Annotated in this window: 53 protein-coding genes (2 of these 53 only partly in view); 21 read left to right on the top strand and 32 right to left on the bottom strand. The window is 63.6% G+C overall.

Annotated elements, in window-relative coordinates:
- Positions 1–1,113, bottom strand: the 5' portion of a protein-coding gene (locus tag GV035_RS06775) for a circularly permuted type 2 ATP-grasp protein (protein ID WP_159834203.1). The gene continues 360 nt to the left of window position 1, outside the view; the window shows 1,113 of its 1,473 coding nt (coding positions 1–1,113); its start codon is at positions 1,111–1,113; its stop codon lies off the left edge, out of view.
- A gap of 422 nt (positions 1,114–1,535) precedes the next feature.
- Between GV035_RS06775 and GV035_RS06780 the strand changes: the two genes are divergently transcribed.
- A complete protein-coding gene (locus GV035_RS06780; RefSeq protein WP_159834204.1) occupies positions 1,536–2,246 on the top strand; it encodes a YceH family protein in 711 nt (236 codons plus the stop codon).
- A 74-nt stretch (positions 2,247–2,320) separates the two neighbouring features.
- A complete protein-coding gene (locus tag GV035_RS06785) occupies positions 2,321–3,787 on the top strand; it encodes an amidase (protein WP_159834205.1) in 1,467 nt (488 codons plus the stop codon).
- A gap of 151 nt (positions 3,788–3,938) precedes the next feature.
- Here GV035_RS06785 and GV035_RS06790 read toward each other — a convergent pair whose 3' ends face one another.
- Positions 3,939–4,364, bottom strand: coding sequence for a DUF3331 domain-containing protein (locus GV035_RS06790; RefSeq protein WP_159834206.1), 426 nt, complete (start codon positions 4,362–4,364; stop codon positions 3,939–3,941).
- A gap of 321 nt (positions 4,365–4,685) precedes the next feature.
- Between GV035_RS06790 and GV035_RS06795 the strand changes: the two genes are divergently transcribed.
- Positions 4,686–4,955 carry a DUF1488 family protein gene (locus GV035_RS06795; RefSeq protein WP_159834207.1) on the top strand — a complete coding sequence of 90 codons (270 nt, stop codon included), beginning with the start codon at positions 4,686–4,688 and terminating at the stop codon, positions 4,953–4,955.
- Between the two features lie 26 nt (positions 4,956–4,981).
- On the opposite strand, the gene GV035_RS06800 is transcribed toward GV035_RS06795, so the two are convergent.
- The 11 genes from GV035_RS06800 to GV035_RS06850 all read right to left on the bottom strand — a co-directional run bounded on the left by GV035_RS06800 (position 4,982) and on the right by GV035_RS06850 (position 16,986).
- Positions 4,982–6,277 carry a cytochrome c gene (locus GV035_RS06800; RefSeq protein WP_159834208.1) on the bottom strand — a complete coding sequence of 432 codons (1,296 nt, stop codon included), beginning with the start codon at positions 6,275–6,277 and terminating at the stop codon, positions 4,982–4,984.
- Between the two features lie 10 nt (positions 6,278–6,287).
- Positions 6,288–8,528, bottom strand: coding sequence for a xanthine dehydrogenase family protein molybdopterin-binding subunit (locus GV035_RS06805; RefSeq protein WP_159834209.1), 2,241 nt, complete (start codon positions 8,526–8,528; stop codon positions 6,288–6,290).
- Between the two features lies 1 nt (position 8,529).
- Positions 8,530–8,985, bottom strand: coding sequence for a (2Fe-2S)-binding protein (locus tag GV035_RS06810; protein WP_159834210.1), 456 nt, complete (start codon positions 8,983–8,985; stop codon positions 8,530–8,532).
- A gap of 306 nt (positions 8,986–9,291) precedes the next feature.
- The gene (locus tag GV035_RS06815; protein WP_159834211.1) at positions 9,292–9,531 is read right to left on the bottom strand and encodes a hypothetical protein; all 240 of its coding nucleotides are present in this window, start codon (positions 9,529–9,531) and stop codon (positions 9,292–9,294) included.
- Between the two features lie 229 nt (positions 9,532–9,760).
- Positions 9,761–10,876 carry an alcohol dehydrogenase catalytic domain-containing protein gene (locus GV035_RS06820; RefSeq protein WP_236572466.1) on the bottom strand — a complete coding sequence of 372 codons (1,116 nt, stop codon included), beginning with the start codon at positions 10,874–10,876 and terminating at the stop codon, positions 9,761–9,763.
- A gap of 35 nt (positions 10,877–10,911) precedes the next feature.
- Positions 10,912–11,946 (bottom strand): NAD(P)-dependent alcohol dehydrogenase, encoded by a 1,035-nt coding sequence (locus GV035_RS06825; RefSeq protein ID WP_159834212.1) that lies wholly within the window; start codon positions 11,944–11,946, stop codon positions 10,912–10,914.
- Positions 11,947–11,996: 50 nt separating this feature from the next.
- Positions 11,997–12,743, bottom strand: a complete 747-nt coding sequence (locus tag GV035_RS06830; RefSeq protein WP_159834213.1) for an SDR family oxidoreductase — start codon at positions 12,741–12,743, stop codon at positions 11,997–11,999.
- Positions 12,744–12,750: 7 nt separating this feature from the next.
- Entirely contained in the window at positions 12,751–13,731 is a 981-nt protein-coding gene (locus GV035_RS06835; RefSeq protein ID WP_159834214.1) for a sugar-binding transcriptional regulator, read from the bottom strand.
- A gap of 35 nt (positions 13,732–13,766) precedes the next feature.
- Entirely contained in the window at positions 13,767–14,648 is an 882-nt protein-coding gene (locus GV035_RS06840) for a carbohydrate ABC transporter permease (RefSeq protein ID WP_236572467.1), read from the bottom strand.
- On the bottom strand, positions 14,645–15,586 hold the full coding sequence (locus GV035_RS06845; protein ID WP_159834215.1) for a carbohydrate ABC transporter permease: 942 nt from the start codon (positions 15,584–15,586) through the stop codon (positions 14,645–14,647). Before GV035_RS06845 ends, GV035_RS06840 begins: the two co-directional genes overlap by 4 nt.
- Before the next feature lie 29 nt (positions 15,587–15,615).
- On the bottom strand, positions 15,616–16,986 hold the full coding sequence (locus GV035_RS06850; protein WP_159834216.1) for an ABC transporter substrate-binding protein: 1,371 nt from the start codon (positions 16,984–16,986) through the stop codon (positions 15,616–15,618).
- A 244-nt stretch (positions 16,987–17,230) separates the two neighbouring features.
- Here GV035_RS06850 and GV035_RS06855 point away from each other — a divergent pair, with 244 nt between their 5' ends.
- Both GV035_RS06855 and GV035_RS06860 read left to right on the top strand, forming a co-directional pair.
- Positions 17,231–18,352 (top strand): ABC transporter ATP-binding protein, encoded by a 1,122-nt coding sequence (locus GV035_RS06855; protein ID WP_159834217.1) that lies wholly within the window; start codon positions 17,231–17,233, stop codon positions 18,350–18,352.
- Positions 18,353–18,663: 311 nt separating this feature from the next.
- Positions 18,664–19,530 (top strand): EAL domain-containing protein, encoded by an 867-nt coding sequence (locus GV035_RS06860; RefSeq protein ID WP_159834218.1) that lies wholly within the window; start codon positions 18,664–18,666, stop codon positions 19,528–19,530.
- A gap of 39 nt (positions 19,531–19,569) precedes the next feature.
- On the opposite strand, the gene GV035_RS06865 is transcribed toward GV035_RS06860, so the two are convergent.
- From GV035_RS06865 to GV035_RS06885, 5 genes are all read right to left on the bottom strand, one after another.
- The gene (locus GV035_RS06865) at positions 19,570–19,866 is read right to left on the bottom strand and encodes a DUF4148 domain-containing protein (protein WP_159834219.1); all 297 of its coding nucleotides are present in this window, start codon (positions 19,864–19,866) and stop codon (positions 19,570–19,572) included.
- 88 nt (positions 19,867–19,954) lie between these two features.
- Positions 19,955–20,398, bottom strand: coding sequence for a MarR family winged helix-turn-helix transcriptional regulator (locus GV035_RS06870; RefSeq protein ID WP_159834220.1), 444 nt, complete (start codon positions 20,396–20,398; stop codon positions 19,955–19,957).
- Positions 20,399–20,521: 123 nt separating this feature from the next.
- Positions 20,522–22,588: a putative bifunctional diguanylate cyclase/phosphodiesterase gene (locus GV035_RS06875; protein WP_159834221.1), complete on the bottom strand. Its 2,067-nt coding sequence runs from the start codon at positions 22,586–22,588 to the stop codon at positions 20,522–20,524.
- Positions 22,589–22,705: 117 nt separating this feature from the next.
- On the bottom strand, positions 22,706–23,977 hold the full coding sequence (cls, locus tag GV035_RS06880) for a cardiolipin synthase (RefSeq protein ID WP_159834222.1): 1,272 nt from the start codon (positions 23,975–23,977) through the stop codon (positions 22,706–22,708).
- A 68-nt stretch (positions 23,978–24,045) separates the two neighbouring features.
- Positions 24,046–24,798: a DUF4410 domain-containing protein gene (locus GV035_RS06885; protein WP_159834223.1), complete on the bottom strand. Its 753-nt coding sequence runs from the start codon at positions 24,796–24,798 to the stop codon at positions 24,046–24,048.
- Positions 24,799–25,039: 241 nt separating this feature from the next.
- Between GV035_RS06885 and GV035_RS06890 the strand changes: the two genes are divergently transcribed.
- Positions 25,040–25,828, top strand: coding sequence for an SDR family NAD(P)-dependent oxidoreductase (locus GV035_RS06890; RefSeq protein WP_159834224.1), 789 nt, complete (start codon positions 25,040–25,042; stop codon positions 25,826–25,828).
- On the opposite strand, the gene GV035_RS06895 is transcribed toward GV035_RS06890, so the two are convergent.
- The 3 genes from GV035_RS06895 to GV035_RS06905 all read right to left on the bottom strand — a co-directional run bounded on the left by GV035_RS06895 (position 25,825) and on the right by GV035_RS06905 (position 28,927).
- A complete protein-coding gene (locus GV035_RS06895; RefSeq protein ID WP_159834225.1) occupies positions 25,825–27,258 on the bottom strand; it encodes a UdgX family uracil-DNA binding protein in 1,434 nt (477 codons plus the stop codon). The two genes, GV035_RS06890 and GV035_RS06895, sit on opposite strands and share 4 nt — an antisense overlap.
- Before the next feature lie 2 nt (positions 27,259–27,260).
- Positions 27,261–28,472, bottom strand: a complete 1,212-nt coding sequence (locus GV035_RS06900) for a putative DNA modification/repair radical SAM protein (protein ID WP_159834226.1) — start codon at positions 28,470–28,472, stop codon at positions 27,261–27,263.
- A gap of 95 nt (positions 28,473–28,567) precedes the next feature.
- A complete protein-coding gene (locus GV035_RS06905) occupies positions 28,568–28,927 on the bottom strand; it encodes a DUF3140 domain-containing protein (protein ID WP_236572468.1) in 360 nt (119 codons plus the stop codon).
- Positions 28,928–29,066: 139 nt separating this feature from the next.
- Between GV035_RS06905 and GV035_RS06910 the strand changes: the two genes are divergently transcribed.
- The 3 genes from GV035_RS06910 (at position 29,067) to GV035_RS06925 (ending at position 30,467) form a co-directional block, all read left to right on the top strand.
- Positions 29,067–29,288: a hypothetical protein gene (locus GV035_RS06910; RefSeq protein WP_159834227.1), complete on the top strand. Its 222-nt coding sequence runs from the start codon at positions 29,067–29,069 to the stop codon at positions 29,286–29,288.
- Between the two features lie 144 nt (positions 29,289–29,432).
- Positions 29,433–29,765 carry a hypothetical protein gene (locus GV035_RS29055; RefSeq protein WP_201303922.1) on the top strand — a complete coding sequence of 111 codons (333 nt, stop codon included), beginning with the start codon at positions 29,433–29,435 and terminating at the stop codon, positions 29,763–29,765.
- A 405-nt stretch (positions 29,766–30,170) separates the two neighbouring features.
- Positions 30,171–30,467 (top strand): hypothetical protein, encoded by a 297-nt coding sequence (locus GV035_RS06925; RefSeq protein ID WP_159834230.1) that lies wholly within the window; start codon positions 30,171–30,173, stop codon positions 30,465–30,467.
- A gap of 234 nt (positions 30,468–30,701) precedes the next feature.
- On the opposite strand, the gene GV035_RS06930 is transcribed toward GV035_RS06925, so the two are convergent.
- Together GV035_RS06930 and GV035_RS06935 are read right to left on the bottom strand one after the other, a co-directional pair.
- Positions 30,702–31,661: an aldose 1-epimerase gene (locus GV035_RS06930; protein WP_159834231.1), complete on the bottom strand. Its 960-nt coding sequence runs from the start codon at positions 31,659–31,661 to the stop codon at positions 30,702–30,704.
- Positions 31,658–32,458 (bottom strand): phytanoyl-CoA dioxygenase family protein, encoded by an 801-nt coding sequence (locus GV035_RS06935; RefSeq protein ID WP_159834232.1) that lies wholly within the window; start codon positions 32,456–32,458, stop codon positions 31,658–31,660. Before GV035_RS06935 ends, GV035_RS06930 begins: the two co-directional genes overlap by 4 nt.
- A 191-nt stretch (positions 32,459–32,649) precedes the next feature.
- On the opposite strand from GV035_RS06935, the gene GV035_RS06940 reads away from it, so the two are divergent.
- From GV035_RS06940 to GV035_RS06960, 5 genes are all read left to right on the top strand, one after another.
- On the top strand, positions 32,650–33,753 hold the full coding sequence (locus GV035_RS06940) for a LacI family DNA-binding transcriptional regulator (protein WP_442859529.1): 1,104 nt from the start codon (positions 32,650–32,652) through the stop codon (positions 33,751–33,753).
- A 109-nt stretch (positions 33,754–33,862) separates the two neighbouring features.
- Complete coding sequence (locus GV035_RS06945) at positions 33,863–34,870, top strand: ABC transporter substrate-binding protein (RefSeq protein ID WP_159834233.1); 1,008 nt, start codon at positions 33,863–33,865, stop codon at positions 34,868–34,870.
- A 70-nt stretch (positions 34,871–34,940) separates the two neighbouring features.
- Entirely contained in the window at positions 34,941–36,503 is a 1,563-nt protein-coding gene (locus tag GV035_RS06950; RefSeq protein ID WP_159834234.1) for a sugar ABC transporter ATP-binding protein, read from the top strand.
- Positions 36,500–37,507 (top strand): ABC transporter permease, encoded by a 1,008-nt coding sequence (locus GV035_RS06955; RefSeq protein ID WP_159834235.1) that lies wholly within the window; start codon positions 36,500–36,502, stop codon positions 37,505–37,507. Before GV035_RS06950 ends, GV035_RS06955 begins: the two co-directional genes overlap by 4 nt.
- 1 nt (position 37,508) lies before the next feature.
- A complete protein-coding gene (locus GV035_RS06960; RefSeq protein ID WP_159834236.1) occupies positions 37,509–38,465 on the top strand; it encodes an ABC transporter permease in 957 nt (318 codons plus the stop codon).
- Between the two features lie 168 nt (positions 38,466–38,633).
- Here the strand turns inward: GV035_RS06960 and GV035_RS06965 are convergent, their stop codons facing one another.
- Both GV035_RS06965 and GV035_RS06970 read right to left on the bottom strand, forming a co-directional pair.
- Positions 38,634–39,122, bottom strand: coding sequence for a low affinity iron permease family protein (locus tag GV035_RS06965; RefSeq protein WP_159834237.1), 489 nt, complete (start codon positions 39,120–39,122; stop codon positions 38,634–38,636).
- Positions 39,123–39,204: 82 nt separating this feature from the next.
- Positions 39,205–40,119 (bottom strand): tetratricopeptide repeat protein, encoded by a 915-nt coding sequence (locus GV035_RS06970; RefSeq protein WP_159834238.1) that lies wholly within the window; start codon positions 40,117–40,119, stop codon positions 39,205–39,207.
- Positions 40,120–40,668: 549 nt separating this feature from the next.
- On the opposite strand from GV035_RS06970, the gene GV035_RS06975 reads away from it, so the two are divergent.
- Entirely contained in the window at positions 40,669–45,558 is a 4,890-nt protein-coding gene (locus GV035_RS06975) for a response regulator (RefSeq protein WP_159834239.1), read from the top strand.
- Between the two features lie 149 nt (positions 45,559–45,707).
- On the opposite strand, the gene GV035_RS06980 is transcribed toward GV035_RS06975, so the two are convergent.
- Positions 45,708–46,826: a 3-deoxy-7-phosphoheptulonate synthase gene (locus GV035_RS06980; RefSeq protein ID WP_159835008.1), complete on the bottom strand. Its 1,119-nt coding sequence runs from the start codon at positions 46,824–46,826 to the stop codon at positions 45,708–45,710.
- 167 nt (positions 46,827–46,993) lie between these two features.
- Here GV035_RS06980 and GV035_RS06985 point away from each other — a divergent pair, with 167 nt between their 5' ends.
- From GV035_RS06985 to GV035_RS29365, 4 genes are all read left to right on the top strand, one after another.
- Positions 46,994–47,668: an HAD family hydrolase gene (locus tag GV035_RS06985; protein ID WP_159834240.1), complete on the top strand. Its 675-nt coding sequence runs from the start codon at positions 46,994–46,996 to the stop codon at positions 47,666–47,668.
- Between the two features lie 68 nt (positions 47,669–47,736).
- Entirely contained in the window at positions 47,737–48,114 is a 378-nt protein-coding gene (locus GV035_RS06990; protein ID WP_159834241.1) for a hypothetical protein, read from the top strand.
- Positions 48,115–48,132: 18 nt separating this feature from the next.
- Positions 48,133–49,035 (top strand): DMT family transporter, encoded by a 903-nt coding sequence (locus tag GV035_RS06995; RefSeq protein ID WP_159834242.1) that lies wholly within the window; start codon positions 48,133–48,135, stop codon positions 49,033–49,035.
- 208 nt (positions 49,036–49,243) lie between these two features.
- Positions 49,244–49,402 carry a hypothetical protein gene (locus GV035_RS29365; protein WP_236572469.1) on the top strand — a complete coding sequence of 53 codons (159 nt, stop codon included), beginning with the start codon at positions 49,244–49,246 and terminating at the stop codon, positions 49,400–49,402.
- A gap of 60 nt (positions 49,403–49,462) precedes the next feature.
- Here the strand turns inward: GV035_RS29365 and GV035_RS07000 are convergent, their stop codons facing one another.
- From GV035_RS07000 to GV035_RS07025, 6 genes are all read right to left on the bottom strand, one after another.
- Positions 49,463–50,080 carry a hypothetical protein gene (locus GV035_RS07000; protein WP_159834243.1) on the bottom strand — a complete coding sequence of 206 codons (618 nt, stop codon included), beginning with the start codon at positions 50,078–50,080 and terminating at the stop codon, positions 49,463–49,465.
- Between the two features lie 56 nt (positions 50,081–50,136).
- Entirely contained in the window at positions 50,137–51,273 is a 1,137-nt protein-coding gene (locus GV035_RS07005) for a porin (RefSeq protein WP_159834244.1), read from the bottom strand.
- A gap of 178 nt (positions 51,274–51,451) precedes the next feature.
- Positions 51,452–52,960, bottom strand: a complete 1,509-nt coding sequence (locus GV035_RS07010) for an ATP-binding cassette domain-containing protein (RefSeq protein WP_159834245.1) — start codon at positions 52,958–52,960, stop codon at positions 51,452–51,454.
- A complete protein-coding gene (locus GV035_RS07015) occupies positions 52,957–53,892 on the bottom strand; it encodes a branched-chain amino acid ABC transporter permease (protein ID WP_201303923.1) in 936 nt (311 codons plus the stop codon). The genes GV035_RS07010 and GV035_RS07015 overlap by 4 nt, the downstream gene beginning before the upstream one ends.
- Before the next feature lie 13 nt (positions 53,893–53,905).
- Complete coding sequence (locus tag GV035_RS07020; protein ID WP_159834246.1) at positions 53,906–54,781, bottom strand: branched-chain amino acid ABC transporter permease; 876 nt, start codon at positions 54,779–54,781, stop codon at positions 53,906–53,908.
- 85 nt (positions 54,782–54,866) lie between these two features.
- A complete protein-coding gene (locus GV035_RS07025) occupies positions 54,867–56,126 on the bottom strand; it encodes an ABC transporter substrate-binding protein (RefSeq protein WP_159834247.1) in 1,260 nt (419 codons plus the stop codon).
- A gap of 274 nt (positions 56,127–56,400) precedes the next feature.
- Here GV035_RS07025 and GV035_RS07030 point away from each other — a divergent pair, with 274 nt between their 5' ends.
- A complete protein-coding gene (locus GV035_RS07030) occupies positions 56,401–57,027 on the top strand; it encodes a glutathione S-transferase family protein (protein ID WP_159834248.1) in 627 nt (208 codons plus the stop codon).
- A 26-nt stretch (positions 57,028–57,053) separates the two neighbouring features.
- A protein-coding gene (locus tag GV035_RS07035; protein ID WP_159835010.1) for a glutathione S-transferase family protein crosses the window boundary here: on the top strand, positions 57,054–57,550 show its 5' portion. The gene runs 139 nt beyond the window's last position; only the first 497 of its 636 coding nucleotides appear in the window; the start codon lies at positions 57,054–57,056; its stop codon lies off the right edge, out of view.

A 57,550-nucleotide genomic window follows, 5' to 3' on the forward strand; every position in this document is an offset into this window, starting at 1 on the left:
CAAATCATCGGGCTTGCGGCACATCCATGTCGGCACGTTGTTCAATATGGGCTCTTGACCGAGGTAAAAGCGCACCATGTCCGGCACATAGGGATAAATGGACTTGTCATCAGCGATGCCCGTACCCACTGCATTGCACAACGAGACGTGTCCCGCGCGATAAGCCGACACCAGACCGGCGACGCCCAAGGCCGAATCCGGACGGAATACGAGCGGGTCGAGAAAATCATCGTCGACGCGCCTGTAAATGACGTCTACGCGTTGCGGTCCTTGCGTCGTTCGCATGTAGACACAGTCAGCGTCGACGAAAAGATCTTGCCCCTCGACCAGTTCGACGCCCATTTGCTGCGCAAGGAATGCATGCTCGAAATACGCCGAGTTGTACATGCCGGGCGTCATCACGACAATGGTCGGATTGTCCACGCCGGCGGGCGCGGCGGCACGCAAGGTATCGAGGAGCAAGTCGGGATAATGCGCGATGGGCGCGACGCGATTACGCGCGAATAGATCGGGGAAGAGCCGCATCATCATCTTGCGGTTTTCCAGCATGTACGACACGCCGGACGGCACGCGCAGGTTGTCCTCGAGGACATAGAACTCGCCCTGTCCGGCGCGCACGATATCAATGCCCGCGATATGAGCATAGATATCGCGCGTCACGTCGACGCCGCGCATCTGCGGCCGATACTGCGCGTTGCCCACGATCTGCGCTTCCGGAATGATGCCGGCGCGAATGATGTCCTGATCGTGGTAGATGTCGTGAATGAAGCGGTTCAGTGCATTCACGCGCTGCCTGAGACCGCGTTCCAGCGCCTTCCATTCGTCGGCGGGAAAAATACGCGGAATGACATCGAAGGGAATGGTGCGCTCAGGAATGATGCCCGGTACGTCGCTCGTGCCGTAGACCGCGAACGTAATGCCAACTCGGCGGAAAACCAGGTCCGCCTCCGCGCGCTTGAGATCGATCAGCTTTTCGCTTTGCGCGCTCAACCATTCCATGAATTCCCGGTAATGCGTGCGGGGCGCACCTGCGTCAGGAAATACCGACGCCGGTACGCCGCGCGCTTCCAGGTCGCTGCGCTCGAACATCTCGTTGAAGAAAGCTTGCGTCATGGCGGGTCTTTCCTGTCAAGTGCGGGCCGGGACCGAATCCCTTCTGGTTAATGTTCTGGTTGCACTCGCAATGACCTGAAGAGCCTGACGACGCGTCGCACCGAATGATCGTGCGGCACATTCGGCTTGCGGTTTCATAGGCGACCTCGAAAGCGCGATGCGTTTGTCCCTGCATCGATTGCGCGGGCAGCCCAGTGCCGCATTGAATCGAGCAACTTCGATGCCAACGCGAGTCTGATTTCCAATTCATTGAACACATGGAAAATTCATCGTGCTGCCAACTCGGTTTGCACCAAAAGCGCGCGGCGTTGCAGACTCATGCACATTCGACGAGGCAGTGTCATGCCCAGGACGGTGCGCGCTCTTTAGCAAGCGTCGCGCGCCGGTATCATAGGCGTCTTGGCGATTACCCTCGAGCGTTCATGAACACACCCTCACAAAGCACGCCCCGTCCCGCCTTGCGCGAACTTACACCGCTAGAAGCGCGCGTGCTCGGCGTGCTGGTCGAGAAGCAGCAGACGGTGCCCGACACGTATCCCTTGTCACTGAATTCACTCACTGCGGGCTGCAATCAAAAGACGGCGCGTGCGCCGGTGATGAGCGTCACAGAGGACGAAGTGCTGACGACCATCGACGGTCTCAAGCGGCTCTCGCTCGTCATTGAAGGCAGCAGCAGCCGCGTGCCGCGCTTCGAGCACAACATCAATCGCGTGTTGGGTATTCCCAGTCAGTCCGTCGCGCTGCTTGCGACGCTGTTTCTGCGCGGTCCGCAAACGGCGGCCGAGTTGCGCGCCAATAGTGCGCGCTTGCATGGCTTCGCGGATATTTCGTCAGTGGAAAGCTTTCTTGACGAGCTCGCCGCAAGCGATCCGCCTCGCGTGGTGAAGCTGCCGCGCACGCCGGGCGAGCGCGAAAGCCGCTGGACGCATCTGCTATGCGGCGAGGTGAGCTTGAGCTTGAGTGACGCGCCGCCTCGCGAAGCATCGGGCAGCGAGACGTATTCGTTGTCGGAGTTCGAGGCGCTCAAGGCAGAGCACAAGCGCCTCGCTCAAGAGGTGACGCAATTGCGGACGATGGTCGAACATATGGCGAGCGAGTTGGGCATTGCACTGGACAAGCCGTCTGAAGCATAACGACGCCGCGCGCGCCCGCGCCGCACACACTGTAACCATCGTCGGTAGATTCATTGACCCCTTGGTGAGACGCGATGCCCACGACACATCCCGATTCGCTTCCGCTGAATGACATCGTTTCGCTGGACGCCTGCGCTTTATCGAAAGCCATCCATGCCCGCGACGTCTCATGCGTCGACGTCATGCGGGCCTATCTCGCGCAAGTGGACCGTTTGAATCCGCAAGTCAATGCGATCGTCGCCCTGCAAGATCGCGATGCGCTTCTTGCGCTCGCGCTGGAACGCGACGCGCAGTTATCGCGCGGCGAAAGTCTCGGGCCTTTGCACGGATTCCCGCAAGCGCCCAAAGATATTCTGCCGGTCGAAGGCATGGTAACGACCAAGGGCTCGCCCCTCTTCGCAGGCGAAGTCAGTCAAGCGGACGCCATCGTGTTCGAACGTGTGCGGCAAGCCGGCGCCCTCTTCATCGGGCGCACGAACTCGCCGGAATTCGGCTTGGGCGGCCATACCTATAACCCGGTGTACGGGACGACGCGCAATGCGTTCAATCCGTCCCGGTCGGCGGGGGGAAGCAGTGGAGGCGCAGCGGTTGCCGTCGCGCTGCGCATGCTCCCTTTCGCCGATGGCACCGACATGATGGGCTCACTGCGCACGCCCGCCGCATTCAACAATGTGTTCGGCTTTCGCACCTCGCCCGGATGTGTGCCCTATGGCCCTGCCGATGATGTCTTCTTTCAGCAGTTCAGCGTCGTCGGCCCGATCGCGCGGACGATCGAAGATCTCGGCTTGCTGCTGTCGGTGCAGGCCGGCTTCGATGCGCGTGCGCCGCTTTCTCGCCGAAACGACACGCCTTCTGACTTCACGTCCGTGCTCGAACGCGACATGCAAGGCACGCGTATTGGGTGGCTCGCAGACCTCGATGGCCACCTGCCGATGGAAGCCGGCTTGCTCGAAACCTGCGCCCATGCCATGCGCCGCTTCGAAACGGCGGGGTGCTCGGTGGAAGCGGCGCGCGTGGACTTCCAAATGGAACGGTTATGGCAAGCATGGCTGGACTTGCGCAGCTTCACGTTCGCGGGCGCCAATGCGCCGCTCTATCGCGATGAGGCCAGGCGCGCGAAACTCAAACCGGAAGCCGTGTGGGAAATCGAGCGCGGCCTGCGCCTTTCAGGAGAAGACGTCTATGATGCCGTGCGCGAACGCTCGGCATGGTATCGGGCGATCAACGCGCTCTTTACGCGCTTCGACTTCCTCGTGATGCCCGCGACGCAGGTCTTTCCGTTCGATGCCGCGATGCACTGGCCGCATTCGATCGGCGAGCGGGCAATGGACACGTATCACCGCTGGATGGAAGCGGTCGTTCCTGCAACCATGGCATCGTTGCCGGCGCTATGCGCGCCCGCCGGGCTCGGGCCGAACGGTCTGCCGGCCGGCTTGCAGATCATCGGTCCGACGCAGACGGACCTTGCGGTGTTACAGATGGGGCTTGCTTATGATCGTGCCAGCGGCTATTCGCGAATGAAAAGCACCTTGCTCGGCTAAGGCAATTGAACCGCCTGTTACTGTCGTATGCAGCGATGCGTTGATAACCGCTGCATACGACTAGGTGTCAGCCCAACGACGAATAGGCATCTTCCGATAGCGACGAAGCGGCCTTGAAACCGCGAGTGATCCTCCATGCACGTCGGCGCGACTACTCGCTCGCTTCAAGATCGCCAGAAGAAAGCGCGAGCGCCAATATCATCGCCCCACTGTTAAGCGGCACCGAGCTGCCTACTCGCCGCGGGCGGTAGACGGGCTGGCCGCGTCGGATAGCCTGGCCGCTCAACGCGCATACCCCGCCCTTGCGCGCGGTGCACAGCGCCCACACTTGCTCCGAGTAGTTGAACGATGTCGGATCGTGCCACGAGAGCGCGAGCGTCGATTCGCTCAACCGTTCGAGCAATCGAATGTTCGCAGAAGGCGCGTGGCCATTCGGTGCACTCACGCTTGCACAGCCGCCGCCAGCAGACAGCGAAAACGGCGATGCCGCCTTGTTCGAACGACTGCGGCGGCTCGACCGATCGTCGAGCATGTCGAGGGTACGGCTCCACGGATCCATCAGAGAGAGATGCTTCATGCTCCGCTCCGGAGTGCCGCAATGCGCGCCCGTCTCGCATTACGTGTGAACGTTTTGGAAAATGCTGCCGGCGCGACCTGTCGCGAGTGCGCCCGCTTGAACGAAGACCGTTTTAAGGGTAGTACACCTCAGCAAAACGCGTTTTATTTTCTTGCCCGGGTTTTGTCGAGCGCGTGACTGCTGTGATGGAAACGAACGAACGTTCGATGAAGAGTCGCGGGGCATATGGCGGCTGCCGTACGTTGCAGCGGAACGAGAACGCGCACGCTCCCCGATTTCTGACAAAATAAAACCAGCGAAACGCAAACCTCCTGTCGAATCATGACAAGCAAGCTCTGCATTAATGCGACCATTTCAGCGGACCGCGCTTCCGTCAGCTTTGTCGCTTTTTCCCGTGAACGGGAGATTCACTGCAACATCACGCGCAAGGCGCTGGAACAATGCTTCTGGGCGCCCGTCGGCGCGAGCGACGAACGCCTTCTCAAAGCGTTGAACGACGGCTACGAGCGCATCAGCGCCCGCGTCCATCGTAAGTTCTTAGCGCACCCGTCGAATTCGATCCAGCTCGACGTGATCGATTTTTGCTCCTGACGAAATCGATCGGCAAAAACAGGCGGCTAACGGGCCGCCTGGGTTGCTTTGCGCATCTTCGCGACGGCTTCAGCCTGCACCGCCGGCATATTGTTGTTCCATGCGCCGCGAATAAAAGTCACTACATCCGCTATCTGCTGATCGTTCAGAACCGGCGCGTAGCGAGGCATCGGATACGGCGCCGGCAGCCCTTGAATGACGAGATCCTCGGTGCCATTCAGCGTCACATTGATAAGCGAAGAAGCATCTTTCTCCAGCAGATTCGGATTGCCCGCAAGCGGCGCAAGCATCGGCGCAAAGCCCCGGCCGTCGATGCCATGACAATGCATGCAGAACGCCGCATAAACGCGCGCGCCGGAGTCGGACGCCGGCGGCCGTATCAAAGACACCTTCGTCGCTTTCGAATCGTATGAATAAGGCGCATTGCCGTTGCCGCCCGCTGCCGGCAATGACTTCAGGTAGTGCGCCATCGCAGTGATGTCGCCGTCGCTAAGGGATTGCGTGCTGTTGTTGATCACGCTCGTCATCGAACCGAATGCCGTTGCGTGCGCGTTCGCGCCGGTCTTCAGGAACGCGGCGAGGTCTTGTTCCGACCAGCGCCCGAGGCCGGTATTGTGCTCGCCCGTCAAGTTCGATCCGAACCAGTTGTCGAGTACACCGCCCGTCAAGTAGGTATTGCTGCTCTCGTCGAGCCCCTTCTCCTGGAACGCGATCCCACGCGGCGTATGGCACGCTCCGCAGTGCCCGAGCCCTTGAGTCAGATAAGCGCCGCGATTCCATGCCACGTCCTTGCCCTGCTTGTCCTGATAGACGCCTTTGTCGAGGAACACCGCGTTCCAAAGCTTGAGCGGCCAGCGCATATTGAGCGGCCACTTGATATCGGATGCGCGATTCGCCTGTTTCACCGGCGTCACGCCATGCATGAAGTACGCATAAAGCGCGTGCATGTCCTCATTGTTGATCTTCGCGTACGAGGGGTAAGGCATCGCCGGATAGAGATTGTGGCCGTCCTTGGCGACGCCTTCGCGCAGCGCGCGTGCGAAGTCCGCTTCGCTATAGCGGCCGATGCCCGTGTCCGGGTCCGGCGTGATGTTCGTCGTATAGATCGCGCCAAGCGGTGTCGTCATCGGCAAGCCGCCTGCCATGGGCTTGCCGCGCGGCGCCGAGTGACAGGCAATGCAATCGCCGGCTTTGGCAAGGTAAGCGCCGCGCGTGACGAGTGTGTCATTCGACGTATCGGCGTGCGCAGCCGAAGGCACTGCCGCAAGCGCGACATTCGCTGCAAGGAACGCGGCCGTGAAAGGCTTGAGGGCGAATTTCATGGCTGTCTCCTTAGGCGCTGCGCAACTGGTTGCCGACGGGTAATTGCCTGAGGCGCTTGCCCGTGGCGGCGTAGATCGCATTGGTGATCGCGGGCGCGAGCGCCGCCGTGCCCGGCTCTCCGATTCCCCCCGGCGCTTCCGTGCTCTTGACGATATGCACTTCGATAGGCGGCGTTTCGTCGATGCGCAGCATGCGGTAGTCGGTGAAATTGCTCTGCTGGACGCGGCCGTCCTTAATGGTGATTTCGCTATACAGCGCCGCTGTAATCCCAAAGATGATGCCGCCCTGCACTTGCGCTTCCACGGTATTGGGATTGACGACCATGCCGCAATCCACCGCGCACACGATGCGATTCACGCGCACCTCGCCGTCCTTGTTCACGGTGACATCGGCGACCATCGAAAAGAAGCTGCCGAACGCATGCATGACGGATACGCCACGTCCCTGGCCTTGCGGCATGGACTGCTTGCCCCACCCGGCCGCTTGCGTGGCGACATCGAGTACGTTGCGCGCACGCGGTGTCTTGCCGAGCAGATCACGCCGGTATTGCACGGGATCGACTTTGGCTTGTGCCGCGAGTTCGTCGATGAAGCTCTCGACGACGAACGTGCCGCGCGTCGGCCCCACGCCGCGCCAGAAAGCAGTCGGCACATGCCGCGGCTCATGACGCACATATTCGATCACCTGATTCGGCAGGTCATACGGAAGATCGGCGGCGACTTCGATGGCGTCCGGGTCGATGCCGTTCTTGTAGGCGGGCGGCGCGAATCTCGCCATGATCGATGAGCCCACGATGCGATGCGTCCACGCAACCGGCTTGCCATTCGCATCGAGACCAGCGGAGAGCTTGTCGTAGTAATACGGGCGGTACATGTCGTGCTGAATGTCTTCCTCGCGCGACCACGTCACTTTCACCGGCACGCCGATCTGCTTGCCGATCTTGAGCGCCTGTGTCGCCATGTCGACTTCGAGCCGCCTGCCAAAGCCGCCGCCGAGCAGATGGTTATGCAGGACGATCTTCTCGCGCGGCAGCCCGGTAATGGCGACGCCTGCGTCGACGATGCGCGTCGGCACTTGCGAGCCGAGCCAGATGTCGCAGCCGTCCGGGCGCACGTGCACGGTGCAGTTGACCGGCTCCATCGTGGCATGAGCGAGGAACGGCTGTTGATAGACCGCATCGATGCGAGTCTTGGCATTGCCGAACGCCTTGCCGACATCGCCATCCTTTCGGGCGACCGCGCCTTCTTTCTGCGATGCAGTCGCCAGCTCGTCGACGATCTGCTTCATCGATACGTTGGCGTCAGCGCCCTCGTACCAATGAATGGCGAGCGCCGCGGCGCCGCGTTTGGCCGCCCACGTGTGATCGCCGATAACCGCGACGCCGTTATCGAACTTGATTACTTGCCGCACGCCGGGGATTTTTCTGGCGTGGGTGTCGTCGACGGAAGCGAGTTTGCCGCCGAATACCGGACAATTGACGATGGCCGCATAGACCATATCCGGCAAACGCACATCCAGCCCGAAGACCGCCGTGCCATCCACCTTTTCCGGCGAATCGAGGCGCCTCACTTGCGTGCCGATGATCTTGAAGTCTTTAGGGTCCTTGAGCTTGATGTCCTTGTCTTGCGGAACCGGCATGCTTGCCGCCGCTTGCACGAGTTCGCCGTAGCTTGCGCTGCGGTCGCCGGACGCATGCACCACTTTGCCGCCTTGCGCATGGCATGTCGATGCATCGCATTGCCATTGCTGCGCGGCCGCCGCCACGAGCATCATGCGCGCCGCCGCGCCTGCCTTGCGCATGGGCTCCCACGCATAGCGCACGGACGTGGAGCCGCCTGTCAACTGACCGCCCAACAGCGGGTCCATGAAAAGCTTTTCGTCAGGCGGCGCATGATCGATGGTGACGCTATCGATTGGCACTTCGAGTTCTTCGGCAATGAGCATCGGCAAGGACGTATAGACGCCCTGGCCCATCTCGACCTTCGGAATGATGAGCACGACCTTGCCGGCCTTGTCGATCTGCACGAAGGCGTTGGGCGCGAATACGCCCGTTTGAGGCCCTTCGACGCCCTCGCCGCCAATGACCGACTTGCCTCGGCCCTGATCCTGGCTGACGGCGGGTACGCTGAAGCCGATGAGGAATCCACCGCTTGCCGTGACGCCGGCTGTGAGCCCCAGCTTGAGAAATGAACGGCGTGAAAATCCGGCGGGAGCCGCATGACGTCCCGCTTCGAGTAGTCCTCGCGACATGTCACGCTCCCTTCGCTGCTTGCTTGATCGCCGCGCGAATGCGGTTGTACGTCCCACAGCGGCAGATGTTGCCGGTCATGGCGGCGTCGATATCGGCGTCGGTCGGATTCGGCACCGCTGCGATCAATGCGGCAGCCGACATCACCTGTCCGGACTGACAATAGCCGCATTGAACGACATCGAGCTGATTCCATGCGTCCTGCACTTTCTTGCCTGCGGCTGTTGCACCGACGGCTTCGATCGTCGTGATCTTCTTATCGCCGATGGCCGCGACCGGCAGCACGCACGAACGCATGGCGACGCCATCCAGATGCACGGTGCACGCGCCGCATTGCGCGATGCCGCAACCGAATTTCGTGCCGGTCAAGCCGACCAGATCGCGTAATACCCAAAGAAGCGGCATGTCTGGGGGCGCATCGACAGTGTGTGATTGGCCGTTGATGGAAAGCGTCGTCATGGGCGGTTCCGGCTTGAGCGTTGAGTTTTAGCGGATAGTGCGATGGCGGGCTGCGTGCGACAGCAGCGGCGCCTGCCAGTGCCATGCGTTGACGCGTGTGCTTTACGCGACCCGACGCGGCGACACTGATGGGTGGCATGTCGAGGACAGGGGATTGTAGCCTCGGTTTTAAAAACCGGCTCGGACGATGTCCGATTGATTCCAACGTTCAGTTGATGATGCGGCGGCTTTGTCGAACTCGTCGTGCGGTCGCGCGAAAGACCGTTAGTTGCAGATTGAAATAAACGAAAACGAGTCCGCAATGCTTCAGACGATTTCTGTCAGGCCATTGCGCGTAAGTTCATCCGGGAAGGCGCCAATCTCGCCGTATTCGCGCAAATCCACGCTAACGGTGCCGCGCATGCGCGGATCGGCATCGACGAACTCAAGCGTGTCGTTCTCGTGATGCACGCGATAGATGCCGGGCGCGATGTGAATCCGGATGCCGTCCTCAGCGCACCCAGAAAGCGCGCCGGACACCACCCGAAGATGGAAGATTGCATTCACTGCCGTGTCCTGTGAGAGCGGTGCTCAGCGGCGAATAAGTTTGATGACTACGAGAGCAAGCGGCGCACCTGTCGCATTCGACAGGTGCGCCGAGTATGCGCCTGAAGTTTGAAAGATGCGTGGCTCGCCGGCCCTCGCGGACGGCTGCGCGAGAAACGGAATAAGCGGACTGCGCTGCGAGCGCCTTCCGCGCATGGATAGACCTTCTATCACCAAGCCTGCTTGCCTATCACTTCGGCCGCAGCAGCACCTTGATGGAATCTAGCGAATTGGCGACTTCGATGGCCGCGTCCCACTCTTCGAGCGTGAAGCCGTGCGTGACGATACCCTTCGATGTCACGAGCCCGCGTGAAAGAAGATCGATGGCGATCGGATAACAATACGGACCGAGATGCGCGCCGCGCACGTCCAGTTCCTTGCGATCGCCGATGATCGACCAGTCCACGGTCGTATCGCCGCCGAACACCGAGAACTCGACAAAGCGCCCGAGCTTGCGAATCAACTCCAGCCCTTGCGAAACGCCCGAAGGCGAACCGGTGGTTTCGATATACACATCGCAGCCGTATTGATCCGTAATCGCGCGAATCGTGTCGAGCGCATTGTCGGTCTTCGGATTGATCGTGACGTCCGCGCCGTATTCGCGTGCAAGTTCGAGGCGTTCATCGACAAGATCGATGACGACGAGATTCTTCGGCGTCTTGAGATGCGCAACCTGCACCATCATCAATCCGAGCGGGCCCGCTCCCGCGATCACGACGACATCGCTCAACTGAATGTCGCCGCGATTGACCGTGTGAATCGCACATGCGAGAGGTTCGATGATCGCGGCGTCTTCGATCGAGATACCGTCCGGTATCTTATGGACGATAGCGGTCGGCGGAAAGCGCATGTATTCGGCCATGCCGCCGTCCGCGACTTCGCGCTGGAAGCCGAAGATGTTATGCACTTCGCACATCCAGTACTGGCCCGACTTGCAATAGCGGCACTTCGCGCAAGGCACGATCTGCTCGGCAATCACGCGGTCGCCGACCTGCACGCCGAAGTGCTCGGCCGCGCCCTCGCCGAGTTCTTCCACATAACCGAAGAACTCATGCCCGGGTATAACCGGCGCTTTGACCCACGGGCTCGGGCCGCCCCAGAACATCTTGGCGCCCGACCAGCACTTGCAATCGCTCGCGCAGATGCCGCATGCAGCGATGCGAATGACTGCTTCATTACGGCCGGCGCGGGGACGCTGCACGCGCTCCACGCGATAATCCTTCGGTGCGCGGCATACGATAGCCGTCATTTCGCCACTGTTGTCAGTCGATGCGTCAGTCGATTCATCAGTCGATGCCGTGCTCATGCTCGCGTCTCCCGTCAAGTCTGGTTATGGATTCGTCATTCCATGACGATCTGCACCTTCACATCCGTCGGCACGCCGCTTGCCGCCTCTTCGAACGCCTTGATGCCTTCGGCGAACGGGAAGGTCCGCGAGATAAAGGGCTTTACATCGAGCTTGCCCGATGCAATGAGCTGGATGGCGCGCGGGAAGATGTTGGCGTAGCGGAACACGGATTCGATGCGCGCTTCCTTGATCTGCACCGCGACGACATCCAGCGGAATGGCGCGCTGAGGCATGCCCACGAGCACGAGACAGCCGCCCGGGCACAGCAGATCGACAATGCCTTCGAACGCCTTCTCGTTGCCGCTCGCCTCGAACACGATATTCGCGCCCCAGTCATCGGTGAGCCGCGCAACGACGTCCTGCACGCGCTCGTCGCGAATATTCACCGCGGTCACGCCCTGCACCGCGCCGATGAGATCAAGCTTCTCCTGCACGAGATCGCAGACGATCGCGCGGCTGCATCCACCAGCCAGCGCCGCGAGCGCGCACATCATGCCGATAGTGCCCGCGCCCAGCACGACCGCGACATCGCCGGGCTTGATCGCGGCTTTCTTCGCGGCCTGCAATCCGATGGAAAGCGGCTCGACGATTGCCCCTTCGGCAAAGCTGACGTTATCCGGCAGCTTGTAAGTGAAAGCAGCAGGATGCACGACGTAGGGCGCGAGACAACCGTGCACCGGCGGCGTGGCCCAGAAGCGCACTTTCGGATCGAGGTTGTACAGACCTTCGCGCGATGCACGCGATTCCATATCTGGCACGCCCGGTTCCATGCATACGCGATCGCCCGCCTTCAGATGCGTCACCTCCTCGCCAACTTCCACCACCGTGCCGGACGCCTCATGCCCCAACACCATCGGCTCGTTGACGACAAAAGGACCGATGCGGCCATGTTGATAGTAGTGAACGTCACTGCCGCAAATGCCGACCGTGTGAATGCGTATGCGTACATCGCGCGGCCCCACGACTTGCGGCAAGCTGAACGGGCGCAAGCTGATACGGCGTGCTTCTTCGAGAACCAGTGCTTCCATTGTCGTTCCTTCGTGCTGTTCGGTTGAGCCGATTGAATGGCGTATGAAATTCATCCCGCCTGAAAGCCGCCGTCGATTGCGAGGCTGACGCCGCTCACCATGCTCGAATCGTCGCCGAGCAGATAGGCGATGGTGCGCGCCACTTCCACGGGCTGCACGAAGCGGTTAAGCGGAATGCGGTCGAGCATGGGGCCTGATTTGGCGGGGTCGCTCCATGCTTTCTCGGCCATCGGCGTCATCGTCACCACCGGATTCACTGCGTTCACGCGAATGCCGTGCGGTCCCAGTTCGACAGCCATCACGCGCGTCATCGCGTCGAGCGCACCCTTGGATGCGCAATACGATGCATGCAGTGGCAAGCCCACGGTCGCCGACAGACTCGATACGTTCACGATCGCCCCGCCCGTCCCGCGCGCAATCATGCCCTTCGCGCACGCCTGCGCCACGATCATCGCGGCGCGCACGTTGACGTGCATCGTGAGGTCGAACGCGTCCACCGTGGTATCGAGAAACGGCTGCAACTCGACCAGGCCCGCGCAGTTGACCAGCAAATCGACCGGTTGCGCCGCGCGGGCGGCTTCCCGTGCGGCGCTGGCATCGGCAAGATCGACGGCGATGGTCTCGCAGCCCGTTTCGCTCGCAAGCGCGGACAGATCGGCTCCGCTGCGGCTCAACGCAATTACCCGTGCGCCGCGCTCGATCAGCACATGCACCGTCGCACGGCCGATGCCTTTTCCCGCGCCCGTAACGAGCACGGTCTTCCCTGCAAACTCCCGGTTCCTGTCGATCGTGGTCATGAGCTATTCAGGGTTCGTCGCACAGGCGTCGCGCGGTATCTTCATCGGTCACGAGCACCGACGGATAGCGCCCGCGCAAAGCCGCACGCGTGACATGAAACTTCTTGGCTCCGCCGCTCACCAGAATTACGCGGCGAATCTTGCGCAAGTCTTCCAGCGTGATCGCCACCGTGCGGCGATTTAGCGGATGGTCGATCAACTCGCCGTCTTCATCCATGAAATGACCGAGCATGTCGCCCACCGCGCCGGCCTCTTCGAGCGTGCGCAACTGGTCGGGGTTGTCGATGCCGTACGTCACGACAAGCGACTCCGTGAGATCGCCGCACGTGAGCAGCGCAAGGTCCGCACTGCGCGCGAGTTCGTAGGTTTCGCGCACGGTCCCTTCCTGCAAGATCACGTCGCGCGCCTTCTGACTGCTGACATAGATGGGCGCTGCAAAGAGATAACCATCAGCGCGACAGATGTTCGCGAAGTCGGAGACGATATCGAAGGTATTGATGCTCGGGCAATGCGACAAGCCGCCTTGCAGCGACACAGCCGATACCGCGCCGTAGCTGCGTTGCGGCATCGCGCGCAGAACCGCGCGAATGGTGCGGCCCCAGCCCAGTCCAATGGTTTGCCCCGCGACGATCTGCTTCGCAAAGTACGATGCCGCGCCAATGCCGAGCGCCGCGTTATTCGCTTCCGTGTTGGCGCCTGTCGGCACGACGACCGCGCATTCCAGCCCGAAGCGCCGCTCCAGCATGTTTTCGAGCGCCACGCACGGCGCGATCTTGCTGTTGATGGTGATCTGCACCAGCCCCGATTCGCGGCTTGCCGCAAGCAGCCGATTCACCCGCACACGATTACTGCCGATGCGCTGCGCGATTTCCTGCTGCGTCAAATTACCGACGTAGTAATGCCAGGCGACGCGCGCCTGCAATTCCTCTTCCGAGTCGATGGACTCGTCTGTCTCTGCAACGGCAATGGACGGCGCTGTCTTGCTCATGTTCTCACTGTGGTCACACTGTAAAAGGCGCGAGTCTACTTCACCGCGCCCATCGTGAGCCCTTGTACGAGCCGGCCCGAGACGAGCAACGCAAACACCACCATGGGCAGCACGATCAGCGTGCCGGTCGCCATGATCTCGCCCCACGGCAACTCGTAGCCGCTCATGTAGCTCGTCGCCGCAACGGGCGATGTGATCGCATCGGTACGCGTCAGGACGAGTGCGTAAAGCAGATCGTTCCACGAGAAGATGAACGCGAAGATGGCCGAGACGACGATGCCCGGCATCGCGAGCGGCAGATTGATGCGCCAGAACACGCGCCACGGCGACGCGCCATCCAGCCGCGCGGCTTCGTCAAGTTCGACAGGAATATTGCGAAACTGGTCGGTGCATATCCATACGACGATAGGCAGCGAGAACGTCAGATACAGCAAGATGAGCACGACATGCGTATCGACGAGATCGAGCTTCGTCGCGATGAGGAAGAACGGCACCGCGAGCACGACGGGACTCACCATGCGGTTCGAGATAAACCAGAACCACAGGTCTTCCTTGCCGCGAAACTCATAGCGTGCGAGCGCATAGGCGGCAGGCGTGCCGAGCAGAATGGCGAGCACCGTCGTGGACGTGGCGATGATGAGTGAATTCAGCAGGCTCCCTGCCACGTCATGCTCGAACAGTGCGGCGGAATAGTGGTGAAGCGTCGGACTGAACAGCCACTTGGGCGGATACGCGAGCGCATCGGCCTGGCTCTTGAGGCTCGTCGTGACCATCCAGTAGAACGGGAACACGGACGACAGGAACACTATCACGAGCCCGATAAAGTGCCATACCGTTGCGCGTTTTCGTGCGGCGCGCGCACGCCTCGCGCGCTGACTCGTGCCGCTCGTTGCGGTTTGCAAAGCCGATGTACTCACGCGGCCTCCCGATAAACAAAGCGAATGTAGAGACGCGAAAGCACGATCGTCAGAATGAGCAGAATGATGGCTTGCGCCGACGCCATGCCTTGATCGAAGAGCCGAAAGCCCACGCGCTGGATATAGACGCTGATGAACTCGGTCGCGGTGCCGGGACCGCCGCGCGTCATGGTGAAGACGGCGTCGAACATCTTGAGCATGTCCGCTGAACGAAGAATCAGAATGGCGGTCAAGCCCGGCAACAGATACGGCCGCTGAAGATGCCAGAGAATCATGCTCCACTTGGGCGTTTCGAGGCGCGCGGCTTCTTCCGCTTCCTTGGGCACCATCGAAAGCCCCGCCAGCATGATGAGTGCGCAAAACGGCGTCCATTGCCAGATATCCATGATCATCACGGATACGAATGCGAGCGTCGGATCGGCCAGCCAGTCTTGCGGCGGAATGCCGAAGAAACCCGTCAGATAGTTCGCCACGCCGAACTGCCGGTTGAATATCAGCCGGCCGATGAGACCGACGACCGCATACGTGGTCGCCATCGGAATGACGAGACTGACACGCGCCGCTGCCCGCATGAAGCGCACGTCCGTGCGATGCAGCATCAGCGCCGCAAAGAGACCGAGCGCGACTTCGATCGGCAGCGTCAGACAAAGGAACAACGCCGTGCGTCCGAGCGCGCCCCAGAACGAGGGGTCCGAGAGCGTCGCCACGTAATTGTCGATGCCGATGAACGGCGTACCCGCTGCGAGATCTGCGAGCTTGTACTGGTGAAGCGAGTTATAGAGCGCAAGCAATAGCGGATAGATGCCGATCACCGCCAGCGCGAAGATAGCGGGAATCAGGAACCAGAATGCAGGCGAGCGCGGCAGCACTCGCAAGCGCCGTGCGCCCTTGCGCGGACCTCGTGCGGGCGTCACGGGAGTTGCAGTGCTGTTCGCCATCCGTCGTCTCCGGTTCCTGATCGTCGCGCTTACTTCAAGAGCGGCTTTTTGCCGTCGTAATAGCCCGCTTTCTTCAGGATGTCCTCGGTCTTCTGGCCAATGGTCTGCGCGCCCTCTTTCACCGTCACTTGCCCGAGCATCATCTTGCTGCCCCATTCGCCGATCACTTCGGACACAGCGGGCCACTCCGGGAAGCGCGGACGATAATCCGGCACGCCGCCTTGCCACGATTCGACCATCGGCTTCACGAACGGATACTTGTCCTGCACGGCCTTGTCCTGATAGACGGCCATGCGCGCCGGCACGCCTCCCGCTTCGAGATAAGGCTTCGCCATCGCCTCGGACGTGATCCATTGAATGAAGAGCCACGAAGCGGCCTGCTTCTTCGCGTTGGACTTGGCATTGACGGCGAGCGAGAAGCCGCCGAGCGCCGGCTTGAGACCTGCGGGGCCTTTAGGTTCCGTCGTGATGGCGAGGCAATTGCCGAGCTTGGACTTGCTCGGATCGGTCAGCGTGGGATAGAACGCGGACCATTCGGTAATCATCGCAACCTGGCCTTGCGCAAGCGCATTGACCGCTTCGGCGTGGTCGAAATCGACAATGCCCGGCGGCATGTATTTCATCAGCTTCTGCCGGTATTCAAGGCCCGCCTGCGATTGCGGCGACATCAGATTGGACTTGAACTTCGCATCCAGCAGCGAGCCGCCGTTGGGCCACAGCACGCGCATGAAGCTGTCGGCGGATTGCGTTTCGCCGCGCCGCGACTGCAATGCAAACGCGAACTTGTCGCCCTTCGTGAGTTTTGGCGCATACGTGTTCAACAAATCGTCCCATGTCTTGGGCGGCTCGTCGAAGCCCGCGTCCTTCAGCATGCACTTGTTGTAGAACATGAGCCCCGAATAGTTATCGAAAGGCAGGCCATAGGTGACTTTGTCCCACGTGCCGAACGAATCCAGAAGGATGGGGAAGAAGCCCTTCAGATTGAGGCTCGGATCAGCGAGCTTCGGATCGTCCGTGAACTTCTTGATCGGCACGAGCCACTTGTTGCTGGCGAACTCACCGATCCACACCACGTCGACGAGCACGATATCCTGATCGCCGCCGCCGACGAAGTTGAGCACTTCCTTCTCGCGCGTGTTTTCGTAGGGAATGACTTCCCAGCGCACCTTGATGCCGGTCTCTTTCTCGAACTGGGGAATCAGGGTTTCTGCGGCCTTGTATCCCGGACGGTCGAGGAATATGGCTTTGATGGTGGTGCCCGAGTACGGCTGCGCCGCTTCCTTCAGGGTCCAGGCATGAGCGTTCGATGCAGCGAATGCGGCGCTTGCCGTGAGCAACGCAATGGCCGCGACGTGCTTGAGAGGGCCGACATGCCTGGCCGGGATGAATCGATTGTTCATGCCTGTCTCCTGTTTTTCTTGAGCGGTGATGGCTTGCAGATTCTTCGTCTCTTTCCTTCGGTCCAGCTTTGGTGAGTGAGCCGAACGCGCAAGAGGCCGCGCCGTTTCACTTGTAATTTGCGTTTTACAATTGTATATTTTGGCCCGAACAGCTTGTCAAGAACTAAATCGACGGAAGCCACCGATGCTGAACTGCGCGTCATCGAGCAGTTCGGCCTTGATCTCGTCCCGGTAGGAGACACGCATGAGCGCAGTCCATCTGCAGCAGATTCGCAAGGCGTTTGCGGGCGCCGATGTGCTGAAGGGCATCGACATCGAAGTAGCCGACCGTGAGTTCATGGTCTTCGTGGGTCCGTCGGGTTGCGGCAAGAGCACGTTGCTGCGCACCATCGCGGGCCTTGAGCGAAGCGATTCCGGACAAGTGATGATCGGTGGCGAAGACGTGACCGATCTCGAGCCCTCGCAACGCGGCGTCGCAATGGTATTCCAGTCGTATGCGCTCTATCCGCACATGACGGTCTACGAGAACATTGCGTTCGGTCTGCGCATGTTGAAGCTGCCCGAAGCGCAGATCAAAGAGCGCGTGCATCGCGCGGCGGAGATTTTGCAGATCGGGCAGTTGCTGGAGCGGCGTCCGCGCGCACTGTCGGGCGGGCAACGTCAGCGCGTGGCCATCGGGCGGTCGATCGTGCGCGAGCCCAAGGTGTTTCTGTTCGACGAACCGCTTTCCAATCTCGATGCCGCGCTGCGCGTCCAGATGCGGCTCGAACTCATCAAGCTGCACAAGCAGTTGAACGCGACGATGATCTATGTCACGCACGATCAAACGGAAGCCATGACCATGGCGGATCGCATCGTCGTGCTAAACCACGGGCGCGTGGAGCAGATCGGTTCGCCGCTGGAGTTGTATCGCACGCCGCACAATCGCTTCGTGGCCGGATTCATCGGTTCGCCGAAGATGAACTTCATCGACGTGCGCGTGCTGCGCGCGGACAACGCCGGCGTGACAATCGAACTGCCGGGCGGAGAGCCGCTCACGCTGCCCTTCAGCGCGTCCTCGGTCAAGCCGGGGGAAACACTCACGCTCGGCATTCGGCCCGAGCATTTCATCGAGGAGCGCGGCGGCGATATCGACAGCGGCCTCACCGGCGATGTCATGGTGATCGAGCACTTGGGCGGCGAGACGCTACTGCATGTTCGCTTGCCGAACGATCTCGTGATTCAGGTCAAAGGATCGGGAGAGTCGACGGCGGTCGAAGGTCAACGGCTGAACGTCGGCTTCAGCATCCGTCATGTGCATCTCTTCAGCGAAGACGGCAGCGCGCTCGAGCCGATGCGATCCGTCGCGCAAGCGGCCACGATCTGACTGCGCCAATTGCGTGCGCTAGTGCGGATTACAAACAATCGCCAAACCATCAGCAGAAAATGCAAACGGCGGCGCTCGTTCAGCGGCGGCGGGTAAGCACCTTCTTACCGCCGTCGTTGCTCGCACTGCCAAATTTTTGCTCTTGCTGCCCGCCTGTATCGCGATTGAAACGTTATCGCGTGCGAAGCGTGCCCCTCAATGATGCACGCATCAGGGTTTTCCCGTTGCCGCTACGCAATCGGCCGACAAATGGCCCATTCGGGCATGAGTCGTGCATTTAAGCGCCTGGTCCATTGGCAAGGCGGCACAGCATGAAGACATCCACACTCCGTTCGCACGCTTCGCATGTCGCGCCGAAATTTGGTCACGCGTTGAAAGCACGCGTGCTAGAAGGCCTGGAAGCGGGCGAATTCTGCATGGCTTATCAGGGAATCTACCGAGTCGACACTGGCGAGCTGGCGCAAATGGAAGCCCTGCTTCGCTGGCATCACCCCGAGTTCGGGCTGTTGCTGCCGGGCGCGTTTCACGAAGCCCTCGCTGATGAAGAAGTCATGGTCAGCGTGACCGACTTCGTGATGAACGCCGTGTCGCTCGACATCGCTACATGGCACGCAAGCGGCGGCGCGACTTATCCCGTCGCGATCAATGTGCCGCCGTCCGTGGCTGCTAGCGAAGGCTTCGCGGACCGGCTCGATGCCGTCTGCCGCGATCACGGCATTGGTCCTGCGTCGATCGAAGTCGAGTTGTCCGAGAGCCAGGATCTTGCCCGCTTCCCGTCGATCGCGAAGGTCGTGCAACGTTTGCGCGCCCGAGGCGTCAACGTCGCGATGGACGACTTCGGCACCGGCTTCGCGTGTCTTGCCGCGCTGGGCCCGATCAATTTCGGCACCGTGAAGATCGCCAAGGAATTGCTCGCCGAAGCGCCGCGCAACCCCGATGCGCGCACCGTCTTTTCGTCGGTCCTCGCGCTCATGGCGCGGCTGAAGCTGTCGGTCGTCGTCGAAGGCGTCGAGACGGCGGCGCAGGCGCAATGGCTCGCTCAGTGGCCGCATGCATTGGCGCAGGGCTTTTATCTCGCGCGGCCGGTGTTCGGCATGGGGAGTGTTCCCGGTGCGCGTCTCGCGCGGCCGGCCAAGGTGTCGCGGCACCGCTCGGTGCCGCTCGCGGACGCCGCATGAAGAACCGCGCGCACGCTCACAAGCGTGGGCGGCCGATCCTCAGGGCGCCGATGCAGGCGCCGGCTGCCCGCCCTTCTCGGCATTGACGCGCCGCTGGGCGTTCTGCAAATTCTGCGGATAGTCGGTCTGCTCGCCGGACGGGTTGTAGCCGTTCTTTTCGAGGTCACCCAGTTCGGCGTTCTTCTTCGCGCGTGCCGCCTTGCGCTCCGCCTTCTTGACTTGCTTCGGCGTGGAAGCGCCTGCGTCCTGCGCGTGTGCAGGCGTGGCAGGCAATGTGACGAGCGCGGCGACGAACAACGCGATGACAGCGAGCGGTGCGGTGCGTACAGTCAGCATGACATTCTCCGGTGTGGATGACCGTCGATGCCGGACGGTCCGTTTGCTTGCATGGCGAACGACGGCCTTGCAAGAAGCGGTCCACGCGTTACCGGTCCACGATTCGGCTCAGATTGCTCCGTACACGCTGTAACAGCGCGATCAGTTGATCCTTCTCCTGACCGCTGAGACCCGCGAGCGCCTCGGCGGCGATCTCGTCGCCGACACGCCGCGCCTTGTCGAGCGCCCTCTGCGCCTTGGCGGTCATGCGGACCTGACGCTCACGGCGGTCGTCGGGATTGAGCCGGCGCGCGATCCAGCCGCCCTCCTCCATGCGATCGAGCAAACGCCCGGCGGAGATCGGCGCGACTTCGAGCAGCGACGCGAGCCGCGCCTGATTCACTTCGCCGTAATGCGACAGATAGGCGAGCGCGCGGCACTGCGCGCGCGTGAGATTGAGCGACGATTTCGCGAGTTCGTCGAAGCGGTTGCCGCACAGGCGGTCTACGTCCGCGATCAGAAAACCGAAGCGTTGGTCGAGTTGAGGTTCCATCGGGCGATTATAGGGACGAGCGCACCGCGTGTCGGCTCAGAGGCGCACATTGCTGTACGTGCTCGGCAGCAATGCGCTTTTGCACATCGTTCGATGTCCTGATGAACTGCGTGCAATGGCACCTCAAACATTCACCTTGCCGCTCTCCAGCAGCATGGCGAACGCGTCGGACGAAAGCGGCTTCGCGAGCAGGAAGCCCTGCATTTCGTCGCAGCGCATGTCTTGCAGGCGGTCGAGCTGCGTGCCCGTCTCGACGCCTTCCGCGACGACATCCATATCGAGCGAATGCGCAAGCGCGATGATCGCCGACACGATCGCGCGCCCTTCCTGCCCGTTTTCATCGAGTCCGTTGGTGAAGAAGCGGTCGATCTTCAACTGCTTGGCGCGAAACCGCTGCAAATACGCGAGACTCGAATAGCCCGTGCCGAAATCGTCGATGGCGATTTCGCAGCCGTTGTCCTGAAACGCGCGGATCATCTCGGTCGTGCGCGGCGCGTCCTGCATCGCGACGGACTCGGTGATTTCGAACATCAGTTGTTCGCTTTGCACGCCCTCTTCGCGCACGATCTGCAACACGCGCGTGACGAGGTCCGCTTCGTTCAACTGCCGCGGCGAAAGGTTGATGGCCACTTTCACCGCCGAGCGCCCGGACTCGCGCCAACGCACGATATGCCGGCAGGTCTCGCGCACAACCCAGTACCCGATGTCCACGATCTGCCCCGAGCGTTCCGCAATCGGGATGAATTCAAGCGGTGTCAATAACCCGATTTGCGGATGATGCAACCGGATCAGCGCCTCCGCGCCTGCGAGTTCGCCACCGCCGCGAAACTTCGGCTGAAAGAGCAGGTAGAAGTACCCCTCGTTCAATGCCTCGTGCAACGCCTGCTGAATCTGCAGCGTGCGAACCGCCGCCTCGTTCATGCTGGCCTCGAAGAAGCGGTACGTGCTGCGTCCGCCGCGCTTGGCCTCGTACATGGCGACGTCCGCGTGCTTGAGCAGCGTTTCGACGCTATCGCCGTCTTCGGGATAGAGCGCAATGCCGATGCTCGGCATCACCTGAAGCGAATGGTCCGCCACGACGAGGCCCTTTCTCATGGCGTCGAGAATGCGCTCGGCGAGCCGCTCCGCGTCGACGGGCGTGCCGATGCCTTCCAGCACCACCACAAACTCGTCGCCGCCCAGCCGCCCGACGGCATCGCCGCCGCGCACGCATTGCAACAGGCGCTTGGCGAACGCTTGCAGCACTTCGTCGCCTATCGAGTGGCCGAGCGAATCGTTGATCGTTTTGAAGCCGTCCAGATCCATGAACAGGATCGCGAAGCGGCTGCCGTTATTCGCCGCGTTCTTCACCGCGCGGCCGATGCGCTCCGTCACCGTGCGCCGGTTAGGCAGGTCCGTGAGCGTGTCGAACGTCGCCATGTGGATGATCTGCCCGTGCAGACGCGAGACGGAACCCGCGAGCAACTCGTTTTGCGCATCGAAGCGCGACAGCACGAGCGTGATGATGAGGATGGCGAACGTGAACAGCATGACCGTCGTCGCGAGCCAGTGCACGTCCACGTCGTTGGCCGCGCCGCATATCGCGCCCGGCAGAAAATTCGCCGCCGCGTTGCCCGTGTAGTGCATGCCGGTGATCGCGACGCCCATCACGAGCGCGGACGCGAGGCGCTTCCTCGTGAGGTTCGCCTGGTTCGCGTTCGACAGCACGCGTGCAATCCACAACGCCGCCCCCGAGGCGACCACCGCGATCACGATCGACGCCGCGAACAGCCACGGATCGTACTGGATGGCGGGATACATGCGCATCGCGGCGTCGCCGGTGTAGTGCATGGCGGCGATGCCCGCGCCCATCAAGAGGCTGCTCGCGCTAAGGCGCTTGAAAGTCAGCCGTGGCCGGTTGATGACCGAGAGCGCGAAGAACGACACCAGCATCGCGATGCCGAGCGACGCCGCCGTGATGCCGAAGTCATAGCCGAGTTCGATAGGCAGCGAGAACGCCAGCACGCCGACGAAGTGCATCGACCAGATGCCGACGCCCATCGAGGCCGCGCCGCCCGCGAGCCAGACATGGCGCATGCGCGATTGCGACAGCATCGCGATGCGGCCGGAGATGTCGAGGGCCGTGTACGAGGCGAGCGTGGCGACGACGAGCGATGCCGCGACGAGCCAGAAGTTATAGGTGCCGTGCATGAAGTGCCGGAATGAAAGGGGCTTGTTTGCGTAAGCGTCTTATCGGCGCGAAGCAGCCATTCTTTAGGGCGCTTGAGAGATCCCGGATCGCCCACGTTTTGTCCACGGCGCTCGGCATCACAGCTCGGGATCAAGCAGTGCGACAACGCGTTCCAGCATGCGTTCCCAAAGACCGCGCCGCCGCCAGTCTTCCAGCGTGACGCGCTTCGCATGGGCGATGTCGGCATCGAAAATGGCGGTCTGCTGGCGCGCGAAATCGCGGTCGTAGATGTTGAGATTCGCTTCGTCGTTGAGTTTGAACGAGCGGCTGTCGAAATTCGTGGAGCCGACCGAAACGAGATAGTCGTCCACCACGATCAGCTTGCAATGGAACATCGTCGGCTGATATTCGTACATTTCGACGCCCACCGCGAGCAGGTCGCCCCAGCATGCGCGCGATGCCTCGCGCACCGTATGCGTGTCGATGCGCTTGCCCGGCGTAATCACGCGCACGCGCACGCCGCGCCGCGCCGCCTCGACAATCGCGTTGATCGTCAGCTTGTCCGGCACGAAATACGCGCTCGACAGATCGATGGTATGCGTCGCGGCGGTGATCGCCATCAGATACATGAGCTGCATGTCGTCGCTGCCGCCCGAAGGCGAACTGCTGAACATGTGCGCGAGGCCGTCGCCCGCGTGCTCGATCTCGGGGAAATAATCCGAGCCGTGCAGCACGTTGCCGGTGGCCTTGATCCAGTTGTCCATGAAGACGGCCTGCATCTGCCCGACCGCCGGACCTTGCACGCGGAAATGCGTGTCGCGCCAGTGTTTCTCGTCCTGCGCATGGCCGGTCCACTCGTCCGCGATACCGACGCCGCCCGTGAACCCCGCGCGGCCGTCGATCACGAGCAGCTTTCGATGCGTGCGGTCGTTCATGCGGCCGAGTCCCGTCAGGTGCGGCTTGTGATACTGGATGACCTCGGCGCCCGCGTCGCGCAGTATCTGCAAGTAGCGTTTGTCCATCTTGGCCGAGCCGAGCCAGTCGAGCAGCACGTGAACCGCGACGCCCGCGCGCGCCTTCTCGGCCAGCGCCTCGGCGAATTCCTCGCCTATCGCGCCCGACCAGTAGATGAAGGTCTCGAAGGTGATCGTCTTCTTCGCGGAGCGGATGCCGTCGAGCATCGAGGGAAAGATTTCGTCGCCGTTGACGAGCACCTCGAAGCGGTTGCCATCGACGACGGGCGGGCCGAGCAGAAGACCCATCGACCGGATGAACTGCGGGTCGTCGCTCGCGTAGAGCCGCTCAATCTTGTGTTCGATCTTCTTCTCGCCGCTCGTCAGATTCGCGATCACCAACACGACGATCACAGTGGCTACGACGGTCAACGCAATCAGGGCAATCGTCGGCATGCGGGGCCTCGCGAAGCGAACATCCGTCCGGAACCGCTAGTGTATGTGGTTCCGGAACGCGCGGGCCATCAGGTTTGCGCGGATTGTCCGATCTGCTTGGCAATGGCGTCGCCCAGACGCTGCTCGTCGGATGAAACGCCCGTGCGCTTCGTTTCGGAAACCGCATGCAGTCCGCCCGAGACGGCGAGCGAAGTCACCGCGTGTCCCGCCACCGCGCCCACGCCGGCCGTTTCCGCGACGCCCGGCGCATGGCCGCTGTTCGCGCTCGCATCGAACTGTTCGATCAGTTGCGGCGCGCCGTGCGCGGGCTTGAAGACGAGCTGAACCGTCGCCGTGACCTTGCTCTGGCCCGCGCCGAGACCGATCAGCATGCGGCGGCGGCGATTGCCGGCGTCGATCTTGTCGATGCTGCCGACGACTTCGAGCACGTTCTGATCGTCGGGCGGCGGCACATCGGCGCGGACCGCGCGCAGGCCCATCGACTGGAGCTTGGCGACGACTTCGTCGGCCACGGCTTCGCGCGCCGCCAGTGCGTCCTGCGCTTGCTGTTGCGCCGTGGTGTCGCCGGACATCGCCGTTTTGAGCTTCGATGCGAGTCCGTGATTGTCGAGCTTCACGTCGCTCGCTTCGCTTTCGAACGGATACACGTAGATGGTGCCCGATCGCACGGCCGAGGCGATCGCCGCCGTCTGCGCGTCCGCGCCCGCCGCCCGCGCCGAGCCCGCGAAGAGCGCGACGCCGGTCACGAGTCCGGCGACGAGGGCGCGGCGCGCGTGACGGACGAGGGAATCGAGCGAGGAGAAGTTCGTTGCGTGGGACATGTCGGCACCTGGGTTCGTTGGCTGGAGGTTCGGTCTGCGGCTTGGCTGTCGATCACCGTGGCGCAACTATGGACGATGCATCGCGGGCACGCCATCCAGCATTTATGTCGCCGGGTTTCATGCATTGCGTTCATCGTCGGTCAAGCCGCGTCCGAGCGCGATCACGCGAGTCTCGCTACCATGCGTCGGACGCGTGCGCGCCGCGCGCCGCCATTCACCTACCCGCTAAGAAGGAGCAACGATGGATCTGCAAATCGGCAACAAGCTCGCATTCGTGTCCGGATCGACCAAGGGAATCGGTCATGCCATTGCGGTCGCGCTCGCGCGTGAAGGCGCGCGCGTGATCGTGAACGGACGCGCGCAATCGTCCGTCGATGCCGCGCTCGACAAGCTGCGCCAGCTCGTGCCGGGCGCGCAAGCCGAAGGTTTCGCGGGCGATGTCTCCGACGCCGCGCAAGTCGAGGCGCTCGTGGCGCGCTTCCCCGAGGTCGATATTCTCGTGAACAACATGGGCATTTTCGAGCCGAAGCCGTTCGAAGACATTTCCGACGACGACTGGCTGCGTTTTTTCAACGCGAACGTGATGTCGGGTGTGCGGCTTTCGCGCGCCTATCTGCCGAAGATGAAGGAGAAGAACTGGGGCCGCGTGGTGTTCATCAGCAGCGAGAGCGGCATCCAGATTCCGGTCGAGATGATTCACTATGGCCTGACGAAAACCGCGCAACTCGCGCTGTCGCGTGGCCTCGCCGAAACCTGCGCGGGCACCGGCGTGACCGTGAACGCGGTCCTGCCCGGCCCGACGAGTTCCGAAGGCGTGACCGAGTTCGTCGAGAAGCTGTCCGGCGGCAAGAGCATGGAGGATGTCGAGAAGTCCTTCTTCGAGGAAGCGCGGCCGAGTTCGCTCCTCAAGCGGTTCATCACGCCCGAGGAAATCGCGAGCATGGTGGTGTACGTGTGCTCGGCGTTGTCGTCGGCGACGAACGGCGCGGCGTTGCGCGCGGACGGCGGCGTGGTGCGCGCGGCGTTCTAGCCCGGCTGCGTCTCTGCGGCCAGCGACCGCGCCTTCGCGAGCGCATCGACGATATCCGCGATGGTCTTGTCCCGCGCGGTGTCGTCAAGTTGCCTGAGCGCGTACGACGGGTGATACGTGGCGACGATCAGCTTGTCGCCATACGGCACGACGCGCCCGACGTGCGCCCGCAAGGTCGCGCGCTTGCCGAGCAGCGCGGTGAGCGCCGTCGCGCCCAGCGTGACGATGACGCGCGCCCTGGTTTGCTCCAGCTCGCGTTCGAGCCAGTACGAGCACGCTTCGACTTCCTGCTGCGCGGGCGTCTTGTGCAGACGCCGCTTGCCGCGCGGCTCCCACTTGAAGTGCTTCACGGCGTTCGTCAGATAGACGTGCTCGCGCGGCACCTGCGCCTGGCGCATGGCGTCGTCGAGCAACTGGCCGGCGGGGCCGACGAATGGCTCGCCTTTCAAATCTTCCTGATCGCCCGGCTGCTCGCCGAGCAGCATGATGCGCGCATCGGCGGGGCCCGCGCCGTGGACGGCTTGCGTCGCGTGGCGCCAGAGATCGCAGCGGCGGCAGGTGTCGAGCGACGTGGGCGCGTCGCGTTCCGGCTGCGCGTCCTGCGCTTCCACCTGCACAATCTTGCCGCCGAGCGCGCCGACCGCACGCGCCTGCGCGACACGCCGCGCGCCGCCGCGTGCATCGCTGACGAGCTGCGGAATAAGCGCGCCTTCCGGCAAACCCTTCCAGAAGCGCACGGGCAACTGCTGATGCAGCACGGATTCGTTCAGGCGCGCGGGGTTGAAAATGCTGCGGTAGTAGGTCATCCAGAGGTCTTCGGCGGCGTCGGGCGTGTCGGAAGCATGGTCGGATGCGAGCGCGCGGCGGCGCTCGATTTGCAGACGCTCGCCGTTCCACATGGCCGCGCCCTCGGGCGTCGTGATGAGCCAGCTCGACTGCCCCATGCGCGCCGCGAAGTGATCCGCGCTCCAGGCGAGCACGTCGTGATCCGGCTCGTACCACGCGACGTATTCCGGGGGCCCAAGCGACGCATCGCGCTGACGAAAGCGCACATACGCGATCATGTCGTGCTGCGCGCGGCGCACCGCTTTCGCCATCTTGTAGAGACGCGCGCCGTCTTCATCGGCAGCTGAGGCCACCGCGCGGTCGCCGTGCGTCCAGCGCCAGAGCACGCGATACAGAAAGCTCCAGCGACGCTCGTCGCGAAAATGTGCGGCGTCCCTGAGCAGCGCGGCGAGCTCGCGCGAAACGCGCACCTGCGCGGCATCGGCGGACGGCGCGGCGTTTTCGGTCGATGCGGCGAACAACGTGGGGGCGTCGCTTTGCTGCGTGCGCCATTCGATCGACTCGGGCGCCAAGTCTTGAGCGAGCGCGGCGAGCGCCGCGCTGCGCCAGGCTTCGAAGTCGTCGTCGATCGTGATGACGTGCATCGCTAAATGAGCGAAAGCTGCACCGGCTGCGTGGCAAGCGCCTTTCGCAAAAGGTCCGACGACGCCTCGGCGAGCGGCGGCCGATAGTCCTCGGTCACGACGAACGGCTTGACCTTGTCCATGCCGCAGCGCAGCCGCACGAGATCCGCGTAGCGCACGCGCCGCGCCCGGCGAAGCTCCGCGATGCGTTTCGCGTTGCGCATCCCGATGCCCGGCACCCGCGCGATCATGCGGACCGGCGCGGCGTTCAGATCGACCGGAAAACGCTCGCGATGCGCGAGCGCCCATGCGAGCTTCGGATCGACGTCGAGCGGCAGATTGCCTGCATCGCCCAGCAATTCGGCCGCGTTGAAACCGTAGCCGCGCATCAGAAAGTCGGCCTGATACAGCCGATGCTCGCGCAATAGCGGCGGCGCTTTCGACGGCACGCCGGACGGACTGTCCGGAATGGGACTGAAAGCCGAGTAGTAGACACGCTTCAACTGATACGAGCCATACAGCGTTTCGGCGGTGCCGAGGATGGTGCGATCGTCCGTTTCGTCCGCGCCGACGATCATCTGCGTGCTTTGACCCGCCGGCGCGAAGCGCGGCGCGCGCGGCTCGGCTTCCGACTCCTCGCGTGCGACGCGGATATTGCCCATCGCCAGCTTGATGGTGCGGCCGCTTTTCTCCGGCGCGAGCCGCTCAAGACTAATTTCCGTCGGCAGTTCGATATTGACGCTCAGACGATCCGCGTAGCGCCCCGCTTGCGCGATCAGGCCGGGATCGGCGTCGGGAATCGTCTTCAGATGAATGTAGCCGCGGAACTGATGCTTCTCGCGCAGGGTCTTCGCCACGAGCACCAGTTGCTCCATGGTGTAGTTCGACGAACGAATCACGCCCGAACTCAGGAACAGGCCGTCGATGTAGTTGCGACGATAAAAGTCCAGCGTGAGCGTGACGACTTCTTCGGGCGTGAACCGGGCGCGCGGCACGTTGCTGGAACGCCGGTTGATGCAGTACTGACAGTCGTACAGGCAGAAGTTGGTCAACAAAATTTTGAGCAGCGACACACAACGGCCGTCCGGTGTGAAGCTATGGCAAATGCCCGAGCCCGTGCTCGCGCCCAGCCCCTCGACGCCGCGCGACTCCCGCTTGGGCGCGCCGCCGCTCGCGCACGATGCGTCGTACTTCGCGGCATCCGCAAGAATTTCGAGCTTTTCGGACAGTTCCATCTTGGCTATGATACTGTATATTTATACAGTACGCTAATGGTGATGCAGGAAGTTTGCAAACTGCACGGTATCAGCCACATTGCGGCGCCGCGCCTTTATTTCAACGGATCATGGCCCCAGTTCATCAGCGAGTAGCGCCACTTCGTATGTTCGATATCGCCGTGCGGGTGCTGCGCGAGGTGGCGCTTCACATAGCCGGTCACCTTGCGCATGTGAGCGTAGTCGTCGGCATGCAAATCGCTCTTCTTTGCGCCGAGCAATTCGATAATCCGCCGCCCCGACTGATGCCCTACCGACTCCGCGTTGCCATCCTTCTGGCCGACAGCACGCGAGTCATCCGTCTCGAGCCATTTTTCCAACTGATGCGCCGTCATGTTGACGAGCGTTTTGAACTCGTCGTACGTCGCCTTATCGTCGCCGTCGGACGATTGTCCATGTGTCTCATGCGTGGTCACGTGCGCGCTCCATTGGTCGATTCATCGGCATCGTCAGGGTCGAGCAAGCGACGCTCCAGCGGCGAAGCTGGCTGGCGTGGCGCGTGCGGGACGGGCGTGCTTGCCGTGATTCGACGAGCACTTTTGCGGAGAACTCCTCATGCGTTTTGACTACAAGAATTTCCATATCGACTGCACAGCACGCCACGACGAAGACGGCAGCTTCTACGCACACGCCCGCATCACCAGCGCGCCCAACGAACACACGCCGAACGTGGAGGTCCACGAATCCGGCGACCTCGATTCCTTCGCGAACGAATGGGACGCGCTGCATTGCGCGCGGGCGTGGGCCATCGAATGGTGCGACGAGGCGCTGGCTTGACGGCATCGGCCTGCCTTCCAAGGTGTTTCGGTCAAATGCGCGGACGCTTACAGGCGCGGCACACGGATTGCAGCGTGTAAGCCGCGACGCCGCCCAGGCAGAACGAAACGGCGCGCATCAAACCACCAATTCAAGGGAGGCACCATGAAGAACGCCAAGAAGAGTTTGCTCGTATCCGCCATGATCCTGAGCCTGTCCGGCGCCGTGTTTGCGCAGGGCGCGGGCGGCGGTGCAGGTGGGGGCGGCGCAGGCGCTGGCGGTGCGGGCGCGGGCGGCGGCACGGCCGGCGGCAATGGCGCAGGTCAGGGCGGCACCGGCATGGGCACCCCGAACGCGAATGGCACGACCGGCGCAACCTCGGGCGCATCCGGCTCCTCCACCATGGGTTCGGGAAGCAGCTCGAGCAGCAAGATGAACAAGATGCACAAGAAGAGCGGCTCGGGTTCGTCCAATGGCGGCACGTCGAGTTCGGAATAACGGTACTTGCTTTTAGTAGAAGCCCGGTTCGCCTCGCTGCTTCCGCGGACCGGGTGTCCTCATGCCTCGGGGCCGTTCGTCGCCTCTATCTCCCTCCTTGCGCATCCCTTCCATATAGGGATTTCGCGTCTTCCTCCCAGCCCTTACTGTGTGCCTGCGCGGTTTCTGATCGCGCCTGACGGACACGACAATCTCGCGGCATCGCCTTCAACGGTTCGACGGGTCCGTTTGCGTCGTTGCGCCTTCGGCATTGCATTGCGTTCGCTTTGCGGCGATCGCGCTCGATGCCGCTTCCGTTGCGCGCTCGCATCGCAAGACTTCAGGGCGCGCGGTTGATCCAACGCTGCATGGAGTCCGAGAACGTGTTCCCGGCTGCTTGCGCATTCGTTTTTGAGGAGCCGGAACATGAAGACGAAGTTGACCCCGAAGATCGTTGCGATGATGGCGGCCTGCGCGCTTGTCGCGGGCATCGGCAACGCCCGCGCCCAGGGCATGCCTGAAGCCGCGCAACAACTCGTGCAGACAATGCGGCCAATGGACACGCCGCGCACCGCCCCGCAAGCAGACCCGGCAACGGGCGACTCCACTGTCGACGAACACGCCTACGGCGGCACGAGAAACGGCACGAGCGTGTCGGCTGGCGGACGCAGCGCGGACGGATGCAGCGGCCAGCCGCGCTGCGACGTGTTCTTTGGTCAGTGAGCGCAACGGCGCGCGGGACAAGCCTTGCGCCGCCGATCTTTTAGCCGTCGAACGCCTTTCAGCATTCCGGCGCGGCCAGCGTTGCACTGGCGCGCGCCTGACTCGGCGTGTGCATGACAAGAGCGTTTGCGCTCCTAGCGATGACTCGCGCGTACGCTGCAACCGCATCGGCTCGAGCGCGCCTTCCTACAAAGTCTTTGCGACACTCGGCCTTTCGCAATGGCCGCCACCGCGCTACGCCACCTGCGGCGTGAGCGAAAACCGCGCGCTCACCGACTCTCCCGGTGCAAGCACGCCGCCACCTTTCAACGCCTGCTCGACATCGAGGTTCACCCAGTCCGCGACGTTGCTGACCGGCTCGACGCACAGCAGCGACCCGTGGGACGACGGCGCATAAATCACCGTGAAATCGAACGGCGCTTCCGCGCGCAACGTGACCGAGCGATGCTCGCGCGGCCACGCAATCGTCGCCTCGCGCGACCATCCTGCGAAGTTGTTGTCGAGATCGAAGGCATCGGCGGACATGCCTTGCGGCGAGGCGAGCGCATCGATACACGGGTGCGGGCCGGCGTGCGTCGGCAAAGGATCGGGCGTCGTATGCCACATCGACGTCACGCGCGAATGCACATAGGTGTGCGCGGTGCGCGGAAAGTACGGATGATGGCCGAGGCCGAACGGCATCGGCCGATCGGAGAGATTGCGCATCGACATCGTGACGGTCAGCGACTGCGCATCCAGCGCGATGTCCTGCGCGGCCTCGAACGCGAACGGCCAATGGTGGGCGGCTTCATGCGACGGCTCGTGCGTGAGCGTGAGCCGTGCGCTCGCCTGCGACGCGGCATCGACACGCCACGGCCGCCGCCATCCGATGCCGTGCAGCGCATGAGGAAAAGCGTTGCCGTCGCCGGACAGATCGACGGGCGCACCGTCGAAGGTGAAGCGCGCATCGCGGATGCGATTGCAGTACGGCACGAGCGGAAAGCTCGCCATGCCGAGCGGATTGCGCGCGGCGAGCGCATCGACGGTCGCCGGACGCAGCCAGTGCAGCGCACCGCCTTCGTGCGGCTCGCGGGCGTCGAAGAAAGCGGCGATCGCGCCGCCGACATGCGGCGCCAGAAGCACGCGCCGCGCGCCGTGGCGCAATTCCACGAGCGCGCCGGCGGCAGGCGTGGACGCGGTTCGATCGGCGCTCAATATGCGAACTGCCGGTAGTTTTCGTCGAAGATGCGCTGCGTGCGCTCGACCACCGGGTTGTAGCGCAACAGCCGTTTCGCACGCGGCGGCAAGTCGGCGAGCACGGCGCGCGGCACGTCGATATGCACCTCGGGCCGGAAATACCACGCGCGGCTATAGCCGATGACGACCATCGGACGCGGCTCGTCGGTGTAATTTGGCGTGCCGCGATGCAGCCCGCGCACATCGCGGATCATCACGTCGCCGACGCGCATCGGCACGCGCTCGGGCGGGAAACGTCCATCGGCGAGGCCCGCGAGGGCTTCTTCGCGTGAGATGCGGTGCGTGCCGCGCGTCGTTTCCAGCGAACCGTTGCGCTCGTCCACATCGACGAGCGGAAAGTTCACCGCAAGCTGAAACGACGGCGTTTCGGGCGCGTCGTCGAAAAGCGGCGGCGTATCGCGATGCCAGTCCTGAAAGTCCGAGCCGCGCACCGGCGTATCCGTGGCGAGCTGGCACATGACCGGATCGCGCCCCGCCACGCGCTCGACAATGCCGACGATATCCTCGTCGCAAATGATCGACGGATCCGCGAATTCGCCTTCGAACGGCAAGGTCACGTAATACCGGCCCGGCCCGCGATTGCCGCTCGCCGACGCCTCGCGCGCCGCATCGACGTGCGGCTGCAACAGCGGCGCGAACGCGTCGCGCCACGCTTCGATCTTCGCGCGGTCGAAATGATCCGGCAGCAGCACAAAGCCGTCTCGCTCGAACGCTTGTGCAAGCGCGTCTCTCGTCGTCTCGTCGTATCGGCCCATGCGCCGCTCCTTTCGGTCGTGAATCGATCGAAAACAAGAATGGCATGGCTGTAATCCGGTCGTCAATATTATTAGTAATAGTCCGTGAAAACCCTCAGCCGGCAGCGTTCGGGCTAGGTAGTTTCCGTGTTGTTCATCACTAATATTAGTGGTAACTTCTTTCGCCAAGCCTCATACGCCGCTCGCGTCCGATGAAAAAAACCACGCAACGCCGCCCGACGATGACCGACATCGCGAAACTCACCGGAGTGTCGCAATCGACGGTTTCCCTCGTCCTCAACAATGCGAGCGGCGCGAAGTTTTCGGACGCGACGCGGGAGAAAGTGCTGCGCGCGGCGCAGGAACTCGGCTATCGCATGACGCCGCGCGAGCCCGCCGCGATGGACGCCTTCGAGGCGCCAGGCGCGCACGGCGAACGCAATCTGATCGTCTATCTCGCCGATGAAATCTCGACGAGCCCGCATCCGGTCGTCTCGATCGACGGCGCGCGCGACGCCGCGTTCTCGCATGGACGCCTTCTGGCCGTCTATTCGACGCACGGCAACGCGCAGATCGAGGAACGCGTGCTCGACGCGACGCTCGGCAATCCGAACCTGCTCGGCGTGATCTACGCGACCGTGTACACGCGGCGCGTCGCGCTGCCCGCCGCGCTCGCGAAAGTGCCGACGGTGCTGCTCAACTGCTACGCGAGCGAGGCGAATCTGTCGTCGGTCGTGCCGGCGGAAGTCGCGGGCGGCCACACGGCGACCGACTATCTGCTGGCGGCGGGGCACCGGCGCATCGGCTATATCAATGGCGAGCCGTGGCAGGACGCGGCGCGCGACCGGCTCAAGGGCTATCGCACCGCGCTCGCCACGGCGGACCTGCCGTTCGCGCCGGAACTCGTGCGCGAAGGCGACTGGAGTTCGGGCACCGGCTTCGAGCAGACGCTCTCGCTCATGCGCGAGCCGAACCCGCCGACGGCCATTTTCTGCGCGAACGACCTGATGGCGCTCGGCGCGATCGAGGCGCTCAAGCAACTCGGGCTGCGCGTGCCGGACGATGTCTCCGTCGTCGGCTACGACGATCAGGAGATCGCGCGCCATACGCATCCGCCGTTATCGACCGTCGTGCTGCCGAATTACGATCTCGGCCGCTGGGCCGTCGAAACGTTGCTGCAAGAGGAACACAACCGCGCCGTCGGCGCCCCGTTACGACGCCGCACCGTGAAGCTGGACGGCCCGCTGATCGAACGCGGGTCCGTCCGGGTAATGACCGAAGCGAGACAACTCGCCATTCATAATATTAGCGATTAGCCATTCATAACCGCACGCAGGCCAGCAGCATCTCTCGCATCAGACAGACCGGGCAACAACAAAGCATCGGCGTTACCAACAAGACGAATCATCCATATCGGAGGAAGACATGCTGTCGCTAGAGAACAAACACCGCTCGGGCCTGCGCCCGCTCGCCGCCGCCCTGACCGCGCTTGCGTTGGCCGTTGGCTTCAGTGCCGCGCACGCCGCCGACGACGCGCTGCCGAAAATCCCGAACAAGAAGCCACTGAAGGTCGGCTTTGCGCAGACGGAGAGCAATAACCCGTGGCGGCTCGCCGAGACAAAGAGTTTCAAGGACGTGGCGTCGAAGTGCGGCTGGCAGATGGTGATGACCGACGCCAACAGTTCGGCGGCCAAACAGGTGTCCGACATTCAGAGCATGATCGCGCAGCACGTCGACCTGCTCGTGTTCCCGCCGCGTGAGGAGAAGCCGCTCGCGCCGGTCGTCTTGCAGGCGAAGAAGGCCGGCATTCCGGTGATTCTGGTGGACCGCAACATCGATCAGTCGATGGCGAAGGCCGGGCGCGATTACATCACGTTCATCGGCTCCGATTTCATCGATCAAGGCCACCGCGCCGCCGACTGGCTCGTGAAGGCGACCAACGGCAAAGCCACGATCATTGAACTCGAAGGCTCGACCGGCGCCTCCGCCGCGAACGACCGCAAGAAGGGCTTCGACGAAGTCATCGCGAAGAACCCGGGCATGAAGATCGTTGCGTCGCAAAGCGGCGACTTCGCGCGCGACAAGGGGCGACAGGTCATGGAGACGCTGTTGCAGGCGCATCCCGACGTGACCGCCGTCTACGCGCACAACGACGAAATGGCGCTCGGCGCGATCGCCGCGATCAAGGCGGCGGGCAAGCAGCCGGGCAAGGACATCGTGCTCGTGACCATCGACGGCACCAAGGGCGGCCTCGAAGCGATCAAGGCCGGCGAACTGGGCGCAAGCGTGCAGTCGAGCCCGTTCTTCGGACCGCTTGCATGCGATGTCGCGCAGAAGTACGCGAAGGGCGAGACCATCCCGCCGTGGGTCAAGGTTTCGGATCGCTTCTACGACAAGAGTAACGTCGACGCGAGCATGCAGTACGGCTATTGAGCGAAGCAGAATCCGCTGGTTTCGCGGGCGCCTTCGGGCGCTCGCTTTTTCAAAGGACGGATAGCGCCGCATGCCTACTGCTCCCCTACTCGACATGCAGGACATCGACATTGCCTTCGGCGGCGTGGCGGCGTTGAAGCACGCACGCCTGACCGTGGCGGCCGGCGAAGTGCACGCGCTCATCGGCCAGAACGGCGCGGGCAAGTCGACACTCATCAAGATTCTGACGGGCGCGTATCGCAAGAGCGCGGGAACGATCCGCTTCGACGGACGCGACGTCGATTTCCGCACGCCGAAGGAAGCGCGCGAAGCGGGCATCAGCACGATCTATCAGGAGATCAATCTCGTGCCCTTCCGCTCGGTGGCCGAGAACATCTTTCTTGGCCGCGAGCCGCGCCGCTTCGGTCTGATCGACTGGAAAACGGTGCAGCGGCGCGCGAGCGAACTGCTCGAATCGTTCGGACTGCATATCGACGTGAAGAAGCCCGTGCGCGATTATTCGACCGCGATTCAGCAGATGGTCGCACTTGCGCGAGCCGTCTCGTCCGACGCGAAGATGGTCATCATGGACGAATCGACGTCATCGCTCGACGAGCGCGAAGTCGAGTTGCTCTTCACCGTCGTGCGCCGGTTGCGCGACGACGGGCGTGCAGTGATCTTCGTATCGCATCGGCTGGACGAACTCTATGCGCTCTGCGACCGCGTCACCGTGATGCGCGATGGACAGACGGTCGCCGAAAGCACGATGCACGAGATGGACAAGCTCAAGCTCGTGACGACGATGCTCGGCCGCACGCTCGCCGCCGTCGTGCACGAGGACAGCGCGGTCAAGGAAGAGAATCTCGCGAAGCGCGGCGCGGTGGCGCTGAGCGCGCAGTCGCTCGCGGCGGGCGCGAAAGTCACGAACGTATCGCTCGACGTGCATGCGGGCGAAGCGGTGGGTCTCGCAGGCTTGCTTGGCTCGGGCCGCACGGAAACCATGCGTCTTCTGTTCGGCGCGGACCGTCCTGCGCGCGGATCGCTCACGGTGAGCGGCGAGAGCGCCGCGTTCCGGTCGCCGAAGGACGCGATCACCCGCGGCATCGCGTATCTCACCGAAGACCGCAAGGCCGAAGGCATCGTGCCGGAGCTGTCCGTGCGCGACAACCTCACGCTCGTCTGCCTGCCCGCGCTGACCAAGCGCGGCGTGGTCGATGTCGCGAAGCAGCGCGAGATCGTGGATGGCTTCATCGCGTCGCTCGGCATCAAGCTGCGTTCGCCGGACCAGCCGATACGCGAACTCTCGGGCGGCAATCAGCAAAAGGTGCTGCTCGCGCGCTGGCTCGCGACGAATCCGCGTCTTCTGCTGCTCGACGAACCCACGCGCGGCATCGACGTGGGCGCGAAAGCGGATGTCGCGAAGATCGTGCGCGAACTGCGCGATGCGGGCATGGCCGTGTTGTTGTCGGCGTCCGAACTGGAAGAGCTCACTGCCGTGGCCGACCGCGCAGTCGTCATACGCGACGGCGAAACAGTAGCAGAACTAAACGGTTCGCAGATGAACGAGGCGTCAATCATGGATGCGATCGCATACGGGTCCGGTGAAACATCGGCGCTCGCGCAAGCGACGGCCGCGCAAGGAAACGACTCATGATCGACAAGACGCAACCTGCACCGCAACCGGCAGCGCCGCTCGCCGCCGACGCGCAGACTGCGCCCGCGAAGAAGCGGCGCGGCATCGCGATTCAGCGCGAGGTCGTCGTGCTCATCGCGATGATTCTGTTCAACCTGATCTTCACGGAGCATTTCTGGTCGCTTCAGACCTTCAACGTCAATCTCACGCAGGTGGTGACGATCGTGATCGTCGGCATCGGCATGACGCTCGTCGTGGCGACGGGTGGCATCGACTTGTCCGTGGGCGCGTCGATGGCCATTGCCGGTGCGCTTGCGCCGATGCTCTTCATGAACATCGAGGGGCCGCTCGGCATCCTGCTCGCTTTCACGCTGCCCGTGCTCGCCGCCGCGTTGTGCGGCGTGTTCAACGGACTGCTCGTCACGCGGCTTCGTGTGCAGCCCATCGTCGCGACGCTCGTGCTCTTCATCGCGGGACGCGGCATCGCGCAGGTCGTCACGGATGGCAGCCTGCAGGCGTTCAACAATCCCGCGTTTCAGTGGATCGCGCTCGGCAAGGTCGCGGGCGTGCCGTTCCAGATTCTGCTGATGCTCGCGCTGGTCGCCGTCTTCACGTGGATCGTGCGCAAGACGCTCTTCGGCAAGTACCTGCTCGTGACGGGCGGCAACGAGGACGCCGCGTATCTCTCGGGCATTCCGACGGCGCGCGTGAAGCTGATCGCGTACACCGCGTGCGCGGCGCTCGCGGGTCTCGCCGGGCTCATTTCGATCTCCGTGAATTCGTCGTCGGATGCGAACGTCGTGGGCCTCGGCGTCGAACTCGATGCCATCGCGGCCGTCGCGGTGGGCGGCACCGCGCTCACGGGCGGCAAGGCGTACATCACAGGCACGCTGATCGGCGCGCTCATCATCCAGCTATTGCGGTACACGCTGCTCGCGCACGGCATTCCGGACGCCGCCGCGCTCGTGCTGAAGGCCGCGATCATCATCGCCGCCGTCTACGTGCAGCGCCGCCGGGGCTCATGACATGAAGAAGAACCTTCCTATCCTCATCGCGCTGGTGGCGCTGCTCGTGCTGGGCGTCGTGCGCTACGAGCACTTCGCGTCGGCCTACAACGTCACGTCGTTCTGGCGATACAACTCGATGTTCGCGCTCATCTCCATCGGCATGGCGTTCGTCATCATCACGGGCGGGATCGATCTGTCGGTGGGCGCGGTGGCGGCGCTCGCAAGCGCGGTCGCCGCGCTCGCGAGTCCGCATGGCGGCGTGGCCGGCGTGCTCGCCGGCTCCTTAGCAGGGCTGGCGGTGGGCGTGCTGAACGGTCTCGTCATCACGCATATGCGGATTCTGCCCTTCATCGTCACGCTCGCGACGAGCCTCGGCGCGCACGGCCTCGCGCTGCTGCTCGGCCATAACGACGCCGTCGCCATTGCGTCGGACACGAATTTCGCCGCCTTCGGACAAGGCGATCTGTTCGGCCTGCCGATTCCCGGCATCGTGTCGCTCGTGGCGGCGGTGCTCGGCTGGATCGCGCTGCGCAGCTCGCGCTTCGGGCGCCATGCGCTGGCTATCGGCGGCAGCGAGGAGGCATCGCGGCTGATGGGCCTGAACGTCGATCGCACGCTCGTCGCGGTCTATGCGCTGAGCGGGCTGCTGGCGGGCATCGCGGGCGCGATTCTCGCGGCGCAATTCGGCGCGGGGCAGCCCAACGAAGGCGTCGGCTGGGAGCTGTTCGCGATCTCGGCCGTCGTGCTCGGCGGCACGCGGCTGACGGGCGGCGAAGGCTCCATCGCGATGACGATTGCAGGCGTCGCGCTGCTCGGGCTCGTCTTCAATCTGCTGAACTTCGAGAACGGGCTCGGCTATATCAGTCTGTCGGCTTACTGGCAGTCGGTGATTCGCGGGCTCTTTCTGCTGCTCGTGATCGTGTTGCAGGCGCGCGTGCTGAACCGGCGCGTCGTGGCGACGAAAGTCACGCATTGAGGTTCTCGTACTGGGGCGCAACCTTACATGCCGCCACTGGCACCGCAGGCGAAGGTTCTCGCGACGACGCTCTGAGGCGATCTCCGCGAGCGCGGCATCGTCGTCGATACGGCGCTGCCGGGACTCGAGGAAGATTGGTGACGCCGCGTACGAATCGGCGGCGGGGCGTCAGTTCGTCTTCGCGCGCTCCCCCGGCGACGCGCCACCCGCACCGTCGCCGCCTTCCGCTGCCAGCCGCAGATACGCCGCCGCGAGCCGGCGCAATTCCTCTTCGCTCGCATCCTCGATGCCGATCAGATGATTGCTTGCCGCGCGATGCGTCGCGAGCAGTTCATTGAGCTTCAGATGCAGCGCGACGCTGTCCTTGTTCTGGCTCTGCTGGATCAGAAACACCATCAGAAACGTGATGATGGTCGTGCCGGTATTGATAACCAGTTGCCAGCCGTCCGAGTAGTGGAAGATCGGGCCGGTCACGACCCACGCGACGATGCTCGCCACCGCCAGCCCAAAGGCGAACGGCGAGCCCGCCCAGCGCGTGACGAGGCTCGCGAAACTGTCGAACGCGCGCATCAACGGATGCGATTTGGCATAGGCCGGGCTGGACGTATCGGGAATGGTCTCGATCTGGTCAGTCGAGGTTCGATGTTTGCTTTCCATGCTTTCCTCCCTTCGTGTCAACAGGGCGCGAAGCAAGATTCGTTCCTTGCAGAAGCGTTTCGACTGACCCGGCCCAACGGCATCACGCGGAGGGGTTGCGCCGGGCAACCAGCGTTTCGACGCTTGTCTGAACGCCCGGACGCGGCTGCGCTCTCGGCATCGCGAGCGCGGTGTTCAGGGCGTTTTTCGCGGCTTCGTCGTCCGGCCTCACGAATAAAGCCTGCCGCAGCGCCGCCTCCGCTTCCTGCGCACGGCCGAATGTGAGCAGCACGAACCCAAGACCGCGGCTCGCTTCGAAGAAGACAGGACGCAACTCCAGGGCCTTGCGGAATTCCGCTTCGGCGCCTGGCATGTCATAGCGGCGATGCGCGACGTTGCCCAGACCGCAGTGCGCTTCCGCCGATTGCGGATTGATGGCGAGCGCCCGGTTGAACGACGCGTCGGCCTCGGTGAGCCGGCCTGCCGCGCACAAAATATCGCCCATGGAAAGATGACCATCGATCACGCCCGGCGCCAGATCGATGCCGCGCCGGCACGCTGTTTCCGCTTCGGGCAAGCGGTTCCGCATGAAGAGCGTCTGACCGAGCCCGATATGCGCCTGCGCGAAATCCGGCTGCGCCGCAATTGCCTCCGAAAAAGCATTCGCGGCGTCGTCGAGGCGTTGCTGTGCCTGAAACGTACAGCCGAGCGTGAACCTGGCCATCGCGAAATCCGGACGCAGCGCCAGCGCCTTCGTCAAGGTCGCCTGACTCTCTTCGATACGGCCCTGATCGAATGCGACGAGCGCAAAATTGACGAGGATCTCGGGCGACTCGGGCTGCAGCGCGAGCGCCTGCCGAAACATCTGCTCGGCTTCCGGAAGACGGCCCAAGAGGCGCAGCACGAGGCCCAGATTATTGGCTGTCGCGGCTGACTCCGGATGAAGGGCAAGCTGTTGCCGAAGAATGGCCTCGCGTTCGGTCAGGCTTATTTCATTCCAATTGATAGGTTCGTTCATGAGCGTTTTTATGCAACAGAGTTGAATGCGGCGGATTGCCTTGTCGATAATGCTGATTAAGCGTCCGCGAATATGAAACGAAAATGGGCACTGTGCCGATTCATGGCGGACGCTAATGCCTCAGCCGATGAGACGCGACGACTGCGCCCCGCGATAGCCGCCTTGAGCGCGCGTGCCGTGATTTCTTTGAAAAGCGATTTGATCGACGCGTCGAAGCCGCGTTTCGCACATTGGCCGATTCGCGGAGAAAAGAACGATAACGGATTCGATTGAGTATAGTGCAAAAAAATATGTCGAATTAGAAAGCAGGCCGCAAATCACGGCGCGAAAAACACTACTGAATTACTCCCGCGAGCGTCACACCGCCACCTGCTGTCACGAACCTTGCTAAAGCCCCCTGCGAGCGCGCACGCCGAAACAGTCGGGGACCGTTTCCATGCGAGAATCCCGGAGCCATTCCGGGCGCGCGTTTCAATCAGCGTCATCCCAAAGACATACCGTTCAACCATGCCGCTTGATCGAGAGACAAAGCGAGGAGACTCAGCGTCGATGACTCCCGAGAATCTGAACCCGGACCCGAGCGCCAGCAGCCTCGACCCAAGCTTTCTGCTCGGCGGCGGGGAAATGGGCGCGCTGATCCGGAGCTTCGACTGGACGCGGACCTCGCTCGGCGCCCCGGAGAACTGGCCGCAGAGCCTGAAGACGGCCATTCGGATCATGCTGACATCGCGCCAGCCGATCTGGATCGGCTGGGGCCACGAGCTTTTGTTCTTTTATAACGACGCGTACCGGTCGATCATCGGCGGCAAGCATCCGCAGGCGCTCGGACAGCCGGCTTCGGTCGTGTGGCGCGAAATCTGGAACGATATCGGACCGCTCCTCGACACGGCGCTGGCGGGCGTCGAAGGCACGTTCGTCGAGCAGAAGCTGCTGATCATGGAGCGCAACGGTTTCCCGGAAGAAACCTACTACACGTTCTCCTACAGCCCGATTCCGGACGACCGGGGCAGCGCGGGCGGCATCATCTGCGCGAACAGCGACGACACGCAGCGCGTGCTCGGCGAACGGCAACTGACCGTGCTGCGCGAACTGGCGACTTCCGCCGCCGACGCGCGCACCTGGCGCGAGGCCAGCGAACGCTCCATGAACGCGCTGAAAAGCGCGCCGCGCGACCTGCCCTTCGCGCTGCTCTACGCGGTGGAGCCGGGCAACGAGACGGCGACGCTCGTCGGCGCATGCGGCATCGCGCCGGGGCATCCCGCCGCGCCCGCGACCTTGCACGCCGGCAGGGACGACCCTTGGCCGTTCCAGCACGCGCTGCGCGCGAACCGCGCGGTCCTCGTGACGAACCTGCATCAGCACGTCGGTGCTTCGTTGCCGACGGGCGCATGGAAGGCCGCGCCCACGACCGCCGTCATGCTTCCCATCGCCCCGACCGGCGAGACCGGCCACGCGGGCGTGCTGATCGCGGCGCTCAATCCGTATCGCCTGTTCGACGACGGTTATCGCACGTTCATGAACCTCGTCGCCGGGCAGATCAGCGCCGCGATCGGCTACGCCCACGCCTACGACGAGGAACGCCGCCGCGCCGAGGCGCTCGCGCAAATCGATCGCGCGAAGACGACGTTCTTCTCCAACATCAGCCACGAGTTCAGGACGCCGCTCACGCTGATGCTCGGCCCGCTCGAAGAAATGCTCGCGGACCGCAGCCGCGTCCCGCCCGAGGACATGCGGCTCGTCGAGATCATGCATCGCAACGGCATGCGGCTGCTCACGCTCGTCAACGCGCTGCTCGACTTCTCGCGCATCGAGGCGGGGCGCATCGAGATTCATCGCAAGCGCACGGACATTGCCGCGTTCACGGCCGAACTGGCGTCGCTGTTTCGTTCGGCGATCGAAAGCGCCGGGCTCACGCTGCGCACCGATATCCCCGACACGCCGGTGCTTGCCGACATCGACCGCGACATGTGGGAAAAGGTCGTGATGAACCTGCTGTCGAACGCGTTCAAGTTCACGTTGGCGGGCAGTATCGAGGTCGCGCTGCGCGTGAACAGCGACGGCTGGATCGAAGCGAGCGTGTGCGATACGGGTATCGGCATTGCCGAGCACGAGCAGGCGCGCGTCTTCGAGCGGTTTCATCGCGTGGCGGGCGCGACGGGCCGCTCGGTGGAAGGCAGCGGAATCGGACTCGCGATGGTCCAGGAACTCGTCAAGCTGCACGGCGGAAGCATCCGCGTGACGAGCGGCCTCGGCGAAGGCACCTGCTTCACGGTGACGCTGCCCGCCGCGCACGAAGACGCAGCCTCGCGCGCCGACGCCCCGCGCGCCGAAGCCAGCAGCCGCGCGCGCTCCTTCGTCGATGCCGCGTTGCGCTGGACGCCGGATGCGCACACCGCCGCCGACGCCACCGCGCTCAACGCCGCCGATCTCGATTCGCCGCTCGCCGACGCAGCCGAGGCGTCGGCGCCATCGGACGCGCTGGCGGGCCGCGTGCTGGTCGTCGACGACAACGCTGATCTGCGCGAATACATGCGCCGCCTGCTTGCCGCCGCGGGCCACGACGTGAGCGTCGCCGCCGACGGTCAGGCCGGGCTCGACGCGGCGGTCGCGCTGCGGCCGGAAGTCATCGTTTCCGACGTGATGATGCCGCGCCTCGACGGCTTCGGGCTGCTGCGCGCGCTGCGCGACGACGAAGCCCTGCGCGAAACGCCGGTCGTGCTGCTGTCGGCGCGCGCGGGCGAAGAAGCGCGCGTCGGCGGCCTCGAAGCCGGCGCGGACGACTATCTGACCAAGCCCTTCTCGGCGCGAGAACTGCTGGCGCGCGTGGCGAGCAACCTGCGGCTCTCGCGCCTGCGCCGCGAAACGGAGCAGCGCCTGCGCGAAGAGTCGCGCGTGCTCGAAGTACTGAACCGCGTCGGCACGACGGTGGCCGCCGAACTCGATCTCTCGCGCGTGGTGCAGGTCGTGACCGACGCGGCCACGGAGCTGACCGCCGCCGCCTTCGGTTCGTTCTTCTACAACGTGCTCGACGACGAAGGCGGCAGCTACACGCTGTACGCGCTCTCCGGCGCGCCGAAGGAGAGCTTCGCGAAGTTTCCGATGCCGCGCAACACCGCCGTTTTCGGGCCGACGTTCGCCGGCCACGGCATCATGCGCTCCGACGACATCACGAAAGACCCGCGCTACGGCCACAACTCGCCGCATTTCGGCATGCCGAAGGGCCATCTTCCTGTGCGCAGCTATCTCGCCGCGCCGGTCGTCTCGCGCACGGGCGAAGTGCTCGGCGGCCTGTTCTTCGGTCATCCCGAGTTGGGCGTGTTCACCGACCGCGCCGAGCGCATCGCGAAGGGCATCGCGGCGCAGGCGGCCATCGCCATCGACAACGCGCGGCTCTTTCAGGCCGCGCAAAACGAGATCGCCGAGCGCGCCAAGGCGCAGTCCGCGCTGCGCGATCTCAACGAAACGCTGGAGCGCCGCGTGACGGAAGTCGTGGCGGACCGCGACCGGCTGTGGGAACTGAGCGAAGACCTGTTCGTGATCGCGAGCTTCGATGGCGCGCTGTTGCGCGTGAGTCCGTCATGGTCGTCGGTGCTCGGCATCGATAGCGAGCGGCTGCATGCGCGCACGATGCTCGACCTCGTGCATCCCGACGACCGCGCCGGCGTCGCCCTTGAACTGGACAAGCTGCGCGCGAGCGGCGCGCCCGTGCGCTACGAGGGCCGCCTCGGGCGCATCGACGGCGCCTGGCGCTGGATCGCGTGGACGCTGTCGCTCGATCCGCGCACGCGGCGCATTCATGGCGTGGGCCGCGACGTGACCGCGGACCGCGAAACCGCCGACGCGCTGCGGCACGCGGAAGAAGCGTTGCGCATGGCACAGAAGATGGAAGCCATCGGCAAGCTGACGGGCGGCGTCGCGCACGACTTCAACAACCTGCTGCAAGTGATTGGCGGCAATCTGCAACTGCTCGCGAAAGACGTCGCGGGACAGGACAAGCCCGAGCAGCGCGTGAAAAGCGCGCTCGCGGGCGTGGCGCGCGGCGCGAATCTGGCTTCGCAACTGCTCGCGTTCGGGCGGCGCCAGCCGCTCGCGCCGAAGGTCGTGAATCTCGGCCGCTTCGTGCGCGGTCTGGACGACATGTTCCGGCGCGCGCTCGGCGACGGCATCGAAGTGGAAACCATCGTCTCCGGCGGGCTGTGGAACACGCTCGTCGATCCTTTTCAGGTCGAGAACGCGCTGCTCAATCTCGCGATCAACGCACGCGACGCCATGAACGGCCACGGCAAGCTGACCATCGAGGCCGGCAACGCATCGCTCGACGAAACCTACGCCATGCGCAACGCCGACGTGACGCCCGGCCAGTACGTGATGGTCGCCGTCACGGATACCGGCTCGGGCATGTCGCCGGAAGTGCAGGAACGCGCGTTCGAGCCGTTTTTCACGACCAAGCGCGAAGGGCAAGGCACGGGCCTCGGCCTGTCGATGGTGTACGGCTTCGTCAAGCAATCGGGCGGGCACGTGAAGGTGTACAGTGAGGAAGGCCACGGCACGACGGTCCGCATCTATTTGCCCCGCGCGCGGCAGGAAGAAGACCTCGAAACGAACGTCGATGCCGGACCGGCGAAAGGCGGCAGCGAAACCATTCTGGTGGTCGAGGACGACGAGGAAGTGCGCGCGACCGTCGTCGATCTGCTCGCGGATCTGGGGTATCGCGTGCTGCGCGCGAAGGATGCGCAGAGCGCGCTCGCGATTGTCGAAAGCGGCGTGCCGATCGACCTGCTCTTCACGGATGTCGTGATGCCCGGCCCGCTGCGCAGCACGGAGCTGGCGCGCAAGGCCCGCGAGCGCGTGCCGGGCATCGCGGTGCTGTTCACTTCGGGTTATACGGATAACGCGATCGTCCACGCCGGGCGGCTGGATGAAGGCATCGACCTGTTGAGCAAGCCGTACACGCACGAGGCGCTTGCCCGCAAGATTCGCCATGTGCTCGGGCAGCGCGCGCGCGACATCGCGCCGGCCACTACGGATGCCGTCGATGTCGCCGATGCTGGCTCAGCCGAACCGATCGACGACGCGTCGCCGCTGCGCGTGCTGTTCGTCGAAGACAACGAGATGGTACGCACGAGCAGCGCCGAGCTGCTGCGCACGATGGGCCTCGAACTCATCGAAGCGTCGAGCGTCGAAGAAGCCCGCGCGCGCCTGAGCGAGCATCGCTTCGACGTGCTGCTGACCGACGTCGATCTGGCGGGCGAATCCGGCGTCGAGCTGGCGCGAGCGGCGGCGCGTCGGACACCGGGCTTAGGCGTCGTGTTCGTCACGGGCTATGACCTCGAACTGAGCGACGACGAGCGGCAGGCGCTGCCGCATGCGATCCGGCTGCGCAAGCCGTATGATCCGCTCGCGTTGATGGAGGCGCTGCGCGCGGCGTCGGTGCGCTGAGCTACTCGGCTTCGCGTTTTCCTGGGCCGCACGCTTGGCGACGCCCGCCATCGCGCTGACGTGCGCGACGCGCACCGCGCCCGCCGAAAGCCGCACGAAGCCGAGAAACGCGGGCCGCGCCGGTGCGCCGGTGCGCCCTGCTACGGCTGCTAACCCGCGCGTCGGGCGCGCACGCCCGCGGCGAGCAACTCCAGCACCGGCTCGGTTTGCGTCCAGCCGAGGCAGGCATCCGTGATCGAGACGCCGTGCTTGAGCGGCACGCCCGGCTTCAGGTCCTGCCGCCCTTCTTCCAGATGACTCTCGATCATCACGCCCGTGATGCGCTTCTCGCCCGCCGACAGTTGACGCGCGATGTCCTCGGCGACATCCACCTGACGCAGATGCGACTTGTTCGAATTCGCGTGCGAGCAGTCGATCATCACCTGTTCGCGCTGCCCGAGCGCGGCGAGCGCGGCGCAACTCGCGGCCACGCTGTCGGCGTCGTAATTCGGGCCGTTCTTGCCGCCGCGCAGAATCAGATGGCAGTCGTCGTTGCCGCGCGTCTCGAAGATTGCCGCCATGCCCATCTTCGTCATGCCCATGAACGCATGGCTCGCGCGCGCCGCGACGATGGCGTCCGCCGCGACCTGAACGCCGCCGTCGGTGCCGTTCTTGAAGCCGATCGGACACGACAACCCCGAAGCCAGCTGCCGATGGCTCTGGCTTTCCGTCGTGCGCGCGCCGATCGCGCCCCACGCGATGAGATCCGCGATGTACTGCGGACTCAGCAGATCGAGAAACTCGGTCGCGGTCGGCAAGCCGAGGCTGCTCACGTCCAGCAGAAGTTCACGCGCCCGGCGCAGGCCCTCGTTGATGCGAAAGCTGCCGTCCAGACGCGGATCGTTGATATAGCCTTTCCAGCCGACCGTCGTGCGCGGCTTCTCGAAGTACACGCGCATGACGATGAACAGGTCGTCGGAGAGGCGCTCGGCCACGGTCTTGAGACGCCGCGCGTAGTCCATCGCCTGAGCGTGATCGTGAATGGAGCACGGGCCGACGACGACCACGAGCCGGTCATCGCGGCCATGCAGAATCTTGGCAATCGCGGCGCGGCTCGCCTCGACGAGCGTCTGCACGCCGGGCGTGACCGGCAGTTCGTCGAGCAGAAGCGCGGGCGAGATCAGCGGACGGACGGCGCCGATGCGCGTGTCGTCGATGCGGGTCGTGTCTTGCGTGGAGTCGGCCACGCCGGCCTCCTGATCGCGGGCGGGATTGTCGATGCGGCTCAATGTAGGCTCCGTCATGCGTTATCGATGCGTAAAAAGGCTGTGGAATGCGCGGTTCGTGCGCGAATGCGGTCTTCCGTTGCGAACTTCGATTATCGCATTGATGACGACGCACGCGAACGCACGCGGGAATCGGTGCGTATGATGGTGTTTCATCAAGGGAGAACACCATGCGAATCGAAACGTCGTTTCTCTTCGACCTCGACGGCACGCTCGTCGACAGCGTGTACCAGCACGTGCTGGCATGGAAAGAGGCGCTGGATGCGGAAGGCATCGAGCTGTCGGTGTGGCGCATTCATCGCAAGATCGGCATGAGCGGCGGGCTTTTCACGAACCAGTTGCTGCGCGAGACGCACGGCGAAATCAGCGCGGATCGCGTCGAGCGTTTGCGGCGACTGCATGCCGAGGCGTATCAGCGGCTGCGCGCGCAGGTCTGCCCGCTGCCCGGCGCGCGCGAACTGCTGGCCGCGCTGACCGAAGCGGGCACCCGCTGGGCAATCGCGACGAGCGGACGCATGGAGACCGCTGCGGTCAATCTCGAGGCGCTCGGCGTCGATGCGTCGAAGCAGGTCGTCGTCACCCGCGACGACGTGAAATACGCGAAGCCCGATCCCGATCTCTTCATCGCCGCGGCCAAGCGCCTGAACGTGCCGGTCGAACATACGGTGGTCGTCGGCGACAGCATCTGGGACATGCTCGCGGCGCGCCGCTGCCGCGCGCTCGGCGTCGGTCTGCTCTCGGGCGGCTATGGCAGCGACGAACTGGAACGCGCGGGCGCGTTGCGCGTCTACGAAGACCCGGCGGATCTGCTCGCGCATCTCGACGAAGTGGCCGCGCGGCCGTAAGCACAGCCGCGTCATCAGAAGCCCGCCACAGCCGTGCGAGAATCTTGCGGCTACAGGACGGTCTTGCCATGCCCTCTTCGATTCGCAACTCGCTCGTCTGGATCTTCGACGCCTTCGAGCGCGACGCCACGTATATCCGCAAACGCATGTTCGGATGCGACGCCGCCTATATCGACGGCATGCTGTGTCTCGTCGCGGCGGACCGCGAGAAGCCGTGGAATGGCTTGCTCGTGTGCACGTCCCAGGAACGGCACGCCGCGCTCGTCGACGCGATCCCCGCGCTCGAGCCGCATCCGGTGCTCGGCAAATGGCTTTACGTGGCGCAGGCGCATCCGGACTTCGAAGCCGTCGCGGAACAACTAACGGCACTCGTCCTTGCGCGCGATCCGCGCATCGGCGTGGAGCCGAAGCCGCGCAAGCCGCGCCTCGCTCGGCTCCGCGCGTGACATCGCCTTCCGACTAACATGACCACTTCCATCGCCGCACGGAGCGGCCACCTTCCGCTTGCGAGCATCGGCTGCATTCTCGCGTCGATGTTCTGCTTCGCCATCGTCGATGCGCTCGCGAAGGTCGTCGCGCTCCAGTATCCCGCCAACGAAGTGACGTTCTTTCGCATGCTGTTCGGTCTCATGCCCGCCTTCGCGATGTGCTGCACCGGCTCGCGGTCTCTCGGCGATCGCATCAGAAAGCTCGACCTCAAAGGCCAGACCGTGCGCGCGCTGACGCTGCTCGGCGCGTCGGCGTTCTTCTTCGCGGGACTGCCGTATATTCCGCTTGCCGAGGCGGTCGCGATCGCCTATTCGGAGACGTTGCTCGTGGTCGTGCTGGCGCCCGTGCTGCTTCGCGAAAAGATGACCGCGCGTGACGCATGCGCCGCGTTCGCGGGCTTCGTCGGCGTGCTGCTCGTGGTCCGGCCGGGCGGCGGCGAGTCGAGCTGGCTCGGGCCGCTGCTTCTGCTGTGCTGCGCGCTGTTCGGCGCGCTGTCGCTCATTCAGATCAAGCGCATTCGCGCCACGGACGATTCGCGCACCACGGTCTTTTTCTTCTCGGCGGTCGGCACGGTCGTGACCGCCTGCACGCTCGCGTTCAGCTGGAAGACGCCCACGCTGCAAGCCCTCGTCATCATGGCGCTGATCGGCGTGTTCGCCACCGCCGGGCAACTGCTCTGCACGGTCGCGTATCGCCGCGCGGACGCGGGCGCGCTTGCGCCGTTCAATTACACGAGCATCGCGTGGGCCACGTTGTTCGGCTATGCCGTGTGGGAAGAAGTCATCGCGCCGCTTTCGCTGACCGGCATCGCGTTGATCGTCGGCAGCGCGATCGTGGTGGCGTGGCAGCGCAAGTTGCCGGACGGCCCCAACGCATGAAGGGCATCGGAGAACAAGCGGCAAGCAGCAATAACGCTTAATAAAGGCAAATTCGCAACAGCGTCATATCGATCTGGCACGCTGCCTTTTTGCGCAGGTACACTGCGCAGCGCAGTTCCGTAGTTCTCCATGTGACCTGTGACGCGCGACGCCGGCAAACGATCGTTCGCCGCCCCGCCGTTCATGACTTCTTATCTGCGAGCTTCCGATGAAAACTGCCGTTAAAAAAACTCTCGTTCTGTTCGTGCTCGCGGCGTTCGCTGCGCCGACGCTGTCGTTCGCGGCGGCCCAATATCCGGACCACCATAAGCGCCCCGCTTACAGCAAGCACAAGCATCACAAACATCATAAGAAAGCGGCGGAGTAAGCGTCGAGCGTTGAACGAGACGGCCGCTGACGGGGTATCGTCAGCGGCCGCTGTCATTTTTCAACCGGCATCGCCCGAACTGATCACCGACTGCATGCTCGACAAGAGCTTGTGCAGATAGCGAAGAAGACCAATCACATCGCCGAACGCGATCAACCCTTCTTCCGCGCCTTCGCCCATCATGGGCTTGCCATCCAGCGTCTTGTCGATCACGAGACCGCCATACGCCGCATGCGGCACGTACTCGTTCTCGCCGATGCGAAAGCGGTTCCCGTTCACCGCCGCATCGCGCAGACGCATGAGGAACTGAACTTCGGGCGTGCGCGAACTGGACAGGCGATGCACGTCGAAGAAATCCGCCACCGCGAGAATCGCGTTCGTGCAGGGCACGTGCAGCGCGAAGGCCATGCGCTCGCGCGCGTCGTCGAAGGACGGCCACGCGGGCAGGTCGGCGGATGGGTCGTGCTTCATCGGCATGCCGTCTTCGCTATGCGTATGCGCTTCCGGGTGAGCATGCCGATGCGCGAGCAGCCGCGCGACCGCGCTTAAGTCCGGCGCGCGTTCGCCGTCATCGATCCAGTCGGCGAGCAGGCCGGCGTGTGTATAAAGCGTCAGCAATTGGGCGTCGATGAACGCAACGCCGAGCCTGCAAGGGTCATGATGTGCCAGATCGGGCATGGTCGTCTCCGGTTTTTACGCTGCGACGACGCAAGATCCGCACCCGCGCGCGGCGCCTAGAACAGGTTACGCAGCCCGACCGATACGCCCGTCTGGTTCGACCTGCCCGGCAGTTCGACCACGCCCGCGCCCGTGACCTTGTTGAAGTCCACGGTGCCATAGACTTCCGTGCGCTTGGAAAGCGCGTATTCCGCGAGCGCGACGCCCGTGTAGCGATTGCCGCTGCCCGTCGCGCCGCCGCCGATGGCCGCGTTCTTCATGTGGTCGTAGTAGAACGCGCCCGTGAGCAGCAGCGCGGGCGTGACCTGCCACGTCACGCCGCCGAACGGGCCGTCGTCGCGGCGGCCCGAGCCCTTGAGAATATCGACGCCCGCGACGAGATTGCGCTGCGCGAGCACGCTATCGACGAAGCCGGTGTCATCCGTCGAATGCAGATAGCCGACGTACACCTTCGCCGGCCCGATGGCATAGACCACGTTCGCGTTCCAGATCTTCTGCTTGTTGCTCGCGTTGTCGCTGTTCTGCTGATAACCGCCGTCGATGGATAACGGCCCGACGGTGTACGACGCCGTGAAGCCGTACATATTGCCTGCGCCCATATGGCCCGGCACCTGACCCGAGAAGCCGCCGGCGCCGGTCGACGCGTAGTTCGTGCCGAACGAATACATCGCGCCGAGCGTGAGCCCCCCGAACGTGCCGGTGTACTTCACGGCGTTGTCCGCATAGAGACCCGCGCCGAGCGCCACGGGCAGCCACGCGTTCTCGAAGTAATTGCCGACGGTGAGCGGGTCGTAGACGTCGCCGAGCATGTCGAAGAGCGGCGTCTTCTGACGGCCGAGCGTCAGCGCGCCGTACTGATTCGCGAGGCCCACGTAGGCCGCGCGATTGAACTGGCGCTGGCTGTCGGAGTACTGGCCGTTTTGCAGTTCCACGCCGCTTTCCAGCCGGAAGACGGCCTTCAGGCCGCCGCCGAGTTCTTCGGTGCCCTTCAGGCCGAACCGGCTATTGGTGACCGCGCCGTTCGTCATGAACAGCTTGCCGTCGTTATTGGCATTGGCGTTCGTGAGATAGCGCACGCTGACGTCGGCGACGCCGTACAGCGTGACCGAGCTTTGCGCGAACGCGGACTGGCAGGCCAATGCAATGGCCGATGCGGCGAACGCGGTCGCCACACGCGAGGGATTCGTCTTCATGAGTGTCTTCTGCGTAAATTTCTATCGATGTGATGCGCCCGTTCGCGCGAGCTTCGACGCACAGTCGGAGCACGCCCCGAAAAGCACGCGGACTTTTATCACACCAGATATCGCAGTGCACGGATTGCGGCAAGCGAGCGCGCTCCGTGTGGTGTTTTGCGCAACACGCGCAGCGGGCTCAGGCTCGCACGGGATGGGTCGTGCCAGATGGCGCGGCATCGAGAAAGCCTTCGCCCATTTCCTGCTCGAAGCGCACGGGACTGCCTTCCCACACGATGCGCGCATGCTCCAGCACATACACGCGGTCCGCGTGCGGTAGCGCGAACGTCACGTTCTGCTCGCCGAGCAGCACGGTGATGGGCGTGGTCTTTTGCAGCTTGTCGAGCGCCTTCGAAAGCTGCTCGAGGATCACGGGCGCAAGGCCGAGCGTCGGTTCATCGAGGATCAGGAGCCGGGGCTGCATCATCAGCGCCCTCGCGATGGCGAGCATCTGCTGCTCGCCGCCTGACAGCGTGCGCGCGGTTTGCGACTGCCGCGATTCGAGAATCGGAAAGAGCTCGAAGAGCCATGCGAGTTGCTCGGCGCGCGCCGTGTTCGAGAGATGATAGCCGCCGAGATCGAGGTTTTCGCGCACGGTCATGTCGCCGAAAAGCTCGCGCGTTTCCGGACATTGCACGATGCCCGCACGCGCGATGGCCGCGCCGCTCATGCCCTTGAGATTTTCTCCGCCGAAGCGGATGGTCCCGTGCGATGGCACGAGGCCGCAGATCGCGTTGAAAAGCGTGGTCTTGCCCGCGCCGTTCAGGCCGACCACCGACACGAACTCGCCTTCGCGCACATGAAGACTCACGCCGTCGAGCGCGCGCGCTTTCCCATACAGCACGCCGACGTCCTCGACTTCGAGAATGGGCGCCTTCGTGTTCGATACCTCGACGGTGCGCTCACGCGCCTCGATCTTGCCGCCGAGATACACGCGCCGCACCGTCTCGTTGCGCATGACGTCGGCGGCGGAGCCTTCGGCGACGTACTCGCCGAGATACATGGCGAGCACGCGATCCGCGAGCGCCGCGAGGCTCTTCACGTTGTGATCGACGAGCAGCACCGCGCGCCCTTCCGCGCGAAAGCCGCGAATCAGCTCGGAAAACGCCTGCGATTCCGCTTGCGTGAGACCGGCGAACGGTTCATCGACGAGCACGACTTTCGGATCGCGCGCAATCGCCTTCGCCATTTCCATGCGGCGTAGATCAGCGAACGGCAGCGTCGCCGGATGACGATGCATCACGGCGCCAAGGCCGACGCGCTCGGCGATTTCACGCGCGCGGGTATTCACGTGCGGATCGGCGGCGAGCTTCAGAAGCGAATCGGGCAATAGCGCCAGTTTGATGTGCTCCAGCACCGTCTGACGATGCAGCGGCCGCGAATGCTGGAACACGATACCGACGCCCGCACGCGCGATGCGATGCGGCAGCCATCCGGCCATCTCGACGCCGCCGACTTTCACCGATCCCGCATTCGGACGCTCGATGCCCATGATGAGCTTCATCACCGTCGACTTGCCCGATCCGTTCGGCCCGATGAGTCCAAGTATCTCGCCGGGACGGATGTCGAAGCCGATGTCCTTCACCGCGACCAGTCCGCCGAAGCGTTTGGTCAGCCCGCGCACGGAAAGCAAAGGCGTGTCGTTCATTCGCGCTCCCTCACGCGCAGCAGGTTGCCGAGCAGTCCGTCCGGAAAGAACAGGATGACCGCGAGCGCCACGGCCGCGACCACGAACGTATTGATCTGCCCGAGCGGGCGCAGGAACTCGCCCGCGACGATCAGAAAGACGGAGCCGAGCACCGCGCCCAGTATCGTGCGCCGGCCGCCCAGCACCGCCGCGATGATGATTTGCACGCCCACGCCGAGATCGACCACCGTGCTCACCGAAGCCGTGCCTTGATAGAACACGAGCATCGCGCCCGCGACGCCCGAAAACACCGCGCTGATGCAGAAGGCCGCGAGCTTGTGCTTCGTCACGTTGAAGCCGAGCGCCTGCGCGCCCACGGTGTCCTGTCCGCTCGCCTGCAAGATCAGGCCGATTGCCGAGCGCGACAGACCGAAGAGCAGAATCGCGCAGACGATGAGGAACGCGAGCGCGATCCAGTAGTTGTGGTTCGCATCGACGGACATGACATCGGGCACCATCATGCCGATTTCGCCGCCCGTCAGACCGGCGAAGATCACGATGGCGTTCTGCAACAGCAACACGGCCACCAGCGTGACGAGCCCGAAATAAGGACCGCGCAGGCGCAGCGCGGGCACCGCGAGCAGCAGCCCGCCTATCAATGCGACGACGCCGCCCGCGATCACGCACACGGGTATTGGCGCGCTCCAGTGCGCGTTGAGCATCGCGGCGGAATAGGCGCCGAGGCCGATCAGAAACGTCGGTCCGAAATTGACTTCGCCGGCGAAGCCGAAGAGCAGATCCCACGACATCGCGAAGACGCCGAAGTAATAGGCCACCGTCAGCACGCCGAGAATGTAGCCCGACAGCCACCACGGCAATGTCATCGCGATGACGGCGAGCAGCACGGCGGCCCACAGCACGCGCGAACGGAACAGGCGATTGACGTTGTTCATGTTCGTGCTCCGGCTAACGCCGCCCGAGGAAGCCTTGCGGCCGGACATAGACGACGAGCACCAGCAGCAGCAACGCGGGCAACGGCCGCAGCGTCGGCGCGATCAGATACGCGGTGACCGTTTCCAGATAACCCACGACATACGCCGCCATGAGCGAGCCGGACACGCTGCCGAGCCCGCCCAGCACGACGATGGAAAACGCGCTCGCCGTGAGCTGCCCCGTGTTGTTCGTGCTCACGCCGAGAAACGACGCGAGCAGCACGCCCGCGATGCCCGCCAGCACGCCGTAAATGGTCCACGCAAGCAGATAGATGCGCGACAGTTCGAAGCCGAGCAGCGTGAGCCCGCGCGGATTCATCGACGCGGCGAGGAGCGCCTTGCCCGAGCGCGTGCGATTGACGAAGAGCCACAACAGGCCGATCACGACCCAGCACACCACCGCGATCATGATCTCGTTGTAGGGCACCCGCACGCCCGCGATGCTCAGCACGCCGCCGATGAGCGGGCGCATGGTGACGGGGTTGTCGGTGAAGAGATAGGCCATGCCCTGCTGGATCATGATGCCCCAGAGCAGCGTGCCGGTGAGCACGAAGATTTCCTTCTCTTCGCGCGGAATGGCGGCGGAACGCTGAATGGGCCGCACCACCATCAGATACGTGATGTAAGCGGCGATCATCCCGCATATCACGCCGAGCAAGGTGCCGAGATACGTGCCCAAGCCCGCCTCGCCCGCGAGCATCCAGCCCATCAACGCGGCGACGAGCATCACGCCGCCATGCGCGAGATTCAGCACGCCGGACACGCCGAAGATGAGCGTGAAGCCGATTGCGCCGAGCGCATACAGCGAGCTGATGGCGAAACCGTCGATGAGAATCTGCAGTGGCAGCATATCCGGCCTTCGATGTAAACATGCGTATCGATGCGGGCGCTCTTCGCTCAAGAAGCGCCCGCGCCATCAAGCATTCGGCAACGCGCTACTTTGCCGCCTGCTGCACCTTGATGAAAGCCGGGAACTTGACCTTCCCGTTCGCGACGGACGCCGGCCAGATCGCCACCTGCTTGCCGTCCTGCCATTGCAGATTGATGCCGGTGATATAGCCCGGGCCGTACTTCAGCGCATGCGTGAACTGATCGTTCTTGCCGTAGAACTGCCAGCGTCCGATGGTGCCCACGTAGTCCGTCTTTTCAAGCGCATCGACCATCTTGTCGGGATCGGTGGAACCCTGATTCCGATGGATCGCATCCGCGAGGATATAAACGAGGTCGTAGCTGGTGAAGCCGTCATACGCAGGCGAGACGCCGAACTTCTTCTGATACGCATCGACGAACGGCACCGTCTTCGGCGTCACCGCGACGCCCGGCGCCGCCGCCGATGCGGTGATCACGCCTTCGGTCGCGCCGTTGGTGTCCTTCCAGAAACTCGTCGTCGTGGCTTGCGAGCTTTGGCCCGTCATCGGAATAGGCACTTGCTGGTCGTGCCATTGCACGGTCGGCTGCACGCCCACGTGGCTGATGCCCGTCGTGATCGTATCGGGATGCTTCGCCTCGATCTGATTGAAGATGGGCGTGAAGTCCGACGTATCCGGATTGAAGCGGATGTGGTCCAGCACCTGAAGCCCGGCTTTGGGCAGGCATTCCAGATAGCGTTCGTCGAGCGGCTTGGTCCACGCGGCGTCCTCGCTCATCACGACAGTCGTCTTCATCTTGAACTGGCCGACGAGGATGTCGTGCGAGAAGTCACAGATGGATTGCGCGATGAATGCGGAAGTCATCCAGCCGTGGAACGTGTACTTGTAGTGGTCGTAGTCGTCGTGGACGTGCTTCGATATGTCGTTGCTCGCCGCGCCCGGCGTGATGAACGGCATCTTCAGGCGCGCGGACCACGGCTCCATGGCAAGCGCGACTTCGCTGATATAGCTGCCGATGATCGCGACCACTTTGTCCTGATTCGCCGCGCGCTGAAAGGCGCGCACGCCGTCGGATGCGGAAGAGTGATCGTCGTAGGCAACGATCTCGATCTTGCGGCCATCCACGCCGCCGTGCGCGTTGATCTCGTCGGCGGCCATCTGCGCGGACTTGCTGATCGACGCCCCCGCCACCGACGATTCCTCGCTGATCACGCCGATCTTGAGCGGCTCCCCCGCCGCATGAGCCGTGGCGATAAAGCCCAGGCCCGTCATCATGGCGCCCGTCGCCATGAAGCCATGCAGTCGCCATGTCTTGCACCTGGACATCTCTCGTCTCCTTGTCGGCCAGAGGCGGCGCTCGATGCGCGCCTCCGGTCCCATGCAGAACTGCGTTTTGATCGATATGGAGCGGCGCCACCCGGATACGTTGCAGCTGTTAAGGATGCGCGCACAACAGTAGCATTCGCTCAGTACGCGCTGAATCAGTACTTACGATAGAAAAGAAAGGGGCACGTCATGCTGCAAAGCCGCAAAGCACAGCGCGCGATCGTTAGAGGCTATCCTTGTCGTTAAGCGAACTACTTCGATGGAGCCAAGTCCGATGCTGACCATTTGGGGCCGAGCCAACTCGGTCAACGTTCAGAAGGTGCTGTGGTGTTGCGACGAGTTGAGCCTCGACTACGAGCGCATCGACGCCGGCATGCAGTTCGGCCGCAATCACGAGCCCGGCTATCTGGCGATGAACCCGACGGGCCGCGTGCCCACGCTGGTCGATGGCGACTTCGTGCTGTGGGAATCGAATTCGATCCTTCGCTATCTGGTCATGCAATATGGCCGCGACGATGCACTGTATCCCGCGAATCCGAAGATTCGTGCGAGCGTGGACCGCTGGCTCGACTGGACGCTGTCCACGCTGCAACCCGCCGAACGTCCCGTTTTCTGGGGCTATATCCGCACGCCGGAGGGCAAGCGCCACGTCAAACAACTCGAAGGCGATGCCATCGAAGTGGAGAAGCTCTGGCGCATGATCGACGCGCATCTCAAGGGCCGCGACTATCTCGAAGGCGCCACGTTCACGCTGGCCGATCTCGTCATCGCTGCATATGCGCGCCGCTGGTACGGCATCGCGGAACTCGTGCGGCCGTCGCTGCCCGAACTGGAACGCTGGTACGCGGCGCAGTCAGCGCGCGCGGGCTTTCAACGCTATGTCGCGCCAGAACTGACGTGACCGCCATCAACCTGAACCGTACCGCCATGACTATCGAACTGCATACATGGAACACGCCGAACGGACGCAAGATCAGCGTCGCGCTCGAGGAAATGCAACTGCCCTACACGGTCCGAACCGTGAACATCACGAAGGGCGAGCAGCATGCGCCGGACTTTCTGCGCATCAGCCCGAACAATCGCATTCCCGCGATCGTCGATCCCGACGGCCCCGACGGACAGCCGATCAGCGTGTTCGAATCCGGCGCGATCCTGCTGTATCTCGGCGAGAAGACCGGCAAGTTCCTGCCCGCGAGTTTGCGTGAGCGCGTGCCCGTGCTCGAATGGCTCATGTGGCAGATGGGCGGCTTCGGCCCGATGCCGGGACAAGTGCACCACTTTCGCATGGTCGAAGCGGAAAGCGACCGGCGTTACGGCCTCAAACGCTACTCCGATGAAACGCGCCGGCTGTACGGCGTGCTCGACAAACGGCTCGGCGAAGTGGAGTTCGTCGCGGGCGCGTTGTCGGTGGCCGACTTCGCGAT

Source organism: Burkholderia sp. 8Y (assembly GCF_902506145.1).
In the GTDB taxonomy this organism is placed as follows: Bacteria; Pseudomonadota; Gammaproteobacteria; order Burkholderiales; family Burkholderiaceae; genus Caballeronia.

Bases quoted from the DNA above. Each gene is read 5' to 3' on its own strand.
- GV035_RS06850 (WP_159834216.1), bottom strand. From the start codon at position 16,986: ATGAACAATCGATTCATCCCGGCCAGGCATGTCGGCCCTCTCAAGCAC.
- GV035_RS06900 (WP_159834226.1), bottom strand. From the start codon at position 28,472: ATGGAACTGTCCGAAAAGCTCGAAATTCTTGCGGATGCCGCGAAGTAC.
- GV035_RS06925 (WP_159834230.1), top strand. From the start codon at position 30,171: ATGAAGACGAAGTTGACCCCGAAGATCGTTGCGATGATGGCGGCCTGC.
- GV035_RS06830 (WP_159834213.1), bottom strand. From the start codon at position 12,743: ATGACCACGATCGACAGGAACCGGGAGTTTGCAGGGAAGACCGTGCTC.
- GV035_RS07005 (WP_159834244.1), bottom strand. From the start codon at position 51,273: ATGAAGACGAATCCCTCGCGTGTGGCGACCGCGTTCGCCGCATCGGCC.
- GV035_RS06940 (WP_442859529.1), top strand. From the start codon at position 32,650: ATGAAAAAAACCACGCAACGCCGCCCGACGATGACCGACATCGCGAAA.
- GV035_RS06785 (WP_159834205.1), top strand. From the start codon at position 2,321: ATGCCCACGACACATCCCGATTCGCTTCCGCTGAATGACATCGTTTCG.
- GV035_RS06975 (WP_159834239.1), top strand. From the start codon at position 40,669: ATGACTCCCGAGAATCTGAACCCGGACCCGAGCGCCAGCAGCCTCGAC.
- GV035_RS06885 (WP_159834223.1), bottom strand. From the start codon at position 24,798: ATGTCCCACGCAACGAACTTCTCCTCGCTCGATTCCCTCGTCCGTCAC.
- GV035_RS06845 (WP_159834215.1), bottom strand. From the start codon at position 15,586: ATGGCGAACAGCACTGCAACTCCCGTGACGCCCGCACGAGGTCCGCGC.
- GV035_RS06805 (WP_159834209.1), bottom strand. From the start codon at position 8,528: ATGTCGCGAGGACTACTCGAAGCGGGACGTCATGCGGCTCCCGCCGGA.
- GV035_RS06965 (WP_159834237.1), bottom strand. From the start codon at position 39,122: ATGGAAAGCAAACATCGAACCTCGACTGACCAGATCGAGACCATTCCC.
- GV035_RS06855 (WP_159834217.1), top strand. From the start codon at position 17,231: ATGAGCGCAGTCCATCTGCAGCAGATTCGCAAGGCGTTTGCGGGCGCC.
- GV035_RS29365 (WP_236572469.1), top strand. From the start codon at position 49,244: ATGAAAACTGCCGTTAAAAAAACTCTCGTTCTGTTCGTGCTCGCGGCG.
- GV035_RS06875 (WP_159834221.1), bottom strand. From the start codon at position 22,588: ATGCACGGCACCTATAACTTCTGGCTCGTCGCGGCATCGCTCGTCGTC.
- GV035_RS06945 (WP_159834233.1), top strand. From the start codon at position 33,863: ATGCTGTCGCTAGAGAACAAACACCGCTCGGGCCTGCGCCCGCTCGCC.
- GV035_RS07010 (WP_159834245.1), bottom strand. From the start codon at position 52,960: ATGAACGACACGCCTTTGCTTTCCGTGCGCGGGCTGACCAAACGCTTC.
- GV035_RS06865 (WP_159834219.1), bottom strand. From the start codon at position 19,866: ATGCTGACTGTACGCACCGCACCGCTCGCTGTCATCGCGTTGTTCGTC.
- GV035_RS06780 (WP_159834204.1), top strand. From the start codon at position 1,536: ATGAACACACCCTCACAAAGCACGCCCCGTCCCGCCTTGCGCGAACTT.
- GV035_RS06890 (WP_159834224.1), top strand. From the start codon at position 25,040: ATGGATCTGCAAATCGGCAACAAGCTCGCATTCGTGTCCGGATCGACC.
- cls (WP_159834222.1), bottom strand. From the start codon at position 23,977: ATGCCGACGATTGCCCTGATTGCGTTGACCGTCGTAGCCACTGTGATC.
- GV035_RS06990 (WP_159834241.1), top strand. From the start codon at position 47,737: ATGCCCTCTTCGATTCGCAACTCGCTCGTCTGGATCTTCGACGCCTTC.
- GV035_RS06870 (WP_159834220.1), bottom strand. From the start codon at position 20,398: ATGGAACCTCAACTCGACCAACGCTTCGGTTTTCTGATCGCGGACGTA.
- GV035_RS06800 (WP_159834208.1), bottom strand. From the start codon at position 6,277: ATGAAATTCGCCCTCAAGCCTTTCACGGCCGCGTTCCTTGCAGCGAAT.
- GV035_RS06860 (WP_159834218.1), top strand. From the start codon at position 18,664: ATGAAGACATCCACACTCCGTTCGCACGCTTCGCATGTCGCGCCGAAA.
- GV035_RS29055 (WP_201303922.1), top strand. From the start codon at position 29,433: ATGAAGAACGCCAAGAAGAGTTTGCTCGTATCCGCCATGATCCTGAGC.
- GV035_RS06820 (WP_236572466.1), bottom strand. From the start codon at position 10,876: ATGAGCACGGCATCGACTGATGAATCGACTGACGCATCGACTGACAAC.
- GV035_RS06795 (WP_159834207.1), top strand. From the start codon at position 4,686: ATGACAAGCAAGCTCTGCATTAATGCGACCATTTCAGCGGACCGCGCT.
- GV035_RS07020 (WP_159834246.1), bottom strand. From the start codon at position 54,781: ATGCTGCCACTGCAGATTCTCATCGACGGTTTCGCCATCAGCTCGCTG.
- GV035_RS07030 (WP_159834248.1), top strand. From the start codon at position 56,401: ATGCTGACCATTTGGGGCCGAGCCAACTCGGTCAACGTTCAGAAGGTG.
- GV035_RS06895 (WP_159834225.1), bottom strand. From the start codon at position 27,258: ATGCACGTCATCACGATCGACGACGACTTCGAAGCCTGGCGCAGCGCG.
- GV035_RS06910 (WP_159834227.1), top strand. From the start codon at position 29,067: ATGCGTTTTGACTACAAGAATTTCCATATCGACTGCACAGCACGCCAC.
- GV035_RS06950 (WP_159834234.1), top strand. From the start codon at position 34,941: ATGCCTACTGCTCCCCTACTCGACATGCAGGACATCGACATTGCCTTC.
- GV035_RS06825 (WP_159834212.1), bottom strand. From the start codon at position 11,946: ATGGAAGCACTGGTTCTCGAAGAAGCACGCCGTATCAGCTTGCGCCCG.
- GV035_RS06970 (WP_159834238.1), bottom strand. From the start codon at position 40,119: ATGAACGAACCTATCAATTGGAATGAAATAAGCCTGACCGAACGCGAG.
- GV035_RS06790 (WP_159834206.1), bottom strand. From the start codon at position 4,364: ATGAAGCATCTCTCTCTGATGGATCCGTGGAGCCGTACCCTCGACATG.
- GV035_RS06995 (WP_159834242.1), top strand. From the start codon at position 48,133: ATGACCACTTCCATCGCCGCACGGAGCGGCCACCTTCCGCTTGCGAGC.
- GV035_RS07015 (WP_201303923.1), bottom strand. From the start codon at position 53,892: ATGAACAACGTCAATCGCCTGTTCCGTTCGCGCGTGCTGTGGGCCGCC.
- GV035_RS07025 (WP_159834247.1), bottom strand. From the start codon at position 56,126: ATGTCCAGGTGCAAGACATGGCGACTGCATGGCTTCATGGCGACGGGC.
- GV035_RS06810 (WP_159834210.1), bottom strand. From the start codon at position 8,985: ATGACGACGCTTTCCATCAACGGCCAATCACACACTGTCGATGCGCCC.
- GV035_RS06985 (WP_159834240.1), top strand. From the start codon at position 46,994: ATGCGAATCGAAACGTCGTTTCTCTTCGACCTCGACGGCACGCTCGTC.
- GV035_RS06955 (WP_159834235.1), top strand. From the start codon at position 36,500: ATGATCGACAAGACGCAACCTGCACCGCAACCGGCAGCGCCGCTCGCC.
- GV035_RS06835 (WP_159834214.1), bottom strand. From the start codon at position 13,731: ATGAGCAAGACAGCGCCGTCCATTGCCGTTGCAGAGACAGACGAGTCC.
- GV035_RS06960 (WP_159834236.1), top strand. From the start codon at position 37,509: ATGAAGAAGAACCTTCCTATCCTCATCGCGCTGGTGGCGCTGCTCGTG.
- GV035_RS06935 (WP_159834232.1), bottom strand. From the start codon at position 32,458: ATGGGCCGATACGACGAGACGACGAGAGACGCGCTTGCACAAGCGTTC.
- GV035_RS07000 (WP_159834243.1), bottom strand. From the start codon at position 50,080: ATGCCCGATCTGGCACATCATGACCCTTGCAGGCTCGGCGTTGCGTTC.